We start from the raw sequence: 57,671 nt of genomic DNA, 5'->3' as shown, positions 1-57,671 counted from the left end.
AAATTGAGGCTTGGTCACCAATCTGTAAGCGCCCCCTGTCTCAATCAGGGACAAGCTCGACTCTTGGTCTTTTTCATACTTTTGGGCTAATTTTTCTAAACTCTGCTGGATGCCTGTCGGAGGAAGCGATAGGAGTTCAGCCAACTGACGGACCCGAATCCCATCTTCACCTGCTACAAACAAGAGCGCTTCTATTTCTGCTAAAGTACTCATCTTTCCTCTCTATCAAGTCTAGCTTTGTGCCTCTTGACTTTCTTCCTTCTTTTCCATGAGATAGATATCTCCGAAACTCTCCTCTTGAACAAGGATCAGTTCTTGGGTTTTGATTAACTCTAGGGTTGCCAAAAAGAGGGTAATGACCTCTTGGATATTTTGGGCTTCCTTGAACAAATCCTGCAAACGCAACTGGTCTCGTCCAGCCAAGGACTCTTTTACGATAACCATCATATCCTCAATCTTATACTCATCCCGCAAGATGGTCGTGTGATTCTGAGCGAATTCCTCTTTTTTCTTGGCTAGGATATTGGAAAAAGCCAAAAAGAGGTCGATGGTCGTCCTATCATGCACAAGCTCCGCATCTTCGTAGATCAACTCAGTAGGCGCTTTAGAATAGTACTGGGCCCGATCTTGGTGCTTAGCCTCCAAGTGCTCACCCAAGAGTTTGAATTTGCGGTATTCTTCGATTTGAGAGAGAAGATCCTGCTCTAGGTCATCTTCCAAATCTGTCACTTCTGCCACCTTTGGAAGAAGCTTGCGGCTCTTAATCAGCATTAACTGACTGGCCATGACCATGTACTCGCCCGTCACTTCCAGACGCATGGCCTGCAGGGTTGAAACATAGGCTAGATACTGTTCGATGACTTCTGTGATTGGCACATCGTAGATATCCATCTGATACTTGGAAACCAAGTGCAAGAGCAAGTCCAGTGGCCCTTCAAAATCTTTTAATTTAATATCCATTATCTATATTTTTCTAAGGTCAGAACTGTTTTTAATCCTAATTTTTTTGCTATTTCGTACAAATCGACCTTCATTTCTATCTGTCTTAGAATGAACTGTTCCCGCAAGGCTTGAGCGGATAAAGTTGGGAAACCTTTCTCCTTGACAAAGGACTCCAGCTGACGAAAGGCCCACTGACGAGAATAGGCTTTCCCTCCCCTTTCAAAGAGATAGGTCTGCCCCATCAAGGGTTCCAATTCTGAAAGCAAGGTCCTAGGAATGGCTACAATCCTCTGTTGGGAAGCCTTGTTAATTCGCAACACCTGAAAATCCAGATTGATATCTGCAACCTTGAGGGCTAAAATCTCACTTGGTAAGAGCCCTATTTCCAAGATAAGAAGCGCCAGCAAGCGTCCTTCTGGATGATTACTTTCCTGCCAAAAAGACTCCAGGTCTAACAGTTCTGGCTTTTCGGTCTTCTTTTCAGCTTGTTTGGCTAATTCCAAGCGGTAAAAACTGTCCAGCTCTCCTCTTTGATAGAGAAAGTAGAGAAATTGGTTACAGGCCGAAAGTTTTCGCTTCTGGGCGCTAATTTTTAGATTGGCTAGCTGGCCTTGGTAAATCTTGAGACTAGTCTCAGAGATCCGCTCAGCTACAATATCTAAAAATTGCTCCAAATCATATCTATAGGACTGCTTGGAATTGGCAGACAAACCCTGCTTTCCCTCTAAAAAGTCTGAAATCCTATCTCTCATTTGCATCGAATCTCATATTCCTTACTAAAGTCATGCAAAAGGGCATTGACAGCCTTGAGGATGGACTTGCGCGTGATGATTCCTTGAAAAATCCCTTCATCATCTACCACTGGCAAGAAGGGTTCATCCACCAGTTTATGGAGGACCTCTGTGATGTTATAGTCTGGAGCGACGACTGCCACATCTGTCTTGGTCATATTGACGATGTCTGTCGTTGCCATCTGCTCATCCGTCAAACCTTGCTCCATTTGATAAGCCAAAATGTCTCTCAGCCCAATGGTTCCAACAAAGCGTTTGTCAAAGGTCACAACAGGGATACGGGTATAGGTGATTTGACTCAGCACCAAAATTGCATGGTCGGCATTGTGGGTATCAATCAAAGCTGCTAGATTCTCAGCAGGGGTAAGAAAAGTCTCTTCCTGCTCCAATAAAAATGCTTCAAATTCCTTGGCAATCATCGAGCAAACTCCTTGGACAAGCCTGGATAAACCTCATGGTCACGTGTCAAAAAGTCTACTTTAAAATAGCTGTCATCAATCTCCACTCGAGCATAGAGACATTCTCTGATAGTCCCTCGTGGTTGGCTGATGGAGCCTGGATTTAGAAAAAGAGTCTTTCCTTCCATCCAAGCATTTGGCACATGCAAGTGACCATAGAGACAAATGTCCGCTTCTTCTTCCTGAGCCCAGTAGTCCAACTTTTGAAAGTTGAAATTGATATCAAATAAGTGTCCGTGAGTCTGGATAATCTTAGTAGGTCCTAACTGAGTCACGAGTCGTTCTGGATAAGCTGCATAAAAGTCCATATTGCCTTTTACGACATAAATACCTTCCCAGAGTGGTGAATCAGGACGGAGTTCAGAGTCACCATCGTGAAAAATGGCATCGACTTTTCCCAGATAACGATCACGAATTTCTTCCACAATCAAGCTATCGCCATGGGAATCACTCATTACAATGATGGTTTGCTTTGCCATGATGGAAATACCTCCAAAAGTTTCTTAACGGCTAAGGCGCGGTGAGATTGGCTATTTTTTTCTTCAAGGGTTAATTCAGCTGAGGATTTACTTGTCTCTCCCACCAGGAAGAGGGGATCATAACCAAAGCCATTTTCACCCTTAGGTTCAAAGTTAATGTAGCCTGGCCAGTCAGCTTCAACAACCAAACTTTCCTTGTTTGGACTGGCTACAACTAGGGTTGTGTGGAACTGAGCCGAACGGTCCTTGAGATCAAAGACCATGGCCAATTCGTGCAAGAGTTTGGCATTATTTTCACGATCAGTCGCTCCCACTCCTGCAAAACGAGCTGACCAGACACCTGGCAAGCCACCAAGGACATCGACTTTGAGACCTGAGTCGTCTGCTAGAACCATCTTGCCTGTTAATTGGGAAATGGTTTCTGCCTTGAGGCGGGCATTTTCTTCAAAGGTCATGCCTGTTTCAGCTACTTCAGGTAAATCTGGATAGTCATTGAGATTTTCCACATCATAGCCTAGTTTGTCAAAGATAGCTCGGAATTCCTTGGTCTTGCCTTCGTTTCGAGTCGCTATCAACAAGGTTTCTCTAAACTTGCTGGTTTCAAAAAAGGCTTCTACATCAACACCTTCTTTAGGTAATTCTACATGCAGGAGTTGCCCATTTTCAACCAAGAGCAGGGCTCCCTGACGTTGGATGACCTCCAAGTTACGTCCTGCTTCCGCATTTAACATCTCGACGATAAAAGAGAGCAGACGGAAGTTAGAAGACCAGCGCATCACCGTTATCGTAATCGGAAAGCCGTTTTCCTCATCACGAAAAATCCGCGCTAAATCCATAAAATCAAGCTCGAGAGGATCTTTGATAAGGCTATAGATACCTCCATAGACATCCCAGACACCGACATACCAGTCCTGGTCATCCTTGTATTCGTAAATTTTGTTTGTCATAAAGTTACATGCTCCACATGAATCTCTTTTTCCAGCCATTCTGCTCCAATCTGGGCAAAACTTTGGCTATTGGCTGTTGTGTAAAAACGATGTTGAAGAGGTCCCGCATCTCGGCTACGATTGATTTCAAAATAGTTCAGCAAAACCGAGATATCCCGTACACACTCTGCCCCACTATCGATGAGCTGAACCTTTGGTCCCATGACATTCTGGATGATGGGACGAAGGAGTGGGTAATGGGTACAACCCAAAATCAGGCTATCCACCTTTCCAACCAAGGGGCGCAGGGTTTCATAGACCACTTTCTTGGTTACACTGGTTGACAGGGCACCAGACTCCACCAAAGGAGCAAACTTAGGACAGGCCAAACTCTCCACCTGTAAATCCGGATCCAGATCATGGATTTTTTGACGATAGATGTCTGATTGGACCGTCATAGGGGTTCCAATGACCCCGATTTTCCCACCTTGACTGGACTTGATGGCTGCCGAAGCTCCTGGCAAAATCACACCTAGGACAGGAATGTCTAGTTGAGCCTTGATTTCTTCCCAGACGACTGCAGTCGCAGTGTTACAAGCAATGACAATCATCTTGACATCCTTGGTCAAAAGAAAGTTGACCAACTGCCAAGTATATTCACGGATTTGCTCAGCAGGACGGGGACCATAGGGTGCCCGCGCCGAATCTCCAATATAGACGATTTCTTCATGGGGAAGCTGGCGCATAAGCTCGCGAACAACGGTCAAGCCCCCGACACCCGAATCCAAAAAACCAATTGGTCGATTATCCATACAGTCTTCTTTCTAGTCTTTTTTCTGATTGATAGTTCATCATGATTACTCGTCCTAAATAAACGGATAGACAGCTTGATAGAATGGCAACTGCCTCTCTTTTAATCATAATCAAATATCAATAGAATGCAAGGAAAAAGTCTTATCCTTGAGAACTATTGAACATAGTGAGAAGTCTGGAACTTTCATCCCAGACTTTTCCTATTTATTTCTTTTTATTGTTAGCAAGAGCTGCTTTTTGTTGGCGGATGATTTGGTGGTAAACTTGTTGTACCTTGGCTTCGCTTGGCTTTTGACCATTTGCGCTCAAAAGAGCACGAACTGCCTCAGCGTTCAAACGTGGGTTGTCCGCAAATTCTTTTTCGATTTGCTTACGAACCAAGTACATCCCTCCAAGAGCTCCTCCTAGAAAAGCTAGCACAATCAAGACAATTGCTAAAAGTAAGTCCATTCTTTTTCTCCTGTTTCTTTTTGAGTCTTCTATATTATACCATAAAGTGACTTTCCTGACTAGTTTGTTTTACGCTTTCACAAAGGGCAATAGGCGACAAAAAAGGAGCTCCTCATTTCGATGAAAGAGAGCTCCTTGCTACGTTTAATTTACATAGATAGCCAGCGTTTGATAAGGTTTGAGCAGAATTTTTTCTGATACTTCTACATCTTCATAGTTTGAAATCAGAATCTGTCCATTTTGATAAGGTGCTGGTAGCTCAATTTCTATTTCTGTGGCATAAAAGTTATTGAGGACCAGTAACTTTTCATCCTCATACTGACGTTCAAAGGCATAGACTTGCTTACTGTCTTCAAAGGCTGGTTTGTAGCTTCCTTCTGAAATGATCGGCATTTCCTTACGAAGTCGAATCAAGTCTTGGTAGAAGGTGAAAATTGGACCTTTGATTTCATTTTCTACGTTAATGTGTGGGTAGGATTTCCCTGACTTCAACCAAGGAGTTCTTTTTGAGAAACCAGCATTTTCTGAAGCATCCCACTGCATAGGAATGCGTGAATTATCTCGTGACTTGGCCTGAATAATCTGGAAAGCTTCTTGCTCACTTTTCCCTTCTTTTAAGAGCATCTGATAAGCATTGATGGACTCGACATCCACATAGTCAGCCATGGAATCATAGTCTGGGTCAACCATTCCAATTTCCTCACCCATGTAGATATAAGGTGTCCCACGTGACAGGTGAATGCTGGCAGCCAGCATGGTCGCCCCTTCATTACGGAAGTTTTGAATATCAATAAAACGGTTCAAGGCACGTGGTTGGTCGTGATTGTTCCAAAAGAGGGCGCTCCAGCCGTTTTTGTCACTCATTTCCTTGCCCCAGCTATGGTAGAGATTTTTCAATTCTTCAAAATCAAAGGACGCCAAGGTCCACTTCTGCCCATCCTTGTAGTCCACCTTGAGATGATGGAAATTAAAGGTCATGGATAATTCTTGACGGTCAGGTGACGAATAGAGGACACAGTTTTCCATGGTTGTCGAGGACATTTCCCCAACTGTCATAAAACTATCAGCTGATCCAAAAGTGGCTTGATTCATCATGCGCAAATAGTCATGAACGATGGGCTTGTCTGTGTAAGCTGGCTTTCCTTCATTTTCTGGGCAATCCACTAAGACCTCATCCTTGCCGATCAAATTGATCACATCGAATCGGAAACCTTTGACTCCCTTGTCGCGCCAGAAATTAACTACCTTGAAAAGCTCCTTGCGGACATTGGGATTGCGCCAATTAAGGTCAGCCTGAGTCGCGTCAAAGAGGTGGAGGTAATATTTCCCCGTATCCCCGAAAGGCGCCCAGGCAGAACCGCCAAACTTAGACTGCCAGTCTGTTGGTTGGTCTTGGATGAAGAAAAAGTCTTGGTAGTATTGGTCGCCAGCTAGGGCTTTCTGAAACCATTCGTGTTCTGTCGAACAATGATTGAGCACCATGTCCAGCATAAAGTCAATCTTGTGTTCTTTACCGACACGCACCATCTCCTCAAAATCAGCCATATCACCAAATAGAGGATCCACTGCCATATAATCTGAAATATCATAACCATTATCCCGTTGGGGGCTTGGATAGAATGGATTGAGCCAGACCATATCCACTCCCAGTTTGGCTAGATAGGGGATCTTTTCGATAATCCCACGAAAATCGCCAATACCATTTCCAGTGGTGTCTTTGTATGATTTTGGATAGATTTGATAGACTACTTTTCTTTTATCAAGTGCCATCTGTTTCTCCTTTTCTGATAAAAGGGAGGAACCCATGTTCCTTCCCTGTTTGTACTATTTTGATTAGATTCGTGTAGCGACCATGAGAGCTTCCCCAGCTTGGATAGTTCTTGGATAAGTTCCAGTGATAGTCGCTGTATAAGCATCTTGGTTCGTGATGATAACTGGAGTTTCTGTCACGAGACCCGCAGCCTTAATAGCATCTATATCAAAACGAATCAATTTCTGACCTACTGTGACGTGGTCTCCTTGGGCTACAAGACTTTCAAAACCTTTGCCATCAAGACCTACTGTATCCATACCGATGTGGATGAGCAATTCTACCCCCTCATCAGAGACAATACCGATGGCATGTTTGGTAGGGAAAAGAACCGTCACTGTCCCATTGACTGGAGAAGTCAACTCACCTTGGCTTGGTTCAATGACCAGACCTTGTCCCATGACACCTGATGCAAAAACAGGGTCTGTCGCTTGACTCAATTCTTTCACTTGACCAGTAAGTGGGCTGACAATTTCTACTGGAGCAAGGGTTACTGGTTCATGACTGACAAATTCTGCCTCTTCTTGGGCAACGAATTCTGCCTGCAAGGCTGTATCATCCTCTGTCTTTGTAAAGAGACCGATTTTGCGGAAGAAGAAAGTCAAGAGCATTGGTACAACAATAGCAACTAGCATGGTTCCTGCAAACGGCAGCATGTATTGAGGTTGAATAGAGAGGATACCTGGCAAACCACCGATACCGATAGAAGCCGCAGTTACATTGAAAGTAACGGACAACATGCCTGCAAGGGCTGAACCGATCATCCCAGCTACAAATGGATAGATGTATTTGACATTGACCCCAAAGAGAGCTGGTTCTGTAACACCGAGATAGGCTGAAATCGTTGCAGGAAGCGAAATCTGAGCCTCACGTTCATCATGACGATGCATGAAATAATAGGCAAATACGGCAGAACCTTGGGCAATATTAGAAAGAGCAATCATTGGCCAGAGGGCAGTTCCGCCGGCATCCGCAATCAATTGTGTGTCGATGGCATTGGTCATATGGTGCAAACCGGTGATGACAAATGGAGCGTAGAGAGCACCAAAAATCGCACCGAAAAGCCATTTAACAGGACCCGTCAAACCTGCCAAGACAACTGATGAGAGTCCTTGCCCGATTGTCCAACCGATTGGTCCCAAGACAGTATGAGCCAAAATCAAGGCCGGAATCAATGACAAGAAAGGTACAAAAATCATGGAAATGACTTCTGGAATATGCTTACGCCAGAAAATTTCCAAATATGCTAAACTCAATCCTGCTAATAAAGCTGGAATAACTTGGGCTTGATAACCGATACGATTAACAGTAAAGTAGCCAAAATTCCATACCCAGTTGGCTGCGATTTCTTCTGTTGAAGTACCGGCTACCAGATAGGCGTTGAGCAACTGAGGCGATACCAAACAGATCCCGAGAACAATCCCCAAGATTTGGCTGGTTCCCATCTTACGAGAGACAGACCAAGTAATCCCTACTGGTAAGAACTGGAAGATCGCTTCACCAGGCAACCAGAGGAAGTGATTGACTCCTGACCAAAACTGAGAGGATTCTGTGATGGTCTTGCCATCCAACATCGACCAGTGCACACCTTCCAAGACATTACGGAAACCGAGGATCAATCCTCCGACTATCAAGGCTGGAATAATCGGTGTAAAGATTTCTGCTAAAGTGGTCATGACACGTTGAAGTACATTTTGATTACTCTTAGCTGCGGACTTGGCTGCTTCTTTGGAAACACCTTCAATACCTGAAACAGCTGTAAAATCATTATAAAAAATCGGTACGTCATTCCCGATAATCACCTGAAATTGACCCGCATTTGTAAAGGTCCCTTTGACGGCTGGAATCGACTCGATAACCTTAACATTGGCCTTCTTTTCGTCACCGAGAACAAAGCGCATCCGTGTCGCACAGTGGGTGACAGCAGTGACATTCTCCTTACCTCCGATCGCTTGAAGCAGATCTTTGGCTTCTTGTTCAAATTTTCCCATTTGATTCTCCTTATACTCGTCAAAGCAAGTTTTATTTGATAAGACTATTGTAAACGATACCAAACTTGTAGGCAACTTGTTTGTTGTAAAAAGAGGATATTTTTGTAAATTTTCTAGCACTTGTATGGTAAAATAGATACAAGTTTGTATAGAATAAAACTCAAAACCTATTTAAGGAAGCAAGATGAAGAAATACCAACAACTATTTAAGCAAATCCAAAAAATCATTCAAAACGAGACTTACGCTGTCGGAGATTTCCTCCCCAGCGAGCACGAACTCATGAACCAGTATCATGTGAGCCGTGACACCGTCCGAAAAGCTCTGTCCCTCCTCCAAGAGGAAGGATTAATCAAAAAGATAAGGGGGCAAGGTTCCCAAGTCGTCAAAGAAGAAACGGTCAATTTCCCTGTCTCCAACCTAACCAGCTACCAAGAACTGGTCCAGGAACTTGGACTTCGCTCTAAGACTAATGTCGTCAGTCTGGACAAGATCATTATCGATAAAAAATCCTCACTAATAACCGGCTTTCCAGAGTTTCGGATGGTGTGGAAGGTGGTCCGCCAGCGTGTGGTGGATGATTTGGTATCGGTTCTAGATACGGACTATCTGGATATGGAACTGATTCCAAATCTCACTCGCCAAATCGCTGAGCAGTCTATCTACTCGTATATAGAGGACGACCTCAAACTCCTTATTGATTATGCTCAGAAAGAAATCACCATTGACCACACGGGTGATCGAGACAAGATTCTCATGGACATTGGCAAAGACCCTTATGTCGTTTCGATTAAATCAAAAGTCTATCTCCAAGACGGGCGCCAGTTCCAATTCACCGAAAGTCGCCATAAATTAGAAAAATTTCACTTTGTTGACTTTGCCAAAAGACATCCGAAATAAACACCTACAGTTGGGGATACTCTCAACTGTTTTTTAGTAGTAAATAAAGGAGTTAATAGTTGGAAAAGAGGGACTGCTTGCCACTTATTCTACTATTTTAAGAAAAAACAACAACAAATATGACTCTTGCTAAAAAGCTATTGACAAATGCTAAACGACCATTAGAATGGGAGGTAAGGAGATAAATAGAAACAAATTAAACGAAACTGCTTTATAAAATGTAAGCGGTTTCGAATGCACAAAGGAGGGTTTTATGAAAAAACACTTTTGGGAGAAATCCTGTCGCTATAGCATCCGCAAACTAACGGTTGGGACTGCTTCTGTTTTGCTGGGGGCTATTTTTCTAGTCAACCACACTGTAGCCGCAGACAGTGTTGAGGTCAAGCAAACTGAACCAACCTCTGTCGAAGCTATCACTAAGCCTGATAGCGAAACCAAAGCAGTTGAAGCTACTGAAACTACAAATCCGTCTCTAGCAGAAAGTCCAGTAGTTTCCGAAAGCAAGCCAGCTGTGGAGACTCCAAAGACAAATAGTCAAGCTAGTGAAGAAGCCATTGTAGAAGCTAAAGAAAATAAGGAACCTGAAAAAGCAGATCAGCCGGTGACAAAGCAAGAAAACTATCAACTCAACTACGATCAACCAACAGCTCCCTCCTATGATGGATGGGAAAAACAAGTCCTTCCTGTTGGAAATGGAGAGATGGGAGCCAAGGTCTTTGGTCTAATTGGCGAAGAGAGAATCCAGTACAACGAAAAGACCCTCTGGTCAGGAGGCCCTAAACCCGATAGCACCGACTATAACGGAGGAAACTATAAGAACCGCTACAAGGTCTTGGCAGAGATACGTAAAGCCCTCGAAGCTGGTGACCGCCAAAAAGCAAAACAGCTAGCTGAACAAAATCTAGTTGGACCAAACAACGCCCAGTATGGACGTTACCTAGCCTTTGGTGATATCTTCATGGTCTTCAATAACCAGAAAAAAGAGCTGGATACTGTAACAGATTATCATCGTGGTTTGGACATCACAGAAGCCACTACGACAACTTCTTACACCCAAGATGGGACAACCTTTAAACGTGAAACCTTCTCCAGCTATCCTGATGATGTCACCGTGACCCACTTGACCAAAAAAGGAAATAAGACACTTGACTTTACCCTTTGGAACAGCTTGACAGAGGACTTGCTTGCTAATGGGAACTACTCTTGGGAATATTCCAACTATAAGAACGGTCATGTCACTACAGATGCAAACGGAATCCTTCTAAAGGGAACTGTCAAAGATAACGGCCTCAAATTTGCATCCTACCTAGGAATTAAAACGGACGGAAAGGTGACTGTTCAGGACGAAACTCTAACCGTTACAGGCGCAAGTTATGCGACCCTCTATCTCAGTGCCAAGACTAACTTTGCTCAAAATCCAAAAACCAACTATCGAAAAGACATTGACCTCGAAAAAACAGTTAAAGGGATTGTCGAAGCAGCTAAGGCCAAAGACTACGAGACACTTAAAAAGGCCCATATCAAGGATTATCAAAGTCTCTTTAACCGCGTCAAACTAAACCTAGGTGGAAGCAAGACTGCTCAAACGACAAAAGAGGCCCTTCAAAGCTATAACCCAGAAAAAGGGCAAAAATTGGAAGAACTCTTCTTCCAATACGGACGTTATTTACTCATCAGTTCTTCTCGTGATCGGACAGATGCCCTTCCTGCAAACCTACAAGGAGTCTGGAATGCTGTAGACAATCCACCTTGGAACGCTGACTACCACCTCAATGTCAATTTGCAAATGAACTATTGGCCCGCCTACATGAGCAACCTTGCTGAAACAGCCAAGCCAATGATTAATTACATTGACGACATGCGCTATTATGGCCGTATCGCTGCCAAGGAATACGCTGGCATCGAATCCAAAGACGGTCAAGAAAATGGTTGGCTTGTCCACACCCAGGCGACACCATTTGGCTGGACTACTCCAGGCTGGAATTACTATTGGGGTTGGTCTCCAGCTGCTAACGCTTGGATGATGCAAAACGTCTATGATTACTACAAGTTCACCAAGGATGAGACTTATCTCAAAGAAAAGATTTATCCAATGTTGAAGGAAACCGCTAAGTTCTGGAATTCCTTCTTGCACTATGACAAGGCCAGTGACCGTTGGGTATCTTCTCCATCCTACTCACCAGAACACGGTACCATTACCATCGGAAATACCTTTGACCAATCGCTAGTCTGGCAATTATTCCACGACTACATGGAAGTCGCCAACCATCTGAATGTCGACAAAGACTTAGTCACAGAGGTCAAGGCTAAATTTGACAAACTCAAACCACTTCACATCAACAAAGAGGGACGCATCAAGGAATGGTACGAGGAGGACAGTCCGCAATTCACCAATGAAGGGATTGAAAACAACCACCGTCACGTTTCCCATCTAGTTGGTCTCTTCCCAGGTACGCTCTTTAGCAAGGACCAGGCTGAATACCTAGAAGCTGCGCGTGCTACCCTCAACCACCGTGGAGATGGTGGTACTGGTTGGTCTAAGGCCAATAAAATCAACCTCTGGGCTCGTCTGCTGGACGGCAACCGTGCCCATCGCTTACTCGCTGAACAGCTCAAATACTCAACCCTAGAAAATCTTTGGGATACGCACGCGCCTTTCCAAATCGACGGAAACTTTGGAGCAACTAGTGGGATGGCAGAAATGCTCCTCCAATCTCATACTGGTTATATTGCTCCATTGCCAGCCCTTCCAGATGCTTGGAAAGACGGTCAAGTTTCTGGCTTGGTTGCTCGAGGAAACTTTGAAGTTAGCATGAAGTGGAAAGATAAAAACCTGCAAAGCTTATCCTTCCTTTCAAATGTCGGTGGAGACTTGGTTGTAGACTATCCAAACATCGAAGCCAGTCAGGTTAAGGTCAATGGCAAAGCAGTCAAGGCAACTACCCTCAAAGATGGCCGCATCCAACTAGCAACACAAAAAGGTGATGTCATTACCTTTGAACATTTCCCTGGTCGCATAACCAGTCTGACAGCCGTTCGACAAAATGGAGTCACTGCCGAACTCACCTTTAACCAAGTAGAAGGCGCTACCCACTATGTCATCCAAAGACAAGTGAAAGACGCGTCTGGCCAAACTTCTGCGACCAGAGAATTTGTAACCAATCAAACCCACTTTATTGACCGATCACTAGATCCTCAACATGCCTACACCTATACCGTCAAGGCTATGCTGGGCGAAGTTTCCACACAAGTTTCTGAACAAGCAACTGTAGAAACCCCTAGTGAATTGATGGATGATCGAGACGGCCGTATCCAGTACGGAGCTGCCTTTGGAAACTGGGCAGACTCAGAATTATTTGGAGGAACAGAGAAATTTGCTGACCTTTCAAAAGGAGACTACACAGACGAAGACCTCACTGCCACCATTCCTTTCACTGGCGTTGGTATCGAAATCTATGGACTGAAATCGTCTGAACTAGGTCTTGCCACTGCTAAAATTGATGGCAAAGAAGTCGGCGAGCTTGACTTCCATACTGCTGGGGCAACTGAAAAAGGCAGTCTCATCGGTCGCTTCACAGGATTGTCTGACGGACCTCACACATTGACTCTTCGTGTTAAACGTGAGCACAAAGGACGTGGTAGTGAGCGCTCGAAAATTTCATTAGACTACTTCAAGATCCTAGCAGGAACAGGCAACACGATTGAAAAAATGGACGATCGTGATTCGCGCATCCAGTATGGCTCCCAGTTTAAGGACTGGTCTGATCCCGAACTCTACGGAGGTACGGAAAAATACGCTGACATCAACAACAGCGACCCTAGTGCAACTTCAGAAGCTCAGGCAACCATTTCCTTTACAGGGACAGGTATTCGTATCTTTGGTTTGAAGAGCCTCGCTCTTGGACGAGCACGTGTTACACTAGATGGCAAAGAAATTTCAAGTCTAGACTTCTACACTTCAGGTGCAACTGAAAAGAGGGCCTTTATTGGTGAATTTACAAACCTTACTGACGGTCCGCACACCCTGACATTACAAGTTGACCCAGATTCGCCAGAAGGCCGCAAGAAAATTTCTCTTGACTCCTTTGATATCATCAAGACTCCAGCTGTTGGTTTAGATAGTCCAAGTATCGCGCCTCTTAAGGAAAATGACAAAGAAATTTCCTTAACCCTACCATCTGGAAACTGGGAAGCCATCGCAGTGACCTTCCCAGGTGTCAAAGATCCTCTAGTATTGCGCAAAGTGGACGAAACACATCTGGTTACAAGTGGAGATCAGACTATCCTATCAGTCCAAGACAATCAAGTTCAAATCCCGATCCCTGAAGAAACCAATCGCAAAGCTGGAAATGCCATTGAAGCTTATACCATTCAAGGAACTACCACAAGCAGTCCTGTCGTAGCTGTCTTTACTAAAAAGGATGAAAAGAAAGTTGATGAGAAGCAACCAACTACAAGCAAGGGGGACGAACCAGCTCCTACTGTTGAAATTCCGGAATATACTGATCCTATCGGAACTGCAGGGCAAGAGGAACCGCCTACAGTGACAATTCCTGAATACACTGACTCTATCGGAACTGTGGGACAAGAAGAAGCTCCTACAGTTGAAATTCCGGAATACACCGATCCTATCGGAACTATAGGGCAAGAGGAACCGCCTACAGTGACAATTCCTGAATACACCGAGCCTATCGGAACTATAGGGCAAGAGGAAGCTCCTACAGTAGAAAAGCCTGAATACACCGAGCCTATCGGAACCGCAGGGCAAGAAGAACCACCTACAGTAGAAAAGCCTGAATACACCGAACCTATCGGAACAGCGGGGCAAGAGGAAGCCCCTACTGTTGAAAAACCTGAGTACACTGACCCTATCGGAACTAGCGGAGATCAGGCTGCTCCGACCCTTAGCCTTCCTGATTATCCAGTTCGAGTCTTGAAAAATAAGGCGACTGGAGTGGAAATCATCGGTGGAGCCAGCGACTTAGAAGGAATTTCTCACGTCTCTAGCCGACGTGTCCTAGCTCAAGAACTCTTTGGCAAGACCTATGATGCTTACGACCTACAGCTTAAAAATCCAACCGATCATAGCTTGCAGCCAAAAGGCTCTGTCTTGGTTCGCTTGCCTATTTCAGCTAACGTAGAAAAGGTCTACTACATCACTCCGACCAAGGAGTTGCAAGTCCTTGATTTCACCGTTCGAGACGGAAAAGTAGAATTCATCACTAATCATTTCAGTACCTATGCTGTCGTCTATCAAGCTGCTGGAACAAGCTCTAACACAGAGGAAAAACCAAGTGGTTCAGATGTAGAAACCTCAGCACACGAGGCTGAACAACTTTCAGCTAGTCCGAGCCTTGCTAAAACTGGATATCATTCTCCTAAAGAAGAACTTCCAGCGACAGGAGAAGCGTCCAACCCACTCCTCTTCTTAGCAGGCCTCAGCCTAGCCCTTACAGCCACTTTTATGTTAAAAGGAAGAAAGGATGACTCCAACTAACCTTTAAGCACACAAAAACAGGATGAAGATCATCTTCATCCTGTTTTATTTTGTCATCAAAAGTTAGTTTTACAGTAGGTATAAAAAGGCTAAGGTCAAGAGACTTGCTAGAAGCCCAACTGACCAGAAGAAAAAGTCAACCTTCCACTCGCTCCAAGGATTGCCCTTGCCTGAGAATCCTCCAAGCTCAAAATGATGATGCACAGGTGTCATACGGAAAATACGCTTTCCACCACTAAATTTGAAGTAGGTAACCTGCATCATAACAGAGCTTGTCTCAAAAACATAGATAATCCCAATCAGCAAAAGGGTCCATTCTTGGTGGAGCGCCATAGAAATAGCTGCCAGCATCCCACCAAGAGCCAAACTTCCCACATCTCCCATGAAGACCTTGGCAGGCTTGTGGTTAAAGACGAAGAAACCAAGCAAACCACCAATCATGGCAAGAATCACAAGAAGAATATCCAGTTGATTTTGCATATAAGCAATCACACCATAGGCCGATAAGCTAATCACTACTGAGATACTAGCCAAGCCGTCGATCCCGTCCGTCAGGTTCACCGCATTTGAAAAGCCAACTAGCCAGAAAAGGGCAAAGAAGATATAGAAAATTCCCAGATGAACTTGGTAGCCAAAAACTGAAAGCATGTCACCACCACGCTCATAAAAGAGGTAGAAAATCACTCCTCCAAGCAACTGGAGAGCAAGCTTTTGCTTAGGATTCAATCCTTCGTTAATCTTACGGAAAATTTTGAGGAAATCATCCAAAAAACCTACCAAACCATACAAAACCAAGATAAACAAAATCATGCCTACATTGTTAGTCAATTGTTGGGTAAAGAGAGCGACAAGGAAGCTCACTACTACTGCAACGATCAGGAAGACAAGACCTCCCATGGTTGGAGTCCCAGCTTTAGCTTGGTGTTGCTTGACATCCTCGTGCATCTGCTGTCCTGTAATCTGTGCTTTTCGATAAAATCGGATAAAGGCTGGAATACCTATCAAGGTCAATAGAAAGGCTAGAACTCCAGCACTAATGGAACTAATCATGTTAATCTCCTAAAGTTATTTTCATTTTTTTAAGGTCTTTGAGAGCAGTATTGGCACGGACACTTTGTTTCTTGACCGTTTTGCCACTACCTTCCCACTCGACTTCTATATTTAGCCATTTGGCAAATGTTTGCACATTTTCATCTGTCCAGCCATACATATCAGGCATTTCTTCGACCTTATCAGATAGGATCAAGATCTGCTGATTAGCTTCCAAATTATCTCCTTCAGAAACCGAGAGCTCCTTGATCTTGGTTCCTGTTCCGATAACGATTGGTTGGACAAGGTTACGACGCAATTCCTCTGCTAGGTCACCCGGAGTAAGGTCCTTGGTAGCTGGCATCGCATAGCTTGTCGTCTTGCTGACCTGATCTAAGCTCTTGGCAGTTGACTGAAGATTGAGGGATTCTTTCATGGCAGAAGCTCGCTCAAGGATCGGGTTGGCAAACTCTCCCAGCTGAACACCCGAATAATGCACTGGCTGTTGCACCGTCACATAGAGGATAAAGTCAGGATTTTCTGCAGGATGCATCGACACAACAGAGAAGATATAGTTGGTTTCACCTGTCAGGTAACCCCCATTCTTCTCATCGGCAATCTGAGCAGTCCCTGATTTCAGGGCGACATTCTGACCTGGAACATTGACATTCGGCTTTCCTATGCTGTGGTTGTACATGGTACCGTAGACAGGATCTGTTCCGACCATGACCATGTGCTCCCGAGTAGAGGACGCTGCTGCTTTTGACACAGGATTTCCGACAATTTCCTTTTGAGACTTACGGACAGACTGGTCATTTGGATCATAGAGGGCACTGATAAATTTCGGCTCCAACATAACCCCATCGTTGGCAATAGCTGTAAAAGCACGAAGCATCTGGGTCTGGGTGACAGAGATCCCTTGTCCAAATGCACTCATGGCAATATTGACAATGTTATCAGCAGGTAATTGACCTGTGTACTCATCTGTCAGACCAAAACGGGTCGGTACTCCAAACTTAAAGCGGTTAAGGTAGTCCAACCAGGTTGCATCTCCCATCTTTTGCTCAAGCAAGGTCATCCCGATATTACTTGAGTGGGCAAATCCTTGAGAGAAGGTCATGGTGCCACCACTAGTCAATCCTTCATTGACGTCCCAGTCTCGAATAGTCGCATCAGCTATTTTCAATTCACTACTGTTAAAGTACTCGCCACCAGGGAAGGTATTGTTATCAATAGCTGAGGCCAACATCATCACCTTCATAGTTGATCCTGGCTCATAGTTACTTTGATAGAGGATATCACGCCAGACAAAGTCTTTTGTGATGCCATCCTTGGTATCAGCATTGAAGGTCGGCCGTTGGGTTGTAGCCAGGATTTCCCCTGTCTTAGCGCTGACCAAGGTAGCCGTCATATACTTGCCTTTTACCTTTTCCTGAAAGGCATCCATCTGGGTTTCCATAAAGGATTGCAAGGGACTAGAAAGGGTTGTGTACACATCCTTTCCATCTACTGTTTGTTGGGAAGCTTGATCGGTACCCGGAACGATGTTTCCCAGACGATCCTTCTCATAAGTGATAATCCCATCTGTACCTGCCAGAATGCTATTTAAAGAACTCTCCAATCCAGATGTCCCAATCAAGCTCTTGGTGCCATCCTCATTTTCATGGAGTTGTGCTAAACCGATAAAGGAAGAAGCAAACTGTCCATTGGGATAACTACGATTAGGGCTGGTTGTAAAGTCAACCCCCTCGACACCAGCAGTTCTGAGGTCGTTTTTAATGGCCATCATATTGGCATAGGTAATCCCATTTCCCTTGGTACCAAAGGATACCTGTTTTAGATCTGGCTGAGAAAGCTGTTCTTTGACATAGGACTCCTCCATATCCAGATACTTATGGAAAATTTCAGCTACCTTATTAAATTGAGAATCCTCTACATAGAGAATTTTGCCTGTTGCTGACTTGTAGGTCTTGTCAATAATAGCATAGATATTATAAGATGTCGCATCCTCTGCAATAGGTGTCCCATTTCGATCATAAATGGTCCCCCGCTTGGCTGGAATCGTCTTGGTTGTTTGGTGAACCTTTTTGGCTTCTTGAACCAAGTCCTTACCAAATTTTTTACCCGTTCCGATAATGACCGCAAAGTTGACCAAAAAGACAGCGAAGAGTATGACAGCCAATAAACTCAGGCTTTTTCCTACTCTTCGACGGTTTTCTTCTGGAGATTTGCGATTACGAACGGCATAACGGATGATTTTTTCTTTCCACTGTTTCATTTCTTACTCCGTTGCTCGGATATTTTCGTTATTCAGCTGCAAATCCTTAGAGTTTGCAATTTCTTTCAAACGTTCTGAACGAATCAATTCATTGACCTCTTGCTTGGCATCATCTAGCTCGGTTTTCTTTTCTTCGATTTGAGCATTGACCTTGGTTAATTCATTCTGAACTTGTAGTAGCTTGGTCTGCATAAACACAACGCTAATTGCCAGGATAATCATTGTTGCAGCAATCGAAACATAGAAGGCCTTTTCCACACGTGAAAAACCCTTAAACTTCGTTTGCAATAACTGGCTTGTTTTTTCGATTCTTTCTGCCATGTTTTTCCTCTTACTTGTGAATTTTTCTAGCCACGCGCAACTTGGCTGAATGCGAACGGTTGTTGGCTACTAGCTCTTCGGCACTTGGCAAGATCGGCTTACGGGATACCAATTCCATCTTGGGCTTAAGATCATCTGGAATGAAGGGCAAGCCTTTTGGAACTTCCACTGTAGAAGCTTCCTTAAACAACTGCTTGGTCAAGCGATCTTCCAGCGAATGAAAGGTAATGACCGAGATTCTACCATCCAGAGCCAACATGTCCATGGCCTGCTGGATGGATTCATCTGCCGCACCCAGCTCATCATTGACTTCGATTCGGATAGCCTGGAAAATCTGCTTGGCAGGGTGCCCCTTTTTCTTGAGCTCCTTGGCGGGCTTTGCTGACTTGATAATCTCTGCCAACTCCGTCGTCGTCTCAATGGGTTTCACCTCACGCGCTTGCTCAATCTTACGGGCAATCTGTTTAGAAAATTTATCCTCACCATACTTGAAAAAGATCCGAACTAAGTCATGATAGTCATAATGATTGACCACCTCATAAGCCGTCAGACTAGCTTCCTGATTCATCCGCATATCCAGTGGCGCATCCTTTTTATAAGAAAAGCCACGTTCACGCTGATCTAGCTGAGGACTGGACACTCCCAAGTCATAACAAATTCCATCAATTTCCTGGACACCAGCCTCCTGCAAACGTGCCTGCAAATGACGGAAGTTATCCTTGATAAAGGTTACCATCCCCTTTTCGATATAGGGTGCCAACCGTTTGTGCGCATTGTCAATAGCATTCTGGTCCTGGTCAAAGGCATAGAGATGCCCTTTTTCGCTCAATTTACTTAATAAATATTCACTATGTCCTGCTCCACCCAAAGTCGCATCAACGTAGATACCGTCAGGTTTTACGTCAAGCATATCAATCGTTTCATGAAGCAAGACCGTTACATGATGAAATTCTTTTGTCATATCTTATCTATTTTACCACAAATCTGACCAGCTTGCACTTGTCAGACAAGGCTAAGTTTCTTCGAAAAAAATTCCCCCAAAAAATGTCATATATACTTGACATCCCATCTCCAAAAGAATATACTATAGTCAAATATATGCGACATATCAGAAAGGAGCCCCTATGAATCGTGTCAAAGAATTCCGTAAGGAACTGGGCATTTCCCAGCTCGAGCTCGCCAAGGATATCGGTGTCTCGAGACAGACCATCAACATGATTGAAAACGACAAGTACAATCCAACCCTGGAACTCTGTCTCAATCTCGCCCGCAGCCTCCAAACTGACCTCAATAGCCTCTTTTGGGAAGACGATTTTTAAAAAAGGAGCAAACAAATGAAAAAAGAAACTCTCACTGAAAAACTCATCAAACGCATATACGGTATTTCTGGTCCCCTTGACGAACACAAACGGCGCGAGGCCGATCGTATCGGGAATCAGGTCTTTATTGTCCTCTTTTATCTGATGACATTTGGCAATCTTATCCCGCTCGTTCTTGCCTATAAATACCCGCAAATTGTCGCTATCGGCTATCCTCTCGTGGTGTTTGGCATTTCGATGATGGCTGCCCTCTATGTAGTCTCTCAAACCAAGAAAACGGGCATCACAGCTATTGATCCCGAAATGCTGAGTCAAAAAGAAAGTAAACAGCTACATTTTCCGGGTCTAAAAGCCGGTCTGATCTACGGCATAGCGATATTTTTTATAATGCCACTCATCGATACCCTAACCAGTGAAAATCCAAATTTCATCAGTTCTCTTCTGAATTCAAAACATATTTTAAAAACTATACTGGGAGCGTTCTTTTTTGGACTGATGATGCAAATTATCGTCTCTCTTCGCATTCAAAAGGCCAAAAAAGACCAAGAAGACGACTAGGAGGTACCTTATGAAATCACTAGCTAGACTACTGATCATTCATGTTTTTATCAGTATCTTTATTACCTTTTTCCTACTTTCTGGACATATTGAGCATCCTTTCTTGATTATCTTTCTTTTATTCCTTCCTGTATTGAACAAGGGACAGAGATTCCAAAAAATCCAATCAAAAAAAATACGTCTTCTAAACGCATCTCTCTGTTTTACCCTCGTATCCTTTCCACAACTTTTAACAAATCCTAGGGATTGGAGATACCTGGTATTTCTAATAATCTGTATCATTTTTAGTTTGGTTTACTTCTATACTCTCTATCAACTCTTTAAAGAAGTCAATCAAAAATCGCTCATTTAGGAGATTACTCCCATGAAAAAAGAAGATTTCACCACTCGCTTACTCAAACTATTCTTTCACATACAAGGCCCCTTTGATGAATGCCGCCAAGAGATAATCTACAGGGCAGGTGCCCGTGCCTTGATCCAAATCGTTTACTCCTCTCTCCTACTCTTCCTGTTCTATCTCCTATTTGGACGCTTCATAGAGTTGGTGCGAGATGCCATGCCCTACCTCTATTTTGGACTTATCTTCGTCCTCTCATCTAGGGCGAGACTAGCAGTTCGCGACTTACATTTGGACAAGGATGACCCGTCCGAAATCCATCACAAAAGCTACAGCAAAAGTCAAATCAACCTTCGTAGTTGGGGTGTATTTTTCGGTATTCTAATTGGTTTATTTACTTTGCTATGTTTCCATAAACTCTATGTCCAACAAATTCCTCTTTCTATTTTTTTAGAAAAACTTTTTCAAACAGATATCCTCATCCCTTTACTGGTATTTGGTTTGAGTATTGCTGCTATCTTTGGAACTATGGTTAATGCATTTCTATCACTACAGGAGGAAAAAACTCCTAACAATCGCAATCCTAAGGAGAAAATAAATCAATGACCTCATTATACGATTTCTCAGTCTTGAACCAAGATGATCAAGAAACATCACTTAAAAGCTATCGTGGCAAAGTTCTTTTGATTGTCAACACTGCTACTGGATGTGGTTTAACGCCCCAGTACCAAGGGCTCCAAGAACTCTATGAACGCTATCAAGATCAGGGCTTTGAAATCCTAGATTTCCCTTGCAATCAGTTCATGGGACAAGCACCCGGCAGCGCAGAAGAAATCAATAGCTTCTGTAGCCTACACTATCAGACAACTTTCCCTCGCTTTGCCAAGATCAAGGTCAACGGCAAGGAAGCAGATCCTCTTTATGTTTGGCTAAAAGACCAGAAATCTGGTCCTCTAGGAAAACGAATCGAATGGAATTTTGCTAAGTTTCTCATTGGCCGAGATGGGCAAGTCCTTGAGCGCTTCTCTTCCAAAACAGACCCCCAAACCATCCAAGAGTTTATTCAAAAATTACTCTGATTTCTTTTTAAAACGCATCCTTTCATTTAGTTTGAGTCCTGAAAGGATGCGTTTTTTCTTTAAAAAGTAACTGATTTTCTTTAATTTATATTTATTTTTTTGCTTTTTGCTATTGCAATTCTTTCATTAATTTAGTATATTTGTTATATTAAAAACTTTTAGTCATTTTAAGGGAGAAATGGCCTATTAAATTTTTTTATCTTAAAATGAAAGCGCTTTATACAAAGGAGGTAAGGTGGCTTACAAATTATCAGAGAGTTGTTTTCCTTAAATCAAGTTGTAACCAAGTCAGACTTGGGCTCGGGCAGTAGCTGACTGCCTTTCTAAAAACTAGGAGTATATTATGAATCGATACCTTTTTGAAAAAGGGCAAACATTTAGCATTCGGAAGTTGACTGTAGGTGTGGCCTCTGTTATCGTCGGACTGGCATTTTTTGCTTCTGGAACTGTGCGTGCAGACGAAACGTCTCCTACCACGACATCCAATTTAGATCAGCAAATTAAACAAGTAGCAGATATAGAAGAGACCAAGGCTGAACCAGTCAAAGAAGAAGGCCGTGTAGAAGCTGAAAAGCAAGAAACACCTGCTGCCGATACCAACAGTGCTGACTTGCTCCCTGAAGACATTCAGGACCGTGCCTATCCCGACACACCTGTCAAAGAACTCGATACGACTACTATCGTTGACCAGAAAGCTAGTCCAAAAGTAGAAACTAAGAGCATTCTAAAGGACAAGGAAGAAGCGCCAAAAGAAGCTGAAAACGAAAACCGTGCTATCATTAACGGTGGACAAGACCTCAAACACATTAACTACGAGGGGCAACCTGCAACTGCTGCCACTATGGTTTACAGCACTTACAATGCAGGAGAGCAACGCTACCTCGTTTCAGGATCTGGTATCTTTGTAGCACCTAATTTGATTCTTACCGTTGCTCATAACTTCCTAGAGGCCAATAAAGAAACTGGCGAAGGTCACATTCGTGGTGGAAAATCTGCCCAGTTCTACTATAACGTTGGTTCAAACAGCGAAAAGAAAAACTCACTGCCATCTTCTGGAACTACGGTTCTATTTAGAGAAAAGGACATCCATTTCTGGAACAAGAAGGAGTTTGGAAAAGGCTATAAGAACGACCTTGCTCTTGTAGAAGCTCCTATTCCTCTTCCGATTGCTAGTCCAAACAAAGCAGCAACCTTTGCACCTTTAGCGGAGCACAAGACGCATCAGCCGGGAGAAGCTATTAGTACGATTGGCTACCCAACAGACTCGAGCTCAAAAGAGTTGAAACAACCTATCCTAGCTGGTCAGCTTTACAAGGCAGATGGGACTATTCGATCTGTTGAGTCCTATGATGATAAGGGAACGACCGGTATCACCTACCAAACCACTTCTGTATCTGGTTTGTCTGGTGGTGGGATTGTAGATAGCCAAGGAAAAGTTCTCGGTGTTCACCAACACGGAACCGTTGACAATGGTGTTCCTGAAAAAGATCGCTTTGGTGGCGGACTCGTCCTTTCACCTGAACAGCTGAAATGGGTGAAGGACATGATTGCCAAACATGGCGTGAAAGGCTGGTACCAAGGTGATAACGGAAATCGTTACTACTTTACCGATGAAGGACGTATGCTTCGGAATGAAACTGCTGTTATCGGAAGCAACGAATATTCCTTCAACCAAGATGGGATTGCTACCTTGACCAAGGGAGTTGAATACGGTCGTGTTGTTATTCAACACGAAGACGAAGAAGGAAATCCTGTCAAAGATAATGATACCTTCATCGAACAGACAGCTGTTGATTCTCCATTTGACTACAATTTCAAAAAAGAAATCGAGAAAACGGACTTCTATCAGAAGAATAAAGATAAATACGAAATTGTATCCATTGATGGTGTAGCGGTCAATAAACAACTAAAAGATACTTGGGATGAAGATCACAATGTTGTCAGCAAAGCGCCTGCCGGTACACGTGTCATCAAAGTGGTCTATAAAGTCAACAAAGGCTCTTTCAAAGTTTACTACCGTCAAAAAGGAACAAGTACTGAACTAGCTGAGGCGACAGTTGATAACAATGAAGGCCAAGAGTATGATGTTTCCTTTGTCAACACCTTCCATGCAAAAGACATTGCTGGCTACCGTCCAGTTAAGGCTAGCTTGGAAGCAAGAATCCAGCAAAAAGGGGTGAATGAGGTCGTCTTTGAATACGAGCCAATCGCTGATACAGCCAATCCAACAACTCCGGCTCCTCCAGTTTCTCATCCAGAAGATAAAGAAACTGAGATTGGCAATCATGGACCTCTTCCAAGCAAGGCCCAACTCGATTACCACAAGGAAGAATTGGCAGCCTTCATCCACTACGGAATGAACACTTATACCAATTCTGAATGGGGAAATGGGAAAGAAGACCCTCGATACTTCAATCCAACTAACTTGGATACTGACCAGTGGATCCGTACTCTGAAGGAAACGGGCTTCAAACGGACCATTATGGTAGTTAAACACCACGACGGTTTCGTTGCTTACCCTTCTAAGTATACGAATCATACCGTAGCTGCTAGTCCATGGAAAGATGGAAAGGGTGACCTTCTCGAAGAAGTTTCCAAGTCTGCTAGCAAGTACGACATGAACATGGGTGTTTACCTATCACCATGGGATGCCAACCATCCAAAATACCATGTCGCAACCGAAAAAGAATACAACCAATATTATCTCAACCAACTGAAAGAAATCCTTGGCAATCCGAAATACGGAAATAAAGGGAAATTTATCGAGGTTTGGATGGACGGTGCGCGTGGTAGCGGTGCCCAAAAAGTAACCTATACTTTTGATGAGTGGTTCAAATATATCAAAGAAGCTGAAGGAGATATCGCCATCTTCTCTGCTCAACCGACAAGCGTTCGCTGGATCGGAAATGAACGTGGTATCGCAGGTGACCCTGTCTGGCATAAAGTCAAGAGAGCTAAGATCACAGATGATGTAAAAAATGAATACCTCAACCATGGCGACCCTGACGGTGATATGTACTCTGTAGGGGAAGCCGACGTTTCGATCCGCTCGGGCTGGTTCTACCATGACAATCAACAGCCGAAATCACTCAAAGAGTTGATGGATATCTACTTCAAGTCTGTTGGTCGTGGAACCCCACTCCTTCTCAACATTCCACCAAACAAAGAAGGAAAATTCGCAGATGCGGATGTGGCTCGCTTGAAGGAATTCAAAGCAACCCTAGACCAAATGTATGCGACTGACTTTGCCAAAGGTGCCACTGTAACAGCAAGTTCTACTCGTCAAAACCACCTTTACAAGGAAAGTCACCTGACAGACGGTAAAGATGATACTAGCTGGGCGCTCTCAAATGATGCCACAACTGGTAGTTTCACAGTCGATTTAGGACAAAAGAGACGCTTTGACGTTGTCGAACTCAAGGAAGACATTGCCAAAGGTCAACGTATCTCTGGTTTCAAGATTGAAGTTGAAATCAACGGACGTTGGGTGACTTACGGGGAAGGTTCAACTGTTGGTTACCGTCGCTTGATTCAAGGTAAACCTGTAGAGGCACAAAAAATTCGTGTGACCATCACAGGAGCACAAGCTACACCAATCTTGACCAACTTCTCAGTCTACAAAACGCCAAGTAGTATTGAAAAGACAGACGGCTACCCTCTTGGACTTGAATACCACTCAAATACAACAGCAGATACAGCCGGTACAACTTGGTACAATGAATCTGAAGGCGTTCGTGGCACTTCTATGTGGACCAATCAAAAAGATGCCAAAGTCAGCTATACCTTCACAGGAACCAAGGCTTATGTCGTCTCTACAGTCGACCCAGGTCATGGAGAAATGTCCGTCTACGTTGATGGTCAAAAAGTTGCGGATGTGCAAACTAAGAACAGCAGCCGTAAACGCAGCCAAAAAGTCTTTGAGACAGGCGATTTAGCACCTGGTCAACACACTATTACCCTTGTAAACAAAACAGGCGAACCAATTGCTACAGAAGGGATCTACACCCTAAACAATGATAGCAAGGGAATGTTTGAACTCGAATCTACCAACTACGAAGTCGAAAAAGGAAAACCAGTCACTGTTAAGATTAAACGTGTTGGTGGAAGCAAGGGAACTGCTACTGTTCGCTTCATCACAGAACCTGGAACTGGGGTTCACGGTAAAGTTTACCAAGATACAACTCAAGATGTGACCTTTAAAGAGGGAGAAACAGAAAAGACTGTTACCATCCCAACGATTGACTTTACAGAACAAGCCGACTCTATCTTTGACTTTAAAGCCAAGCTCACTTCTGTTTCTGATGGTGCCCTGCTCGGTTTCGCTACCGATGCAACCATCCAAGTGATGAAAGCTGAATTGCTGATCAAGGATCAAACAAGTTATGATGACCAAGCTAGTCAGTTGGATTACAGTCCTGGCTGGCACCATGAAACCAATTCGGCAGATAAATACCAAAAGACGGAGTCTTGGGCTTCCTTTGGTCGCTTAACTGATGAGCAAAAGAAAAAAACAACTGTCACAGCCTACTTCTACGGTACTGGACTTGATATCAAGGGCTATGTTGATCCAAATCATGGTATCTACAAAGTCTTCCTAGATGGCAAAGAAGTTCCTTACCAAGAGGGCATGGGAAATGCTTCGACTATTGATGGCAAGAAATACTTTAGCGGTCGTGCAGCCCAACGCCAAGGCAATCAAACTCTGGTCAGCCTAAAAGGTCTGGACGAAAACTTGCACGCAGTCACCCTTCAACTAGATCCTGATCGAAACGATTTGTCTCGAAATATCGGTATTCAGGTAGACCAATTTATCACTCGTGGCGAAGGCAGTGAACTCTACAGCAAGGCAGATATCATCCAGTCTATCTCTAAATGGAAGGATGATCTGTCCAACTTTGATCCAGCAGGCTTGAAAAATACGGCTACTGCGCGCCAAGCTTTCCAAGCAAATCTAGAAAAATTGAGAAACCAACTCAGTGCTGATGCAGTAGATGTTCAAGAAGTCATGTTGACGGTCAGTGCCCTACAAGATATCCTATCCAAGGATGAGAACTATCAAAGAGGTCAAGAGGAGCCTAGTCCAGAGCAACCGGAACAGCCAGAAGAACCTGAGAAACCTGATCAGCCTGAGCAACCAGCTGAACCAAAACAACCGGAAATTGAGTATGATAAGGCTATGGACAGCTTGACAAAAGCTATCGAGAAAAAAGTCGCTGAGCTTGGATCCAACAAGGAAGCTAAGAAGAAATTATTAGAAATTGCTGACCAAGCCATTGCTGCAATCCAAGAAGCTAAAACTCAGGAAGCAGTCAATCAAGCGCTAAAAACTGCTCTCGAACAAATCAGCAAGCTCGAAGCAACTCAGCCTGAAAAGCCTGCTCAACCAGAAACTCCAGTTCAACCTGAAAAACCAGCTCAGCCTGAGAAACCTGCTGAACCTGAAAAACCAGTTCAGCCTGAAAAACCAGTTCAGCCTGAAAAACCTGCTCAACCGGAAAAACCTGCTCAGACTGAAACTCCAGTTCAACCGGAAAAACCTGCTGAGCCTGAAAAGCCTGCTCAGACTGAAAATCCGACTCAACCTGAGAAACCAGTTCAACCGGAAACTCCAGCTCAACCTGAGAAACCGGCGCAACCGGAAAAACCTGCTCAACCTGAGAAACCGACTCAACCGGAAAAACCGGCGCAACCGGAAACTCCAGCTCAACCTGAACAACCTGCTGGGCCTGAAAATCCCGCTCAACCGGAAACTCCAGCTCAACCTGAAACCCCAGCGCAACCTGAAACTCCAGTTCAACCGGAAAAACCGGCGCAACCTGAGAAACCAGCGCAACCTGAAACTCCAGTTCAACCTGAACAACCTGCTCAACCTGAGAAACCAGCTCAACCGGAAAAACCGGCGCAACCGGAAACTCCAGCTCAACCTGAACAACCTGCTGAGCCTGAAAATCCCGCTCAACCGGAAACTCCAGCTCAACCTGAGAAACCAGCGCAACCGGAGAAGCCGGCTGAACCTGAGAAACCTGCTCAGCCTGAGAAACCAATTACGTCTTCAAGTCCTGAGGAAGGGGTTAAAGACCTTGTCTTTACACTTCCAAGCTTGGAAATCGTCAATAAGGTCGTACCGTTCAAGACTATTCGTCACGAAAACCCACAATTAGACAAAGGAAAAGAGCATGTTCTATCAGAAGGAAAAGGCGGTCTTTTAGTTGAGTATGTTGAAGTGGACGGTGACAATCGCAAGGTTCTCCAAACAGAAGCAACTCCAGCTCAAGATCGAGTGATTGAGGTAGGTAGCAAACAAAGCTCAGTTGGTACAGAAGCGCCACCAGTTGTGACTCTTCCTGAGTATGTTCTACCAAGAGAGACTGAAAAACCGACTCCAGCCGTAACAGATAATTCATCAGCAAAAGATGAAAAAGCTCCTGTTACAGCTACGGTCAAAGAAGAAAAGGAAAAAGAACTCCCTGCAACTGGGGAACAAGAAGCAACTGCCTTCCTCTTCTTGGCAGCCATTACTTCAATCTTGTCTCTCCTCATCTTCCAAAAGAATTTCAAAGACTAATAACCCTCTTTGATTGATTCTTTCTAATTATTCCGTTCCCCCGTTGAGAAGACCATTTGGTCTTCTCTTTTTCTATCTATAAAATAAAAAAACATCCACAAATGTACATGGATGTTTTGGTATGACTCTATAAAGTAAGATGATCATTGAGAATAGCTGTTCTCAAATCAAACTACGTTTTCAAAGAAACGCTCATCCAAAAAAGAGAGTACCCCTTGTCTTATCTCATCAGAACTACCATCATAAGTTTCTGCAAGAACTCCACAAATATAAGATGGCATTTCGAATTCCAACACCATGAGATTTTCTGACGTTCAAAAGCCATCTTTCCTAAATCAAACTTTCCTCTTCCACACCTAGTCACTGACTACTATTTTTGAGTCCAGCATATGCATAGGTTCGATTTCTGGGACACTCTTTTTCCGTCACCACCCTAAAATAAAAGCGATGCTCCCGCCCATCCTTGGCATTTTCCTTGTTTAAGACAAAGTAGTTCTTCTGATTCATCGCCATGGTGCGTAGGATATCATCGATCAAAAAAGTCAAGGGAACATTCATAGCAGAGTATTTTTGAAAATCCTCTTCAAAACGAATATAGGCATCTGAAAAATAATCCATCTGCAGTTTGTTTTCATACAACTCTTTTCTAGTCATACACTCCCCCCTCCCACAATCGAATTTCTAGGACATCTGCTACCTCTACCAGCCTATAGCCCTCACTTGTCCTAATAGATAGAGTTTGAGGTGATAATTCGCTCACCTTACCGATGATCGTCATTTTTTGCTTTCTTTCCTTGACAACAAAACATCCCTTTAATTGACCAACATAAAGCTGAGAAAGCAGGCGTAGCTTCTCAACTAAATTCAAATTCGTCGAAAAATCAACACGATTTTTTTCTTCACCAAGCGAGCTAGTATGCTCTGAGAGGAAAAAGCCCATCCACTTCTGCATCCCTGGATCTTGATAGTCTCGCGCAGATTGAAAAGGTAAATAAGAACGATCAATCATTGTAATCCATCTAATCCTCCAGCAGAATGCCCACCAATCAGCTTGCTTCTGGCAAGACTCCTAGAGGCTTCTTCCAGTGCATTGGCCTTTAAGAGAGAGGTAAAACCAAATTGTTCCCGAATGGCATCAATAGCCGTCTGGAGCCTTTCTTCTTTTTCTAACTTGTCAACATCATCAAAGAGGGAGATCAAGCCAAAGGACTCATCCACAAATCCTGAATAGTTGACTCCGACACTTCTGACCGCTCCAGAAGTGTATTTGCTATGAAATAGCTTCAAAACATAATCCGTTAAGACAGCTGTATTATTGGTCGGTTCGACCTTCATTTGTGTATGAATAGACGGCCTGACCTCCTGTTTAGAGAAACCAACATAGAGAGAGACAAGGGTTGTTTTCTTTCCCGCCCTTCTCAGTCTAATAGCCACCTGCTCCGCCATTTCTCGGAGAATAATTTCGATATCCCGTAGCTTCACGTAGTCTCTCGGCAAGATTTGAGAATTTCCTAATCCCTGAGACTTGGCTTTATAGGACCTGTGAACATTGCTTTCATCAATCCCGTTAGCATGAAACCATAAACGCAGGCCAGCCTGACCCAGAGCTTTCTTTAATTGGTCGGGATTGCTGGTTGCCAATTCCTTGATGGTAAAAATCCCCAGAGCATGCAAGCGTTTCTCCATCAGCCTGCCAATCCCCCAAAAATCCGTCATCTTGGGAATGGCCCAGACCTTCTCTTCCACATCCTGATAAGACCAGTTGGCCCTCATGGTCGGAGTGTGCTTGGCCTCATTATCCAACGCCAACTTGGCCAGTAAGGGATTGGCATTGGACATACCCACCGTAGAGTAGATCCCTGTCTGCCTCCAAATATCCCTCTGGATACGAGCAGAAAGCATATCCAGCTTGTCTTTGCGAGAAATCTGCCTGTCTGAGATGAAATAATTGAGCGAACTAGTCAGGTCAATAAAGCCCTCATCGATAGAGTAGGGATAAATATCATCTGGACTACCATAGTTTTGAAAGATTCGCTGGATTTCCATATTGACTGCGATGTACTCGTCCATCCGAGGAGGGACAATCAAGGTAACTTGGGCCCAATCTTCAATATAGCGCACATAGTCTGAATCTGTAGGCAACCCCTGCTTTCTGGCATTATAGTAGGAAAATTTGCGCGTTTTGATATCAAAAGGCAGATCATAGGCCCGACCAACATTGGACTTGCCAAAAATCTTCTTAAACATGGGAGAGGAAGCTAAGATAAGGCCAGTCGAATTATCCGCGCGACTCATGACACAAAGCGAAGTCTTCAGCGGATGCAAGCCCCTTTTCACACACTCGACACTGGCATAAAAGGATTTCATATCGACAAAGGCAATATCACTCTTGGGCTCTCTGGAATAATCAAAGTAGCCCATAGGCTAACCCTCCATCGGCACAAAATTCCCAACGATAATCCCTACAATCCGAGGATCATCCTCATAGGAGATGAAAATGTCCTTGTATTTTGGATTGATCGATACCAGACGCAAGCCATCTTCCTCCCGATAAACCCGTTTGATATAGGTCTGGTTGTTGCAGACCACTGCATAAACCGCCCCATCATAATCAAATCCTGTTTCCCGGATCAGAGCCACGGATCCATTTTGATATTTAGGTTCCATGGAGTCCCCAGACACCCAGGAAGCAAAATCGTGGGCTAGTTCCTCATTAAAGTAAACCGTATCAAAATTCTGGTCACCGTAGACCGATGCCCCGATCCCTGCTGACATGCGTTCATAGACATGATACTCGTAGAGACGCTCTGGCATGGTCGTCACTTTCTGAGTTTGTTCTTCTTTAGCCAGGTTGCGAGCATAGAGCACAACCTTGTCCTTCCCTTGCTTGGAGAGGCTATTGTAAAGACGAACAATCTCAATCTGAGTAAAATAGCCTTTTACCACTTTTAAAATCTTCTCCAGCTGAGCAACCTTCTCCTTGGATGGTTCCTTAATCCCGCGTTCCCAAGCGGAGTAAGCCTGAAAACTAATCCCTAATTCCTCTGCAATTTCCTTCTGTGTCAATTTTAACTCTTTTCTCCGAGCCTTGAGTTTTTCTGGTTGGTACATGATTCACCTCCTAGTGTGATGCTTTAATGAACATTATCTCCCTTAGAAAGACTAATCGACGGTTGAGCTTACATTTTCAAAACTCAACCAATTCGGTTTAGTTTTATTATATAAAAAAAGTGGACGATTGTCCACTGGGAAAATCAAGTTTAAACAGCAACACTTATCTATTTTGAACAAAAAAAGACATCCAAGAGTAAATTCTTAAATGTCTGGAAAGATTGATGCCTCCATTAACCTTGTTAATAGACCGGAATTGATGATATTATGGTCTCCTTATCTCAAATACTGCTGTATGAACCCACTCATTATGAATTTGTAAGTCATTTTCTATAACCCTACTAAAGGTGAAGCCATTTTTTAAAAGCACCCTCTGAGAGGCTAGATTACCTGTTGCCGTTCCTGCAATGATTCTATTGAAACCATAAGTCGTGAAGGCTTTTTCTAAAACGAGTTTAACCGCTTCGCTGGCATAACCTAAATTGTTAACATTTTCCCCAATCCTATACCCAAGTTCTACTGTATTTCGATCACTCTCTAAGACACTTAAATTGATTCTCCCAACCATAACACCTTGCGAATTTCTAATAAGATGCATGTAAACAGCACGATTCCTTTGTTCCGTTAACAATTCCCTTGTAATTTCTTTAAAACCTTCTAAATCAAAATAGTTAGCTGGTCTAGGAGGTAAATTTCGTTCAAAATACTCTCGATTTTCTTTTTCAAAAGAATAGACGTCTAGACTATTTTCTTCAGACAACAGCTCTAAACTGATCATTACAAATCCTCTCCCATCATTATCTACATTCAAATTTTCTCATGTTTACACAAAGTGAAATTTACAGAATTTAAAGAGATTCTTTTATTTTCTGTATAGTTTCTACATTATAACACAAAATACTATGGATAAGCATAATGTTCAAGCGCCACACCAGCAAAACAAGCTGGAGTTTCGCTTGAAGAAATTTCTGAAGCGCTAACCCATAGTGATACGATTACAACTAAGACCTATGTTAACACTTCTAATGTGATTCCAATGGCTGTTGGAAAATTTGCTTTAAAGTCTCTAAAACAATAAGGTAAAAATAAGGTGAACTTTGAGGTAAACTTTTCAAAAAAAACACGAAAAAAGCACCCATAAGGTAAACTTTTGAGTGCTTTGAAACGTTGATAGTATCGTATTGATTAACGTTTTGAGAACTGACTAGCTTTACGAGCTTTCTTAAGACCTGGTTTGAAAAGTCTGGCTTTTAGGACAGCTCAAAAGCGCTTGATAGGAAACGTCCGAAGAGTTTCTTCCGATTTTTATTTCAAGAAATAGGAATAGATGGATCTAAAATAGTGAAATTTCTTAACGCATAACTTTCAATCCTCCCCTCTTCCTTCTTATCCTAATAAAGTTTGTAATATTGGAATAACAACGATAAATAGAACCGTACTTAGAGTCACCACATTCGTAGAGAACTTCACATCTCCTTTTCCCTGATTAGCAAGGATCGGAAGAACAGCCAGAGCTGGTGTAGCAGACTGAATCATAAAGGTCTTAAATTCTACTGTTGCCATATTTGGTGCAAAGAACTTCAATACAAGAAGCATGATCAGAGGAGCTAGGATAAAGCGTCCCACCAAGGTGACAATTGTATCTTTATCAAAAGTAATCGTATTCAAGCCTGCCTTAGCAAGAACAATACCAATATAAATCAGAGATAGGGGAGTGACGATATTTCCAACATAGGTTAAGGTATTCGTTGCAAAATCTGGAATAGGAATTCGGAGAATCAAAAATAGTAGGGCGACAAGAAAACCTACAAGCGGAGCTGGTAGCAATTTCTTCCAGTCAAATTTAGTTGTCTCCTTGCTTTGACCCGATTTACTGTCGCTCGTCATCAAATACACGCCCAATGTCCAGGTGGAAATCGTATTGGTGATATAGTAAATCAAGAAATAAGGAAGAGCCTGATCCCCAAAAAGAGCAACGTTTAAAGGTAAACCAATAAAAATAGTATTGGCATTCACAAAGGTATTAATCATGGTTCCTCGCCGTCCTGGACGAACCTTGAAAACCACAACTGCAATATAAGCTACGATATAGCCCAAGATAAAGGCCACAAATGTATAAAGGAGACCTCCAGAAAGACTGATTAGTTTATCTAGTGTTAGGTATTTCATCACCGACACAAAGATTGACGCTGGCAAGGCTACATTCATGATCAAACGAGATAGGTTAGGTCCAAAGGCATCTCCAAACCATCCCTTCACCTGAAGAATATACCCCAAAACAATGATAGCGATAATCGGAATGATACTCGTAATCGAGGTTAAAAAGAGTGACATAGGTATCCTTTCTAAATTACTTAAGTCCACAGCCCATACAAATCTGTCGCTAGTGAAGGATAGACAGTAGCAATGAATTATTTATACTCTGGATACCACTTCAAATCACGAACTGCTTTGGTCATATCTGTTTCCTTAGCACGCGCAAGACCTTGCTCTTGTGCTTTTTTAGCGACTGCTTCTGCTACTTTAATAGAAACATCTGCTACATATTTGAACGGCGGCAAAACAGGAGCTCCTGGTTGGCCTGGATTGACAATACCACTCAATGAATGAGCCGCTGCTCCAATCATTTCATCAGTTAAAAGACTTGCTTCAGAAGCCAGCATACCTAGACCAAGACCTGGGTAAATCAAGGCATTATTGGCTTGACCAATCACATAGTCCACACCTTTATAAGAAACCGTATCAGCAGGAATTCCTGTTGCGACAAAAGCTTTTCCATCTGACCATTCAATCAAATCTTTGGCACTAGCTTCAGCTAGTTTGGTTGGATTTGACAAAGGGAAGATCATCGGACGCTCTATATTTTCACACATAGCCTCTACTATTTCTTTAGTGAAGGTATTAGGCTGAGTAGAAGTTCCTACAAGAATAGTTGGCTTCACAGTCTTCACTACTTCAAGCAGGTCAGTCAACTTGTCTGCGTTACTAAAGTCAGCACGTTTCTTAGCAAACGGTTTTTGTTCAGGAGTTAGGTCATCCATGTCATCAAAGAGAAGACCTTGTTTATCAACCATAAAGAAACGTTTATAAGCTTCTTCTTCAGAAAGACCTTCACTCACCATTTCACGAAGAACACGAGAGGCAATTCCTGCACCCGCAGTACCACCACCATAGCAGAGATAAACTTGATCTGTTAATTTTTCTCCACTAATATCCAGTGAACCAAAGATACCACCCAAGGTAACGATTCCTGTGCCTTGAATATCATCATTAAAAGTTGGAATTTGTTTCCGGTATTTTTCAAGAATATTAGCAGCATTCAAGCGACCGAAGTCTTCCCAGTGAAGGTAGAGTTTAGGAAAGAGACGTTCGGCTGTTTGAACAAATTGGTCAATGAAGTCGTAGTAACGATCTCCGCGAACCCGTTCGTGACGATTCCCTAAGTAATTAGGATTGTTACGAAGTTCTTCACGGTTAGTCCCTGCATCAATGACTAAAGGAAGGACCATAGAAGGATCGATTCCAGCAGCACCCGTGTAGACCATCAATTTCCCAACAGAAATATCGACACCATTTGTTCCCCAGTCGCCGATTCCAAGGATTCCTTCTGCATCTGTTACAACAATAAGACGAATCTCGCGACCCCCGGCAGTATTTTTCAAAGTGGCTTCAATATTTTCAGGATGATTGATATCAAGATATCCCGCATATTGGGGATCTACAAAGAGGTCACTATAGCCTTCAATAGTATCTGCAATGGTTGGATCGTATACAATTGGATTGAATTCCTCCAAATGTTGAGAAAAGAGGTAATAGAAAAGAGTCCGGTTGGTGTTAAAAATTTCCATTAGGAAAAGACGTTTTTCCAAATCATTGGCTTTTGTCTGCATTTGTGCATAAGTTTGCGCCGCTTGTTCTTCGATTGTTTGAACATACGGTGGCAGTAAACCAATAAGGCCTAGTTCCTTCCGCTCCTCTAATGTAAAGGCAGTCCCTTTATTGAGGAAAGGATTGTTTAAAATATCATGTGCAATCATAGTGCAACCTCCTTTTTACTTCTATTATACCACTTAAAACGAATCGTTTGGAAAACTTTGTTGTTTAAAAAATACAATTGTGTACGCATATGTTATAATGAGTCTACTAGAACAATTTTCTAATAAGCTCTTTTATACTTAGAACACCATTATTAATGACACTTTAAGTTGTTATATTTTATAAAGTTCTGGACTCATAAAACTCTCAATGATCACTCTTTACTAAAAGTTTCAAGTAAAAGAAACTAATCATACAAATTGGCAATCCGAATTAAAATAAATATTATATAAGTTTGTTATACAATACTTTGTATTTTTTAAGATGTTTTTTTGTCATGCAAAACTTGTATTCTATTTATATGACGAATAAAAACTATTTACAACAATATATTTCCCAAAAAGTGAAATATTTTCGAACACAGAAAAAAATGAGCCAGGAAGAACTTTCGGAACAGGCAGGACTTGGGCTTAAGTATATCAATCAACTTGAAAACCAAAATGTGAATCTGACCATTCACAGTCTTGAAAAAGTGATTGTCGCCCTAGAGATGACCCCAGAGGAATTTTTCAATTTTGATAGCCTTGAATCAACCTCTGATAAGACCGACAATCTTTCACTCAAAAGAATCAACATGAAGATTAAACAGCTCCCTATTGATAAACGAGAAAAGATGTTGGTCATTTTTGAAAGTATCTTAGATAACCTTTGATATCCCTGACTCACTTACATTTTAACCGGTGAATACTCGTATAGTCAAATTGTAGGATACGGATAAAAAGTATTTATCTGGTGATTTCCACTTATTTTCCTTCTCCAACTAATGAAAGTGAGCCTATATGAATTTAAAAGATCTACAATATTTTTATGACCTCTGCCAGCTTCAATCCTATAAGGAAGTAGCAAAACAACACAAAGTCAGCCAACCATCTATTTCTTATGCCATTAAGCGCTTAGAGGAATCTTTTAATTGCAAATTGATTCACCATGATCCTTCACATCGCTCCTTTAAACTAACTCCTCAAGGACAAATCCTTCTGAAGCATACAGAACTAATTTTACCTGAGGTCATTTCTACTCGCAAAGAAATTAATCGCTCTTTGGCGCATTGCTCTACTGTAGGATTCCCTCCTATTATCATTCAGTATCTTTTCTCTGTCTTAAATAAAGAAACTGAATTTGATTTTTTAAAAAAGGTACGTCCTATTCGTGGTGGATCCGTAGAATTATTAAATCTTCTCCTTAAGGGAGAACTAGATGCGAGCTTACTCGGATTGATTGAACCACTCAATCATCCTTCAATAGAGACACATGAACTCTTTCATAAAGAACTGTATGTTGTTTTATCTAAGAACCATCCTCTTGCTACTGCTCTTTCCCTCACTTTTGAAGATTTAGTAGATCAATCCTTTATACTTTTAGACGAACACTTTGTTCACCTGAAAGCTTTTGAACTACTTAATCAAAAGCATCAAAACAAGGCAGAAATATTCTTCAAGAGTGACGACATTGTCATCATTAAAGAACTTTTAAAGAAAGGGATTGGCGTTAGTTTACTGGCTGATATCGCACTTTCTGATAAAGATGATGATTTAATAAAAATCCCTCTAATACCGGAGGACCAGATCACATTTACAGTTTATTACGCTTATCTCAAATCAGCTACACTGTCATCAGAAGTAGAGGATTTATTTAATTTTATTAAACTATACAAACCAAAAGAACTTGGCTCTTTGTCAACTGTAGTAGATTGAAGAAAAGCTAAGCTCGAGAAAGGACGAAATTCGTCCTTTCTTTTTTGATGTTTAGAGCGATAAAATCGCTTATCACTCAATTTACGGCTATCCTGTTGAATGAGCTTCCGGTAATGTTTGATGGCTTTATATTCATGAGATTTTCGCTCAAACTGATTCATGATTTGGACACGCACACGACTCATAGCACGGTTTAAGTGTTGGAGTAAAACAGTCCAGTGGACTGTTTTAGCCTGAGTTCAGAAATATAATAACGAAGGGTGAAAACGATCGAGAACGATTTTAGCACATGGAAAAAGCTGTTTAGCTAATTCATAGTAGGGACTAAACATATCCATAGTAATGATTTTCACCTGACAACGAACAGCTCGATTGTAGCGAAGAAAGTGATTTCGGATGACAGCTTGTGTTCTTCCTTCAAGAACAGTGATGATATCGAGCTTTTCAAAATCTTGCGCAATGAAACTCATCTTCATCTCCCGATTAAAACAGTCACTTCCCTAACTGTTTCAACATCCCATGATATAATCTCAGGAAGATGCGAAAAATCATGCTTAAAGTGAAAGTCATTGAGCTTTCAAATGACAGTTGAAGTTGAAATGGACAGCTGATGGGCAATATCGGTCATAGAAGTCTTTTCAATCAACTTTTGAGCAATCTTTTGGTTGATGATACGGGAAATTTGGAGATTTTTCTTGACTATAGGAGTCTCAGTGACCATCATTTTAGAGCACTGATAGCACTTAAAACGGTGTTTTTTAAGGAGAATTCTAGTAGGCATACCAGTCGTTTCAAGGTAAGGGATTTTAGAAGGTTTTTGAAAGTCATATTTCTTCATTTGGCTTCCGCAATCAGGACAAAGTGGAGCATCATAATCCAATTTAGCGATGATTTCCTTGTGGGTATCCTTATTGATGATGTCTATAATTTGGATATTAGGGTCTTTGATATCGAGTAGTTTTGTGATAAAATGTAATTGTTCCATATGATTCTTTCTAATGAGTTGTTTAGTCTCTTTTCATTATATGTCTTATGAGACTTTTTTTCTACAATAAAATAGGCTCTATAATATCCATAGGGGATTTACCCACTACAAATATTATAGAGCCTAAAAAGTAAGCCATCGGCTTACTCTTAATCAAATAGTCGGTGCCTTATTTCCTCTAGAGCCATAATGATAAATGGACAGACGAGCAAATAGAGCCAATCATCAAAACCAATCGGAGCTGTATTAAAGAGAGTGTGGAAAAGAGGTACATAGGACAGGATAATAAAGAGAATGATTTCTAAGATAATCCCCAGACTAATAATCTTATTTGCAAATGGTTTGATTTTGAAAATAGATCCTCTACCTTTGCGACTATTCATAGCCATACCAATCTGCGTGAAGATGATAGCTCCCAAAGTCATGGTTGTTGCCTCTCGATAAAGAGGTCCTGAACTAGCTAGATGATTCAGATGTCCTTGATTAACCCAATAATTAAGGAAGAAGGCACCCATAGCCAAAACAGACTCAATCATACCATACCAAGCAAAGGCTTTTAATAATAATTGCCGATTTAACAAACGATCTGATAGGCGTCTTGGTGGCCTGTCCATAATGCCTTCTTCTGGTGGCTCAACCCCCAATCCCAAAGCGGGCATCATATCTGTTCCAAGGTCAATCGCTAGGATTTGCATAACTGTTAAGGGAAGAGGAATGCGCCCCAAAGAGAACAAGAAGAAAGTAGAGGGTACAGCTTCAGGAGTATTGGAATTAAAAATATAGGTAAGGAATCTTTGAATATTTCGATAAACGGCACGTCCTTCTTCAACAGCATGGACAATAGAAGCAAAGTGGTCATCCGTTAAAATCATATCAGCAGATTCCTTGGCTACGTCGGTTCCAGATACCCCCATAGCTACACCGATATCAGCCTTTTTAAGAGCAGGGGTATCATTAACACCATCACCAGTAACAGCGACAACTTCACCAAGTTCCTGAAGTGCATTGACTACACGATATTTTTGTTCAGGAGCCACACGAGCAAAAACAATCTCGCCTTTAAGAGCTACTTTGAGCTCTTCGTCGGTCATATCTGCCAGTTCAAGCCCTGATATCACTCGTGCATTGTTACCTTTTACAATTCCAATTTTCTTGGCAATACTAAGAGCTGTCAAACCATAGTCACCTGTGAGCATGATAATGCGAATACTGGCACGGTGACATTGCTCAATTGCTTCACGTACACCTTGACGTGGAGGGTCACTCATGGCAACAAGTCCCACAAAGACCATATCTTCTTCGAGGGTCCGCATATCCCACTTGTCTTCTCTAATATCTTCGCTTTCCAAAGGACGATAAGCAACAGCTAAAACACGTAAGCCGTCACGAGCAAATTGATCGTTAGCAGCAAGAATTGCTTGACGTTCTGTAGCAGTCATAGATTTGATTGCTCCTTGACCATCATAATAGTCTGAGCAAAGTTCCATCACTTCTTTAGGTGCACCCTTAGTGATGGAAATATGGTGACTGCCATCCAGACTTTTTTCGAGACTATGTACCGTTGTCATTCGTTTACGATCCGAATCAAAGGGAATTTCTTTGATACGAGGAGCCCAGTTGTGGTTGTCATTTAAATCAATACCTGCTTTTTCTGCAAGAACATTAAGACAAGCTTCAGTCGGGTCTCCCAAGACCGTATAATCGGGATTGTCAGCACTTGGCGCAACCACTTGAGCATTACTAGCCAAGTGAGAAAAGCGAACCAAACGATTCAGGAGATCATTTCCCTTCAGAGAAACAGGGTCACCATCCTTCTCAATATGCCCTTCTGGTGCATAACCTAGCCCAGTCACCTCATAATTACCCGACAAGGTCCATAAATGATTAACTGTCATGGCATTTTGAGTTAGGGTCCCTGTTTTATCTGAGCAAATAACAGAGGTTGCTCCAAGAGTCTCAACAGAAGATAATTTCTTCACTAAAGCATGTTCTTTAGCCATGCGTTGTACAGCCATAGCTAGAGAGAGGGTAACTGTAGGAAGTAACCCCTCAGGGATAAAGGCAACAATCATTCCCAAGGCAAAGATGAAAGCTTGAGAAAGAGGCTGATGGACAAATAGTGTTGCTGCAATCATAAAGAAGAGACCTACAGATACTGCGATAACCGAAATCTGTTTTGTCAAATGGTCTAGTTCCTTTTGCAGTGGGCTCTTTTCCTGAGCTAGGTTTTGCGTCAAGTCTGCAATTTGTCCAAACTCAGTTTCCATACCGATGGCAGATACTATAAAATGTCCTGACCCAGAGGAAACTGTGGTCCCTGCAAACACCATATTGTCATATTCCAATTTAGTCTTATCAGGAGTCAAATCTGCTTGGTCTGATTTATAAATGGGATTAGACTCACCAGTGAGGGCAGACTGATTTACTTGCAAGTCTGTCACAGCAACCAAACGTCCATCTGCAGAAATACGGTCACCTTCTTCAATGAAAACCAAATCACCTGGCACCAAGTCCTGTGCAAGGATTTTATCTTCCTTTCCATCACGAAGAACTCGGGTATAGGATGGAAGAAGCTTATTCAGTGCTGCCGTGGCTTGACTAGCCTTATATTCTTGAATAAAACTAAAGAGACCATTAATGATATTGACCAGCCAAATCGCAATTCCCAACTCCAAGCTATGGGAAATCACAGCAATAAAGCCACCAACCCACAATAAGAGGGCCATGAGACTGGTAAAATGTTTGACAAATGTCAACCAAATAGGTTCTTTCTTACTTTCTTTCAACTGGTTAGGACCATAAGTTGCTTGCCTCTTTTTTACTTCTTGTGAGTTTAACCCTTGAGGACTTGTTTGCAACACTTGATAAACCTGATCAGGGGCACAGGTTCCTAATGTAGTCCCCTTCTGTCTAGAATCACTCATAATCCTTTCCTCGATTCTAAATCATTAAAGCGATTTCATATTTACACCCTCATTATACTCCTTTTTCAGAAAATGTTGAAAGAAAAGGCTCTATAATTCCTATGGTGGCTTTACCCACTACAGAAATTATAGAGCCGAGAACTTTAGCTTGTATACCCAATAGCTAAAGTTCTTTTGGTAGTGTAAAATAAGCCGTGTAAACACAAACAGGAAGAAATCCGTTATAGTAGAGTTACGAAACATTACTGGAACGAGGTTTATTCCTATGACACAGTTTACTACAAAACTACTTAACTTCTTAGCCCAAAAGCAAGATATTGATGAATTTTTTCGTTCATTCCTTGAAACAGTTATGAACGATCTGCTTCAAGCAGAGTTATCAGCCTTTTTAGGGTATGAGCCTTACGATAAAGCTAATTATTTTAAAGCCAACAGTCGTAACGGAACGTATTAACGGAAATTCAAGGTTCAAATATTTGGGGTGAACAGAAAAAGCATCCCGTATTTTTGATACGAAATGCTTTCAATAAGTGTAAATAAGTTTTAACGTTTACTAAATTGTGATGCTTTACGAGCTTTCTTAAGACCTGGTTTCTTACGTTCAACTTTACGTGAGTCACGTGTAAGAAGTCCTGCGCGTTTCAATGAATCGCGGAAGTCTGGATCTACTTGAAGAAGGGCACGAGCGATACCATGACGGATAGCTCCTGATTGACCAGCGTATCCACCACCTACAACGTTAACGAAAACGTCGTATGAACCTACAGTTGAAGTAACTGCGAATGGTTGGTTGATAACGAGACGAAGGTCAGCGTGTGGGATGTACTCTTCAACATCTTTTTTGTTAACAGTGATTTTACCAGTTCCTGGAACAAGGCGAACGCGTGCAACAGCGTTTTTACGACGTCCAGTACCTGCATATTGTGCTTGTGACATACTTTATTGTTCCTTTCCTTAGATAAGTCCTGAAATATCAAGAACTTCTGGTTGTTGTGCAGCGTGAGTGTGCTCAGCTCCAACGAATACTTTCAATTTCATACCTTGAGCGCGGCCAAGAGTATTGTGTGGAAGCATACCTTTAACTGATTTTTCAATCAAACGTACTGCATTTTTAGAACGAAGTTCACCAGCAGAGATTGATTTTAATCCACCTGGGTGGTTTGAGTGAGTGTAGTAGATCTTATCAGTTGCTTTTTTACCAGTCAATTTAACTTTTTCAGCATTGATAACGATTACGAAGTCACCTGTATCAGTGTGTGGTGTGAATGTTGGTTTGTTTTTTCCACGAAGTACGCTAGCAACAACTGCTGAAAGGCGTCCAAGAGGTACATCAGTTGCGTCAACAACGTACCATTTGCGTTCTACTTGGCCTGGTTTAGCCATGAATGTAGTTTTGTTCATGATTTCTCCTATATGAATATCGTTTTTGTTTACAGGGCGGATGTTCCGGTCCGCGGGGTATTTGAAAGGTTCCGGGGCCTTACAAATGGGGTAAACAATACCGTCTACTATCATACCAAATTTTACTACTAAAAGTCAATAGATATGAAAAATATTTTTGCCGATTTCAGTGTTTAACATCTAGAAAAACCTCGCTTTTGCGAGGCTCTCCTATTTATAAGCTAAGGCACGTTTAAAGGTTTTCCAGATTCCCAAATCATCCGTTTGAAGGACTAGACTAGCATACATGCGTCCGATAAAGGCTGTTGCAGTTACTGCAAAAACAACCGTTATGGCAAGTGAAATCCAAGCTTCTAGACCACTTGCATACCCATTAATAGCTCTAAATGGCATAAAGAAGGTCGAGATGAAAGGAATATAGGAACCAATTTTCAGAACTAAATTGTCTCCTGCAGCACCTAGAGCGGTCACTCCAACGAATCCTGCGATAATCAAGATCATCAGTGGCGACAAGGCCTTTCCTGAATCCTCAGGGCGAGAAACCATAGAACCTAGGAAGGCTGCCAAAACAACATACATAAAGAGACTAACCAATACAAACAATAAGGTATTGAGCGAGAAGGCATCTCCTAGATGATTTAAAATACCAGATTGAGCCAAGATTGGTAGGTCTTTAAAGAGCAGAATCGCAGCCAGACCACCCACGACGTAAATCCCAATATGGGTCAAAATCACAAGGAGCAGAGCCAGCATGCGAGCGTAGAAATAATGGCTAGCTTGAATACTAGAGAAGACCACCTCCATGATTTTGGTTCCTTTTTCACTAGCCACTTCCTGAGCAGTGACGCTAGCATAGGTAATCAAGATCATATAAAGGAAGAAACCAAGCCCCGCAGCCGCAATGGTTTGAACCATTTTTTTATTTTCTTTGGATTCGTCAATCTTCTCAGTAAAGTCAACAGTTTGAGCCAGGCGTTTTTCCTGCTCTTGGGACAAATTAGCCGCCGAGCGATTGAGTTGGTATTGCAGTTCGTTGAGCTTATTGGTTACTGCTAGCTTGATGCCTGTTTCAAGAGAAGTTTCACCATGATAGACAGCCTTGAGGACGCTGTCCTCTTGGTCAATGGTTAGGTAACCCTTGATTTTCTCATCTTTGATAGCAGCTTGGGCACTGGCTTCATCCTTATAATCAAAGTTGATACCATTGGTACCCTTGAGCCCATCTTCCACAGATGGCACAGTTGTTACTACTGCTACCTTGCTATTTTTAGCCATCGAAGAATTTTGGAGATAGCCGATTCCTGCAGATAAAGCCAAAAAGAGGAACGGCGAAATCACCATGAAGAAGAAACTCCAGGACTTGACATGTCGAAGATAGGTTTCCTTCATTACAACCCACATATTTCTCATACTTCCACCCCTGATTCTAGTTTAAAGATTTCATCGATTGTTGGAGCTTGTTGGTCAAAGGTCGCGATGTATTGACCTTGAGTGAGGATGGGGAAGAGTTCCCTTCCAGCGCTCTCATCATCTAGGATTAATTTCCAACTGCCTTGCTTGGTCAAGCTCACCTGTTTGACATGAGGAAGACTTTCCAGTTCTTCCTTGCTTCGTTCACTTGAAACAAAGAGACGTGTTTTCCCATATTGATTCCGAACATCCTGAACTGGTCCATGCAAGACCACACGCCCATCTCGAATCATGAGAATATCATCGCAAAGTTCCTCAACGTTGGTCATGACATGGTCAGAAAAGATAATGATTGCACCGCGCTCTTTTTCTTTCAGAATGACTTGCTTGAGCAACTCAGTATTGACTGGATCCAGACCACTAAAGGGCTCGTCTAAGATAATCAAGTCTGGCTCATGGATTAGGGTGATAATGAGCTGAATTTTCTGCTGATTCCCTTTGGAAAGACTCTTGATTTTGTCGGTCAACTTGCCCTTCACTTCCAATTTTTCCATCCATTGAGGGAGTTTCTCCTTGACTTCCTTGGCATCCATGCCCTTTAGAGTCGCCAGGTAGCGAACTTGTTCAAAGACTGTCAGCTTGGGCATAAGACTGCGTTCCTCAGGCAGATAGCCAATCCGAGCGTAGGTTTCCTGACGAATCTCCTGCCCATCCAGACTGATCTCTCCTTGATACTCTAAAAATTTTAACATACTGTGGAAAATCGTTGTTTTCCCAGCACCATTTTTCCCGACCAAGCCCAGAATCCTTCCTGGGCTTGCCTGAAAATCGATACCAAACAGGACTTGCTTGGAACCGAAACTTTTCTCTAGATTTCTTACTTCTAACATTTTCCACCTCCGAGATATGTTGCACTTATTATACTCCTTTTTGATAGCCTTTACAACGTTTTGTGTCTATTTTTATCGAGATTATTTATAGTAAAAATCTACCAAATCTAAGTTTTTTAAGCGATTCAGTGATAACTTAAGTATAGCTCATTAAAGGCTTTCTGAGATGATTCCTCTCTCAACTGTTGCTTTTCTCTTCTGAACTGTCCTTTTGAAACTAAAAATCCACCCCGAAGGATGGATTGATGAGTTAACGTACTTCTGCATTCACTTTTTCTTCGAGTGATGCTTGGATTTTTTCCATGTAGCGTGCGACTTCCTCGTCCGTCAAGCTGTCTTCTGGATTTTGGAAGGTCAAGCTATAGGCCATTGACTTCATACCAAGTCCTAATTTTTCACCTGAGAAGACGTCAAAGAGTTTGATATCTGTCAAACGTTTCACGCCGGCAGCTTGGATAGCATCTACAACTTCTTGGTGAGTGACTTCTGCCTTGAGAAGTAGAGCAATATCACGACTAACAGCTGGGAATTTGGTAATTTCCACAAATGGAGCAGCAGGTTGAAGCGCAGCTTCGATGGCTGAAAGGTTGAGCTCAGCTACATACGTTTCTGGAATATCATAGGCCTTCGCAGTGACTGGATGCACTTGGCCAAGGAAACCAAGAACTTGGTCACCGAGCGAAATCACGGCTGTACGTCCTGGATGGAGGCTTGCCATCTCAGCTGTTGCTGTATAAGTCACTTCAAGCCCCAAGCGAGCAAAAAGCGCTTCAAGGATTCCCTTAGCATAGAAGAAATCAACTGGAACTGCTGCCGTTTGGAAGTCTTTTTCAGCAACCAAGCCTGTCAAGGCAAAGGCAAAGCTGTTGATTTCGTTTGGTAGGTCTTCTTTTGGATTGCCTGTTTGTTCAAAGACTTTTCCAATCTCGTAAAGAGCCAAGTTTTTGTTCTTACGAGCCACATTGTAGGCAACCGTATCAAGGATACCTGAGACCATATTTTGGCGGAGAACGGAGCGATCCACTGTCATTGGCCACATAAGTTCTGTAAGGTTACTTGGTTGAGCTGTGAACTCAACTGCTTTTTCAGGAGTTGTTAGAGCGTAGGTAATGATTTCTGTCAAGCCTGCTCCTTCAGCAATCGTACGGACTTGGCGACGCAATTTTTGTGTTGCAGTCAATTCACCTGCTGTACCATCATCTTTTGGAAGACTGGTTGGCAAACGGTCATAACCATAGATACGAGCGATTTCTTCAAAGAGGTCCGCTTCGATGGCGATATCCCAACGACGACGTGGAACGCTAACGGTAAAGCTGTCTTCATTTCCAGAAAGACCAAAGCCAAGACGACGGAAGACATCTTCGATATCATCGTATGAAAGTTCTGTTCCAAGGACACGGTTGACATCGGCAAGAGTTGAAGATACTTCTACATCTGAAGTGTCAAGCTCACCCGCTGAAACGATGCCCTTACGCACCGTCGCACCTGCAAGTTCTGCAATCATGCTAGCTGCAGCATCCAAGGCCTCATTGACTGTTGCCACATTGATCCCTTTTTCAAAACGAGAAGATGATTCCGAACGAAGGTTAAGGCGTCCGCTAGTCTTACGAATGGATGTGCCATTGAAAACAGCAGCTTCTAACACAACACGACTAGATTTTTCAAAGATTTCTGTAGCCTCTCCACCCATGACACCTGCAAGGGCGACTGGTTTGTCAGCAACAGTGACGACTAAGTCATTTGTTTCCAACTCACGTTCTTCACCGTCCAAGGTCACCAACTTTTCACCAGCACGCGCTTCACGCACACGGATGTCAGTCCCTTCAAAGGTATCCAAGTCAAAGGCATGCATAGGCTGACCAAAGTAGAGTAGGATATAGTTGGTCACGTCGACCACATTGTTAATCGGACGGATGCCTTCGTTCATAAGAAGGTTTTGCAACCATTGTGGACTTGGTGCGATGGTCACATTGTCCAAGATACGGGCCGCATAATATGGTGCCTTATCTGTTTCAATCCCTACAGAAAGAGCATCTGCTGCACTTTCATTTGTTTCTGTTAAACTGAATTCTTTAAAGTTGACTGCCTTGTCATAGATAGCTGCCACTTCGTGCGCTACTCCACGCATAGAAAGAGCGTCTGCACGGTTTGGCGTGATGGAAAGTTCGATGATTTCATCATCCAAGTCTAAGTAAGAAAAGACTTCATCCCCAGGAACAGCGTCTTGAGGCAAGATTTGGATACCATCTGCGAATTCCTTTGGCACAACTGAGTCAGAAATACCTAATTCACCAAGTGAGCAAATCATTCCGAGAGACTCTAAGCCACGGATTTTTCCTTTTTTGATTTTGTAGTTGTCAGCGATACGAGCTCCTGGAAGAGCCACCATGACCTTGATACCAGCACGCACATTTGGGGCACCACAAACGATTTGGCGAGCTTCTTCTTCGCCAACGTTAACCTGACAAACATGAAGGTGAGTTTCTGACTCATCTTCGCAAGACAAAACTTCACCGACGACAATTTTTGAGAGACCAGCAGCCGGGGATTCGACACCTTCGACCTCTATTCCTGTGGTTGACATTTTTTCAGCCAACTCTTGTGATGGCACATCAATGTCCACCAATTCTTTTAACCATTTATAAGATACAAGCATAATTTAGTTCTCCAGAATGACAATTGTCACTCTAGTTTTTTCCTTTCCTATCATTTCAATAGAAGAATCCTCTTCTTACCTTAATTTCTTTTTTAGTAACCAATCCGTATCTACTTTTTGACCAACCATAAAACGATGTTGGCTAAATTTTTCAAAACCATATCGATTATAAAATGCTTGAGCTTTTGTATTATGTTCCCAAACATCTAGCCAAGCCCAGGAAAAACCATTTTTTTCGGCAAGTTCCAGAGCGAATTCAAACAGTTGCTTACCAAGTCCAAATCCTTGGAATTTTTGTAGCACATAGAGGCGTTGAATTTCAAAAGCGTTCTCTAATTCTCTCTCAGTTTGAAGCATTCCCCAGTTGACTTTGAGAAAACCAGCTATCTCCTCTTCATGCATAATGAAATAGGTTTCGGAGTCAGGATTTCCCAACTCAGTTGACAAAGTTCTCAGACTATATGCCTCTTCAAAGTATTCCTGTAACTGCTCTTCCGTATTATCATGAGCAAATGTTTCACGAAAGGTTTGTTTGGCAATTTTGGACAACACCCCAATATCTGCCTTTTCTACTTTTCTAATCATTATTTAAACTGTTCTGAGAAGCGGACATCTCCTTGGTAGAATCCACGGATATCGTTGATTCCGTAACGGAGCATGGCTACACGCTCTTGACCAAGTCCAAAGGCAAATCCAGAGTAAACAGTCGCATCGATACCACTCATCTCAAGGACACGTGGGTGAACCATACCGGCACCCATAATCTCGATCCAACCTGTTTTCTTACATACGTTACAGCCTTCTCCACCACACTTAAAGCAGGAAACATCCACTTCAACAGATGGCTCTGTGAATGGGAAATAGGAGGGGCGCAGACGAATTTGACGCTCTTCACCAAACATCTTTTGCACAATCAACTGAAGCGTTCCTTGAAGGTCTGCCATAGAGATGTTTTTCCCAACAACCAAACCTTCGATTTGATGGAACTGGTGACTGTGGGTCGCATCGTCTGTGTCACGACGGAACACACGTCCTGGTGAGATCATTTTCAAAGGCCCCTTCGAAAAATCATGGGCATCCATAGCACGCGCTTGAACTGGAGACGTGTGAGTACGAAGCAAGATTTCTTCAGTGATATAGAAAGTATCCTGCATATCACGGGCTGGGTGGTCTTTTGGAAGGTTCATACGCTCAAAGTTATAGTAGTCTTGCTCAACTTCAAAACCATCCACGACTTGGTAACCCATCCCAATGAAAATATCTTCGATTTCTTCACTGGTTTGTGTTAAAACGTGACGGTGACCAGTCGCAACTGGGCGACCTGGAAGCGTCACATCAATACTCTCGCTAGCTAATTGCGCAGCTACTTTCTTTTCTTCCAAGAGTTTCGCTGTTTCTTCAAAGGCAGCCGTCAAGACATCACGAGCTTCATTGACGTGTTTCCCGATGACAGGGCGCATTTCAGCCGATACATCCTTCATCCCTTTAAGGATTTCAGTCAGTGAACCTTTTTTCCCAAGGACAGAGACACGTAATTCTTGCATCTCTTTTTCATTTTCAGCAGTAATCTGCTTCAAGCTAGCCAGCGTTTCTTCACGAAGCGCTTTTAATTGTTCTTCAATAGTTGACATAATTCCTCCATCAGTCGCTCGTAGATAAAAAGAAAACCACATGTCAAAAACTCCACTCGGAGCGTTGACACGCGGTACCATCCGTTTTCATCTGACAAGTCAGACCTTCATTTCTAAATCCATGCGCAAGTGAATTCGCCCAGCTTTCATATAGAGAGCTTGCAGTCACGGCTCTCCTCCCTGATATACTTCCCTTGAGCTACTAGTCTTGCGGATTCCTATTCAATTACTACATAGTTTATCAAATTTTTAGTTAAAAAACAAGTTAGATTAGACTAATTTCAATATAAAACTCGTTCCTTTTTCTGTTTCTCCATTTTCCACAAATCCAAGCGACTTGAAGCACCTCCTAGAAGCATGATTGTAGGTGTAGATTTCCTTGACTCTCAATTCTTTCCATCCTTTTACTCGAGCCAAATCAATCAAAGCACTTAGAATCTTTTTTCCAAGTCCTCGATGTTGGTAAGCGGGATTCCCAATCACAATGGAGAGATTATCCTGAGATAGTGTAACATCTCCAATTGGAAACCATTCTCCCTTCTCCTTGACTTCAATCCAAAAAAGCTCACCATGCTGATCCAAATAGGAATACATAGCTTCCAAGATTGCTGGACTGTAAGGTCTCTTCACACCATCTACGAGGTAAATCAAGTTCACATTCTGATACCAAACAAAAGCTTCCTCACAATGATTGACCTTATAATAAGGAACAAGACGTAGTGCATTATCTATTTGTAAAATCCGTTTCATCTGCTTTCCTTTTTAATAAAAGAGTTGCTGCTTGATTAAAACCATCGCACCAGTTATACCATTTTGCTTCATACTCATCTTGAGTTAAGATACAGTCTTTTAAATCCAAAACAGAGTAAATCTTTCTTTTCTCACAAGCTTGCGCATAGAGATAATACAGTTCATCACCACCATCTCTATCCCACTCAGCAGAGATCGTATCTCGGCCTGCCAATAAAGCCTGATAATCCCTGTGATGCCCGTCGGTAATCAATAAGCAATCTCCGAACGCAAGAATACTGATTGGAGCAACATTGATCATTTCTGCCGACTGATAAAGCATCTGAATATCTTGCAACTTCTTTTCTGATAAGTACAGTTGAGTCGGATGGAGAGCTTTTATATTGACTTTCATTTCTTTCTCCTCAAGGGAATTTGATACTCACTTCTGCTCGCCTTTAAATCGCCATTGGAAGCGAAGTTTGTCGTAGAAGGGAAATTCGATAAACAGGACTCCCAAGCCTACACAGAGACTGGCAAGGACATCTGATGGATAGTGAACTCCCAGATAGACTCTTGACACCAGGACACTGACTAGGTAGAGACCTAGCACGATTTGTACGATTTTTCTCCAGACTGGATCTTTAATTCGTTGACTGAGAATGACAATCAAAGCACCTACCATCAAGGTTACAGCCAGAGAATGCCCGCTTGGGAAGGAAAACCCCTTCTCCTCAACTAGGTGTAAGATAGCTGGTCGTGGGCGCTGGTAAATATTTTTAAAGGTCACAATCAAAAGACCGGCTAGGGCTAGATTACCCGCCATGAAGTAGCTTTCTATCTTCCACTGCTTACGATAAAAGATAACGGCTGCAATGGTAACCCAGGTGATAATCACTGGGATATCGATCAGGCGTGTGAGGGCTCGGAACAGGACTGTCAAATAATCTGGTAAATCCCCACGAATAGCTGCCTGAAGCGGTTGGTCAAAACCGACCAGCGTTTCGGGGTAAAACTTGACCATATAGCCAAGAAGGACGAAAAGTAAAAGGGCAAAACTGCCCTTCATTAAAAATGTTTGTTTATCTCTCATAATGTTTTAAGGTTGGTTTCAAGAGGACGTACAACAACCAGAATGAAACGGCAAAGATGATACCCTCAATCAAGTTGAAAGGCAATACCATGGTCATTAGGTAGTTGGAAAGTCCCAAAATTTTTCCAATATCAAAGTTGGCAAACTGCGCGTACAAAGGAACAGCATAAACATAGTTGAGAATCAACATAGCCGCAGTCAAGCCGACAGTCCCCGCTAGAGATGCTAGTAGAAAACGAAGAGAGCTGCGTTCCTTTTTCCAAATCAAACCAAAAGCGATAACAAAAACTCCCAAGGCTACGATATTCATTGGCAACCCAATGTAAGTATTCACTCCCTGGCTATTGAGAAGCAACTTCAAGAGTGATCGCAGCAAGAGAATCCCTAGTGCAGCAGGCAAATCCATCACCACCAAGCCCACGAGGACTGGCAAGATACTAAACTCGATCTTGAGGAAGGTCGCCGCTGGCAAGAGCGGAAAGTCAAAGTACATCAGCACAAATGAAATGGCTGATAAAATCGCAATGGTCGAAAGTCGACGTGTGTTTGTCATAACAGGTTCCTCCAATTTTCTATAAAATCAGAAGAAGTTGGAAAGGATCCCTCTATCTATTCTCACTTTTTATATCCCAAAAGTTCCCCCTCACTCTTTTGAGCAAGCGGTTGCAATTCATCTATAAACTCATCCGAACAGACAAAGCTATTCTTTCGTCTTCTCCCATCCAGACTATACTGTCGGTTGTGGAATCGCACCACATCAGCTTACGCTCGCGGACTTATTTGGCTAAGATATTTTAGATTTATCTAGGCGTCGCAGTCGAAGATAATACTTAAAGTATATCGAGACAAGACAACGACGAGAAAGTTAAAATTGCTAGTCAAATTTACCGCCGGTCGGGAATCTCACCCTGCCCTGAAGACCCTTTAATCATAACAAAAAACGCTTGCAAGTGCAAGCATTTTGTTTATTTCAATTTATCCGCTTCATAGGTGTGAACGAGCTCTAAACCAGCAAAATGTTGCTGACGAAGAGCCTCATAGACGATCATGCAGACCGTATTGGAAACATTGAGGCTGCGGACATGTTCATCATTCATGGGAATACGGAGAGCCTTCTCTGGATGTTCACGCATAAAGTCCTCTGGCAAACCCTTATCCTCACGTCCGAAGAGAAAATACTGATCTTCACCGCTTGCCAAATTCGCCTCAGAATAAACCTTTTCTGCAAATTTCGAAATCAGGTAGACTTGCCCTTTTATCTGAGACATGAAATCTTCCAAGCTGTCATAAAAATAAATCTCTAACTTATCCCAGTAATCCAAACCAGCCCGCTTCATCTTGCGATCATCAATAGGAAATCCCATCGGTTTGATGATGTGAAGGGGAGAATTGGTCGCAGCGCAAGTACGCGCAATGTTACCTGTATTTTGTGGAATCTGAGGTTCAAATAAAACAATGTGATTTGTCATAATTGGCTTCCTTTTATCATTGCAAAAAAATAGCCACACTGCCCGGAGTCAAGCTCAGCAGACAGCGTGGTTAAGGCGTCGTTAACTTACCTCACAACAGGTTTGAAGTAAATCAGCGAAACTACTTTCTTAGTATAACACTTTCAGAATCATTGTCAATAGAAATGACTTGATTTTTTTACTTTTTTTGATAATATTTCCATACTTAGTCATTCTTTTTCTGAGAAAGGATATTAAATGAGCGAAATCATTTCATATAATAGACATTTCTATGAAAGGTGACTGATTTTATCTTTGAAAACTTACAAAAAGTCTTTTCTTATCCTCTAAAATGGCTTGGTAAGTGCATTTTTTGCGAAAAAAGGGTATGATAGTTACATCATGAAAAAGTAGGGTTTTTATATGAAAATTGTCCTTGTTGGTGGAGGGAAAGTCGGTTTCGCCCTCTGTCGTTCACTGGTTGCAGAAAAACACGACGTCGTCCTCATCGAACAAGATGAGGCTGTTCTCGATCATATTGTCAGTCGCTTTGATATCATGGGACTCCTTGGAAATGGAGCAGACTTTGCTATCTTAGAGCAAGCCGGCGTTCAAGAGTGTGATATCTTTATCGCTCTAACGGAACACGATGAAGTGAATATGATTTCAGCAGTACTTGCTAAAAAAATGGGCGCTAAAGAAACTATCGTTCGAGTGCGAAATCCTGAATACTCCAATGCCTATTTCAAAGAGAAAAATATTCTTGGATTCTCACTTATCGTTAACCCAGAACTCCTAGCCGCCCGTGCTATCTCAAATATCATTGATTTTCCGAATGCACTCTCAGTTGAGCGGTTCTCAGGGGGACGGGTCAACCTGATGGAGTTTGTTGTCAAAGATTCCAGTGGTCTCTGTCAAATGCCAATCTCAGATTTTCGTAAAAAATTTGGCAATATCATTGTCTGCGCTATGGAACGAGACCATCAACTTATGATTCCGAGCGGTGATATCACCATTCAGGACAGAGATAGAATTTTTGTTACTGGGAATCGTGTGGATATGATGCTCTTCCATAACTATTTCAAATCACGTACAGTGAAAAGCTTGCTCATCGTTGGTGCTGGAAAAATTGCTTATTACCTACTTGGCATTTTAAAAGATAGCCGTATTGACACTAAAGTTATCGAGATTAATCCTGAGAGAGCTCGTCTCTTCAGTGAAAAATTTCCAAATCTCTATATCGTACAGGGAGATGGAACTGCCAAAGATATCTTGCTTGAGGAAAGTGCTCCCAACTATGATGCAGTTGCAACTTTGACTGGGGTTGATGAGGAAAACATCATTACCTCTATGTTCTTAGACCGTGTTGGTGTCCATAAGAATATCACCAAGGTGAATCGAACTAGCCTTTTAGAGATTATCCATGCACCTGATTTTTCAAGTATCATCACACCCAAAAGCATTGCAGTGGATACCATTATGCACTTTATCCGTGGTCGAGTAAACGCTCAATACTCAGACCTTCAAGCCATGCACCATCTAGCAAACGGTCAAATTGAAACTCTTCAATTCCAAATCAAGGAAGCTAATAAAATGACTGCCAAACCTCTTTCACATCTGAAATTGAAGAAAGGGGTTCTCATCGCAGCCATTATCCGAAAAGGAAAAACAATCTTCCCTACTGGAGAGGACAGACTTGAGGTAGGAGATCAGTTACTCGTGACGACCTTACTACCAAATATCACCAAGATTTATGATCTGATTGAGAGGTAAAAGATGAATAAAAGTATGATTCGTTACCTCCTCTCAAAACTTCTCTTGATTGAGGCGGTTCTCCTCCTAGTACCCGTTAGCGTAGCAACCTATTATCAAGAATCCAGCCAAGTATTTACAGCTCTCTTTACAACAATTGGGATTTTGATACTTCTTGGTAGCTTAGGAATTTTACGGAAACCCAAAAATCAGCGAATTTATACTAAGGAGGGAGTCTTAATCGTCGCCCTCTGTTGGATTCTATGGTCTTTCTTTGGAGCGCTTCCCTTTGTCTTTTCAGGACAAATCCCAAGTGTCATCGATGCCTTCTTTGAAATCAGTTCTGGTTTTACAACTACAGGAGCAACCATTCTGACAGATGTCTCCGTTCTCAGCCGTTCCCTCCTCTTCTGGCGAAGTTTTACTCACTTGATTGGAGGGATGGGGGTACTCGTCTTCGCGCTTGCCATTATGGACAATGCCAAGAATAGTCACTTAGAGGTGATGAAGGCTGAGGTCCCTGGGCCTGTCTTTGGCAAGGTTGTATCCAAACTGAAAAATACTGCCCAGATCCTCTATCTGCTTTATTTAGGGCTCTTCTCCCTCTTTGTTGTCATCTACTATCTAGCTGGTATGCCCCTATTTGATAGCTTTGTCATCGCTATGGGAACGGCAGGAACCGGAGGCTTCACCGTCTATAACGACGGAATTGCCCACTACGGCAGCTCACTCATCACCTATCTCGTCAGTATCGGAGTTCTGGTTTTTGGGGTCAACTTCAATCTCTACTATTACCTTATGCTCCGTCGGGTTAAGGCTTTCTTTGGAGATGAAGAACTTCGCACGTATGTAATCATTGTCCTAGTTTCTACCGGCTTGATTACGCTCAATACGCTCCATCTCTACCAAGGTGTCTCTCAGAGCTTTGAAATGGCCCTCTTCCAGGTGTCCAATATCATCACAACAACTGGTTTTGGTTATGGAGATATCACCAACTGGCCCCTCTTCTCCCAATTTATCCTCCTCTTCCTCATGGGAATCGGCGGCTCTGCTGGATCAACCGCAGGTGGACTCAAAGTTATCAGAGGGCTCATCCTTTCAAAAATTGCAAAAAATCAGATCTTGTCCATCTTATCTCCTCATCGCGTATTGACTCTACATGTCAATAAAACTGTGATTGATAAGGATACCCAGCACAAGATTCTCAAGTATTTTGTGATCTATGCTATGATTTTATTGTCACTCATCTTTATCATCAGCCTAGATAGCAATGATTTTCTAGTCGTGACCAGTGCTGTCTTCAGCTGTTTTAACAATATCGGGCCTATTCTAGGTACAACCTCTAGTTTTGCCATCTTTAGTCCCATCTCTAAAATCCTGCTCTCATTTGCAATGATTGCAGGTCGTCTAGAGATTTATCCCATTTTGCTTCTCTTTATGAAACGTACCTGGTCCAAACGCTAATTATAATACAACTCCCCCTTTACTAGCTAGTAAAGGGGGAGTTTTTCTATTAAAAATGAGAAGACCTTTCGGTCCTCTCCTAACCCGTTTATTTTTTAAGTGCTTCTTTGTAGCGAGCAACTTCTGCTTGATTAGCCCAAACATAGTGACCTGGACGAATTTCCACCATAGATGGTTTGTCTGTCTCATAGTCATGTTGGCTAGGATCATAGACTTTCAAGACCTTCTTACGTTCCAAGATTGGATCTGGAATCGGTACAGCAGATAGAAGTGCTTGAGTGTACGGATGAACAGGATTGTTAAACAACTCCTCTGTCTCCGCTACTTCAACGATAACACCCTTATAGATAACTGCGATACGATCTGAGATAAAGCGAACAACTGACAAGTCATGCGCAATAAAGAGATAGGTCAAGCCCAATTCTTTTTGAAACTTCTTGAGCAAGTTCAAGACTTGCGCACGAACAGACACGTCCAAGGCTGAAATCGGCTCATCCGCAATAACGAAATCAGGTTCCATCACAAGAGCACGGGCAATCCCAATACGTTGACGTTGACCACCAGAAAACTCGTGTGGGTAACGAGTCAAGTGCTCTTTCAAAAGACCAACTTCATGAATCATCTTTTGAACTTTTTCTTTTCGCTCTTCTTCATCTTTGAACAAGTGGTAGTTGTAAAGACCTTCAGAGATGATATAGTCAACTGTCGCACGTTCATTTAAGCTGGCTGCAGGGTCTTGGAAAATCATCTGGATACGGCGGATCAACTCTGAAGATTCCTTGTGAGATTTTTTCCCATTGATCTTATGACCGTCAAAGATGATTTCACCTTTACTAGTATTATTCAAGCCAATAATGGCACGACCAATCGTTGTTTTCCCACTACCAGATTCACCAACAAGAGAGAAAGTTTCTCCCTTGTTGATAAAGAAGTTAGCGTTTTTAACGGCAACAAACTTCTTACTTCCTTCACCGAAGGAAATTTCTAAATCTTTAATTTCTACTAATTTTTCAGACATTTCCTTCCTCCTAGTCTTCTAGATGAGCAAAGCCCATTTTATCACGAATCTTATCATGTAAATCTGCGATGATTTCTGGTTTTTCAACCTTAGGAGCATTCTCATGAAGCAACCAAGTCTTAGCCCAGTGAGTATCAGTGACTGAAAACTGAGGCGCTTTCTGTTCAAAGTCAATTTGCATCGCATAATCTGAACGAAGGGCAAAGGCATCACCTTTCAACTCAGTATAAAGAGACGGTGGTGTTCCTGGAATAGAGTACAATTCCCCTTTATCATCAGCGAGCTGTGGCAAGCTAGACAAGAGACTCCAAGTGTATGGATGACGTGGGTCGTAGAAGACTTCCTCAACAGTACCGTATTCTACAATTTCACCAGCATACATAACCGCTACCTTATCCGCAATACTTGCTACCACACCAAGGTCATGGGTGATAAAGATAATGGTGAAGTGGTACTCATCTTGCAAGGTTTTAAGCAAATCAATGATTTGCGCTTGAATGGTTACATCAAGAGCCGTTGTTGGCTCGTCACAGATCAAAATATCTGGGCGACAAGCAAGGGCAATGGCAATAACGATACGTTGGCGCATCCCTCCAGAATATTGGAAAGGATACTCGTCAAAACGTTTTTCAGCATCTGGAATTCCGACCTTGTTCATATAGTCGATTGCCATTTCTTTGGCTTCCTTAGCTGTTTTCCCTTGGTGTTTAACGATAACTTCTGTGATTTGACTACCGATTGTATTGATTGGGTCCAAACTTGTCATTGGGTCTTGGAAGATGGTCGCAATTTTAGCACCACGGATTTTCTCCCATTCTTTGTTCGAAGT

General features: G+C 42.5%; 49 protein-coding genes, 3 pseudogenes and 1 riboswitch (2 of these 53 cut by a window edge). Of the genes and pseudogenes, 14 read left to right on the top strand and 38 right to left on the bottom strand.

Annotated elements, in window-relative coordinates:
- From scpB to treP, 10 genes are all read right to left on the bottom strand, one after another.
- Positions 1-213: the 5' portion of an SMC-Scp complex subunit ScpB gene (gene scpB / locus B7725_RS03350; protein WP_000105287.1), read on the bottom strand. Its footprint begins 357 nt before the window's first position; the window shows 213 of its 570 coding nt (coding positions 1-213); it begins with the start codon at positions 211-213; its stop codon lies off the left edge, out of view.
- An 18-nt stretch (positions 214-231) separates the two neighbouring features.
- Entirely contained in the window at positions 232-960 is a 729-nt protein-coding gene (locus B7725_RS03345) for a segregation/condensation protein A (protein WP_000351892.1), read from the bottom strand.
- The gene (gene xerD, locus B7725_RS03340) at positions 960-1,694 is read right to left on the bottom strand and encodes a site-specific tyrosine recombinase XerD (RefSeq protein WP_345788699.1); all 735 of its coding nucleotides are present in this window, start codon (positions 1,692-1,694) and stop codon (positions 960-962) included. The genes B7725_RS03345 and xerD overlap by 1 nt, the downstream gene beginning before the upstream one ends.
- A complete protein-coding gene (cbpB, locus tag B7725_RS03335; RefSeq protein ID WP_000560696.1) occupies positions 1,691-2,152 on the bottom strand; it encodes a cyclic-di-AMP-binding protein CbpB in 462 nt (153 codons plus the stop codon). The genes xerD and cbpB overlap by 4 nt, the downstream gene beginning before the upstream one ends.
- The gene (locus tag B7725_RS03330; protein WP_084874557.1) at positions 2,149-2,670 is read right to left on the bottom strand and encodes a metallophosphoesterase; all 522 of its coding nucleotides are present in this window, start codon (positions 2,668-2,670) and stop codon (positions 2,149-2,151) included. The genes cbpB and B7725_RS03330 overlap by 4 nt, the downstream gene beginning before the upstream one ends.
- Positions 2,646-3,617: a nucleoside-triphosphate diphosphatase gene (locus B7725_RS03325; protein WP_084874556.1), complete on the bottom strand. Its 972-nt coding sequence runs from the start codon at positions 3,615-3,617 to the stop codon at positions 2,646-2,648. Before B7725_RS03325 ends, B7725_RS03330 begins: the two co-directional genes overlap by 25 nt.
- Entirely contained in the window at positions 3,614-4,408 is a 795-nt protein-coding gene (racE, locus tag B7725_RS03320; RefSeq protein ID WP_000370379.1) for a glutamate racemase, read from the bottom strand. The genes B7725_RS03325 and racE overlap by 4 nt, the downstream gene beginning before the upstream one ends.
- Positions 4,409-4,613: 205 nt before the next feature.
- Positions 4,614-4,859, bottom strand: coding sequence for a YneF family protein (locus tag B7725_RS03315; RefSeq protein WP_000364986.1), 246 nt, complete (start codon positions 4,857-4,859; stop codon positions 4,614-4,616).
- 144 nt (positions 4,860-5,003) lie between these two features.
- On the bottom strand, positions 5,004-6,629 hold the full coding sequence (gene treC / locus B7725_RS03310; protein ID WP_084874555.1) for an alpha,alpha-phosphotrehalase: 1,626 nt from the start codon (positions 6,627-6,629) through the stop codon (positions 5,004-5,006).
- 63 nt (positions 6,630-6,692) lie between these two features.
- Positions 6,693-8,660, bottom strand: a complete 1,968-nt coding sequence (gene treP / locus B7725_RS03305) for a PTS system trehalose-specific EIIBC component (RefSeq protein WP_162279002.1) — start codon at positions 8,658-8,660, stop codon at positions 6,693-6,695.
- 184 nt (positions 8,661-8,844) lie between these two features.
- On the opposite strand from treP, the gene treR reads away from it, so the two are divergent.
- Together treR and B7725_RS03295 are read left to right on the top strand one after the other, a co-directional pair.
- Positions 8,845-9,558: a trehalose operon repressor gene (gene treR, locus B7725_RS03300; RefSeq protein ID WP_084874552.1), complete on the top strand. Its 714-nt coding sequence runs from the start codon at positions 8,845-8,847 to the stop codon at positions 9,556-9,558.
- Between the two features lie 253 nt (positions 9,559-9,811).
- Positions 9,812-15,055 (top strand): SIALI-17 repeat-containing surface protein, encoded by a 5,244-nt coding sequence (locus B7725_RS03295; RefSeq protein ID WP_084874550.1) that lies wholly within the window; start codon positions 9,812-9,814, stop codon positions 15,053-15,055.
- Between the two features lie 69 nt (positions 15,056-15,124).
- Here the strand turns inward: B7725_RS03295 and mraY are convergent, their stop codons facing one another.
- Genes mraY through rsmH form a run of 4 tightly spaced genes read right to left on the bottom strand, consistent with a single transcriptional unit; the run spans position 15,125 to position 19,644 of the window.
- Positions 15,125-16,105, bottom strand: a complete 981-nt coding sequence (gene mraY / locus B7725_RS03290) for a phospho-N-acetylmuramoyl-pentapeptide-transferase (RefSeq protein ID WP_084874548.1) — start codon at positions 16,103-16,105, stop codon at positions 15,125-15,127.
- 1 nt (position 16,106) lies between these two features.
- Positions 16,107-18,362: a penicillin-binding protein PBP2X gene (pbp2x, locus tag B7725_RS03285; protein WP_084874547.1), complete on the bottom strand. Its 2,256-nt coding sequence runs from the start codon at positions 18,360-18,362 to the stop codon at positions 16,107-16,109.
- Positions 18,363-18,365: 3 nt separating this feature from the next.
- Positions 18,366-18,683, bottom strand: coding sequence for a cell division protein FtsL (gene ftsL, locus B7725_RS03280; protein ID WP_061587541.1), 318 nt, complete (start codon positions 18,681-18,683; stop codon positions 18,366-18,368).
- Positions 18,684-18,693: 10 nt separating this feature from the next.
- Positions 18,694-19,644, bottom strand: coding sequence for a 16S rRNA (cytosine(1402)-N(4))-methyltransferase RsmH (gene rsmH, locus B7725_RS03275; RefSeq protein WP_084874545.1), 951 nt, complete (start codon positions 19,642-19,644; stop codon positions 18,694-18,696).
- A 163-nt stretch (positions 19,645-19,807) separates the two neighbouring features.
- Between rsmH and B7725_RS03270 the strand changes: the two genes are divergently transcribed.
- The 6 genes from B7725_RS03270 to B7725_RS03245 all read left to right on the top strand — a co-directional run bounded on the left by B7725_RS03270 (position 19,808) and on the right by B7725_RS03245 (position 28,541).
- Complete coding sequence (locus B7725_RS03270) at positions 19,808-20,002, top strand: helix-turn-helix transcriptional regulator (protein ID WP_001082470.1); 195 nt, start codon at positions 19,808-19,810, stop codon at positions 20,000-20,002.
- A 15-nt stretch (positions 20,003-20,017) separates the two neighbouring features.
- The gene (locus tag B7725_RS03265) at positions 20,018-20,560 is read left to right on the top strand and encodes a DUF3278 domain-containing protein (protein WP_084874544.1); all 543 of its coding nucleotides are present in this window, start codon (positions 20,018-20,020) and stop codon (positions 20,558-20,560) included.
- Positions 20,561-20,570: 10 nt separating this feature from the next.
- Positions 20,571-20,912 (top strand): hypothetical protein, encoded by a 342-nt coding sequence (locus tag B7725_RS09980; RefSeq protein ID WP_084874542.1) that lies wholly within the window; start codon positions 20,571-20,573, stop codon positions 20,910-20,912.
- Between the two features lie 12 nt (positions 20,913-20,924).
- On the top strand, positions 20,925-21,503 hold the full coding sequence (locus tag B7725_RS03255; protein ID WP_045593512.1) for a DUF3278 domain-containing protein: 579 nt from the start codon (positions 20,925-20,927) through the stop codon (positions 21,501-21,503).
- Positions 21,500-21,976: a glutathione peroxidase gene (locus B7725_RS03250; protein WP_084874540.1), complete on the top strand. Its 477-nt coding sequence runs from the start codon at positions 21,500-21,502 to the stop codon at positions 21,974-21,976. Before B7725_RS03255 ends, B7725_RS03250 begins: the two co-directional genes overlap by 4 nt.
- Before the next feature lie 343 nt (positions 21,977-22,319).
- The gene (locus tag B7725_RS03245; RefSeq protein ID WP_084874539.1) at positions 22,320-28,541 is read left to right on the top strand and encodes an alpha-L-fucosidase; all 6,222 of its coding nucleotides are present in this window, start codon (positions 22,320-22,322) and stop codon (positions 28,539-28,541) included.
- A gap of 167 nt (positions 28,542-28,708) precedes the next feature.
- On the opposite strand, the gene B7725_RS03240 is transcribed toward B7725_RS03245, so the two are convergent.
- The 6 genes from B7725_RS03240 to B7725_RS03215 all read right to left on the bottom strand — a co-directional run bounded on the left by B7725_RS03240 (position 28,709) and on the right by B7725_RS03215 (position 32,430).
- Entirely contained in the window at positions 28,709-28,822 is a 114-nt protein-coding gene (locus B7725_RS03240) for an ADP-ribosylation/crystallin J1 (RefSeq protein WP_239823767.1), read from the bottom strand.
- 79 nt (positions 28,823-28,901) lie between these two features.
- A complete protein-coding gene (locus B7725_RS03235) occupies positions 28,902-29,195 on the bottom strand; it encodes a DUF5960 family protein (RefSeq protein WP_049490283.1) in 294 nt (97 codons plus the stop codon).
- On the bottom strand, positions 29,188-29,550 hold the full coding sequence (locus B7725_RS03230) for a hypothetical protein (protein WP_084874536.1): 363 nt from the start codon (positions 29,548-29,550) through the stop codon (positions 29,188-29,190). Before B7725_RS03230 ends, B7725_RS03235 begins: the two co-directional genes overlap by 8 nt.
- Positions 29,547-30,962, bottom strand: a complete 1,416-nt coding sequence (locus B7725_RS03225; protein WP_084874534.1) for a Y-family DNA polymerase — start codon at positions 30,960-30,962, stop codon at positions 29,547-29,549. The genes B7725_RS03230 and B7725_RS03225 overlap by 4 nt, the downstream gene beginning before the upstream one ends.
- Positions 30,963-30,965: 3 nt before the next feature.
- Positions 30,966-31,652 (bottom strand): XRE family transcriptional regulator, encoded by a 687-nt coding sequence (locus tag B7725_RS03220; protein ID WP_084874532.1) that lies wholly within the window; start codon positions 31,650-31,652, stop codon positions 30,966-30,968.
- 265 nt (positions 31,653-31,917) lie between these two features.
- Entirely contained in the window at positions 31,918-32,430 is a 513-nt protein-coding gene (locus tag B7725_RS03215; protein WP_009730659.1) for a GNAT family N-acetyltransferase, read from the bottom strand.
- Between the two features lie 141 nt (positions 32,431-32,571).
- Between B7725_RS03215 and B7725_RS03210 the strand changes: the two are divergent.
- Positions 32,572-32,730, top strand: a pseudogene (locus B7725_RS03210) (site-specific integrase); the annotation flags it as partial.
- Between the two features lie 308 nt (positions 32,731-33,038).
- Here the strand turns inward: B7725_RS03210 and B7725_RS03205 are convergent.
- Both B7725_RS03205 and B7725_RS03200 read right to left on the bottom strand, forming a co-directional pair.
- A complete protein-coding gene (locus B7725_RS03205) occupies positions 33,039-33,986 on the bottom strand; it encodes an AEC family transporter (protein ID WP_084874531.1) in 948 nt (315 codons plus the stop codon).
- Between the two features lie 77 nt (positions 33,987-34,063).
- The gene (locus B7725_RS03200; RefSeq protein WP_084874529.1) at positions 34,064-35,689 is read right to left on the bottom strand and encodes a malolactic enzyme; all 1,626 of its coding nucleotides are present in this window, start codon (positions 35,687-35,689) and stop codon (positions 34,064-34,066) included.
- 359 nt (positions 35,690-36,048) lie between these two features.
- Between B7725_RS03200 and B7725_RS03195 the strand changes: the two genes are divergently transcribed.
- Positions 36,049-36,399 (top strand): helix-turn-helix domain-containing protein, encoded by a 351-nt coding sequence (locus B7725_RS03195; protein WP_025168989.1) that lies wholly within the window; start codon positions 36,049-36,051, stop codon positions 36,397-36,399.
- A 127-nt stretch (positions 36,400-36,526) separates the two neighbouring features.
- Positions 36,527-37,441, top strand: coding sequence for a LysR family transcriptional regulator (locus B7725_RS03190; RefSeq protein ID WP_084874528.1), 915 nt, complete (start codon positions 36,527-36,529; stop codon positions 37,439-37,441).
- A 56-nt stretch (positions 37,442-37,497) separates the two neighbouring features.
- On the opposite strand, the pseudogene B7725_RS09780 reads toward B7725_RS03190, so the two are convergent.
- Positions 37,498-38,426: pseudogene (locus B7725_RS09780) on the bottom strand (ISL3 family transposase); the annotation flags it as partial.
- 149 nt (positions 38,427-38,575) lie between these two features.
- The gene (locus B7725_RS03175; protein WP_084874526.1) at positions 38,576-41,350 is read right to left on the bottom strand and encodes a cation-translocating P-type ATPase; all 2,775 of its coding nucleotides are present in this window, start codon (positions 41,348-41,350) and stop codon (positions 38,576-38,578) included.
- A gap of 265 nt (positions 41,351-41,615) precedes the next feature.
- On the opposite strand from B7725_RS03175, the pseudogene B7725_RS03170 reads away from it, so the two are divergent.
- Positions 41,616-41,801, top strand: a pseudogene (locus B7725_RS03170) (transposase); the annotation flags it as partial.
- A 92-nt stretch (positions 41,802-41,893) separates the two neighbouring features.
- Here the strand turns inward: B7725_RS03170 and rpsI are convergent.
- The 12 genes from rpsI to B7725_RS03110 all read right to left on the bottom strand — a co-directional run bounded on the left by rpsI (position 41,894) and on the right by B7725_RS03110 (position 52,629).
- On the bottom strand, positions 41,894-42,286 hold the full coding sequence (gene rpsI / locus B7725_RS03165; RefSeq protein ID WP_000075973.1) for a 30S ribosomal protein S9: 393 nt from the start codon (positions 42,284-42,286) through the stop codon (positions 41,894-41,896).
- An 18-nt stretch (positions 42,287-42,304) separates the two neighbouring features.
- Complete coding sequence (rplM, locus tag B7725_RS03160; protein WP_002876943.1) at positions 42,305-42,751, bottom strand: 50S ribosomal protein L13; 447 nt, start codon at positions 42,749-42,751, stop codon at positions 42,305-42,307.
- 210 nt (positions 42,752-42,961) lie between these two features.
- Entirely contained in the window at positions 42,962-44,161 is a 1,200-nt protein-coding gene (locus tag B7725_RS03155) for an ABC transporter permease (RefSeq protein WP_084874525.1), read from the bottom strand.
- Positions 44,158-45,051: an ABC transporter ATP-binding protein gene (locus tag B7725_RS03150; protein WP_084874523.1), complete on the bottom strand. Its 894-nt coding sequence runs from the start codon at positions 45,049-45,051 to the stop codon at positions 44,158-44,160. Before B7725_RS03150 ends, B7725_RS03155 begins: the two co-directional genes overlap by 4 nt.
- A 250-nt stretch (positions 45,052-45,301) precedes the next feature.
- Positions 45,302-47,707, bottom strand: coding sequence for a phenylalanine--tRNA ligase subunit beta (gene pheT, locus B7725_RS03145; protein ID WP_084874522.1), 2,406 nt, complete (start codon positions 47,705-47,707; stop codon positions 45,302-45,304).
- Positions 47,708-47,782: 75 nt separating this feature from the next.
- Positions 47,783-48,292 carry a GNAT family N-acetyltransferase gene (locus tag B7725_RS03140; protein WP_084874520.1) on the bottom strand — a complete coding sequence of 170 codons (510 nt, stop codon included), beginning with the start codon at positions 48,290-48,292 and terminating at the stop codon, positions 47,783-47,785.
- Positions 48,292-49,338 (bottom strand): phenylalanine--tRNA ligase subunit alpha, encoded by a 1,047-nt coding sequence (gene pheS, locus B7725_RS03135; RefSeq protein WP_084868660.1) that lies wholly within the window; start codon positions 49,336-49,338, stop codon positions 48,292-48,294. The genes B7725_RS03140 and pheS overlap by 1 nt, the downstream gene beginning before the upstream one ends.
- Before the next feature lie 270 nt (positions 49,339-49,608).
- Positions 49,609-50,088, bottom strand: a complete 480-nt coding sequence (locus tag B7725_RS03130; RefSeq protein ID WP_084874519.1) for a GNAT family N-acetyltransferase — start codon at positions 50,086-50,088, stop codon at positions 49,609-49,611.
- The gene (locus B7725_RS03125) at positions 50,063-50,482 is read right to left on the bottom strand and encodes a chromosome partitioning protein ParB (RefSeq protein ID WP_084874517.1); all 420 of its coding nucleotides are present in this window, start codon (positions 50,480-50,482) and stop codon (positions 50,063-50,065) included. The genes B7725_RS03130 and B7725_RS03125 overlap by 26 nt, the downstream gene beginning before the upstream one ends.
- 27 nt (positions 50,483-50,509) lie before the next feature.
- Positions 50,510-51,160 carry a phosphatase PAP2 family protein gene (locus tag B7725_RS03120; RefSeq protein ID WP_084874516.1) on the bottom strand — a complete coding sequence of 217 codons (651 nt, stop codon included), beginning with the start codon at positions 51,158-51,160 and terminating at the stop codon, positions 50,510-50,512.
- Positions 51,150-51,713, bottom strand: a complete 564-nt coding sequence (locus B7725_RS03115) for an ECF transporter S component (RefSeq protein WP_057489236.1) — start codon at positions 51,711-51,713, stop codon at positions 51,150-51,152. The genes B7725_RS03120 and B7725_RS03115 overlap by 11 nt, the downstream gene beginning before the upstream one ends.
- 153 nt (positions 51,714-51,866) lie before the next feature.
- Positions 51,867-52,085, bottom strand: a riboswitch (FMN riboswitch).
- A 40-nt stretch (positions 52,086-52,125) separates the two neighbouring features.
- Positions 52,126-52,629 carry a tRNA (cytidine(34)-2'-O)-methyltransferase gene (locus tag B7725_RS03110; RefSeq protein WP_084874514.1) on the bottom strand — a complete coding sequence of 168 codons (504 nt, stop codon included), beginning with the start codon at positions 52,627-52,629 and terminating at the stop codon, positions 52,126-52,128.
- 402 nt (positions 52,630-53,031) lie between these two features.
- Between B7725_RS03110 and trkA the strand changes: the two genes are divergently transcribed.
- On the top strand, positions 53,032-54,381 hold the full coding sequence (gene trkA, locus B7725_RS03105; RefSeq protein WP_084874512.1) for a Trk system potassium transporter TrkA: 1,350 nt from the start codon (positions 53,032-53,034) through the stop codon (positions 54,379-54,381).
- A 3-nt stretch (positions 54,382-54,384) separates the two neighbouring features.
- Positions 54,385-55,824: a TrkH family potassium uptake protein gene (locus B7725_RS03100; protein WP_084874511.1), complete on the top strand. Its 1,440-nt coding sequence runs from the start codon at positions 54,385-54,387 to the stop codon at positions 55,822-55,824.
- A gap of 88 nt (positions 55,825-55,912) precedes the next feature.
- Here the strand turns inward: B7725_RS03100 and B7725_RS03095 are convergent, their stop codons facing one another.
- Complete coding sequence (locus tag B7725_RS03095) at positions 55,913-56,842, bottom strand: ATP-binding cassette domain-containing protein (protein ID WP_001291314.1); 930 nt, start codon at positions 56,840-56,842, stop codon at positions 55,913-55,915.
- A gap of 10 nt (positions 56,843-56,852) precedes the next feature.
- Positions 56,853-57,671, bottom strand: partial view of an ABC transporter ATP-binding protein gene (locus B7725_RS03090; RefSeq protein ID WP_000159802.1) — the 3' portion only. It continues 249 nt past the right edge of the window; only the last 819 of its 1,068 coding nucleotides appear in the window; its start codon lies beyond the right edge, outside the window; the stop codon is at positions 56,853-56,855.

Source organism: Streptococcus oralis subsp. tigurinus (assembly GCF_002096275.1).
GTDB classification, from domain to species: domain Bacteria; phylum Bacillota; class Bacilli; order Lactobacillales; family Streptococcaceae; genus Streptococcus; species Streptococcus oralis_CN.
Note: the sequence above shows the minus strand (reverse complement) of the source record. Positions and strands in the feature narration are given on the sequence as shown.

Coding starts and splice junctions, on each gene's coding strand:
- B7725_RS03345 (WP_000351892.1), bottom strand. CDS start 960: ATGGATATTAAATTAAAAGATTTTGAAGGGCCACTGGACTTGCTCTTG.
- xerD (WP_345788699.1), bottom strand. CDS start 1,694: ATGAGAGATAGGATTTCAGACTTTTTAGAGGGAAAGCAGGGTTTGTCT.
- cbpB (WP_000560696.1), bottom strand. CDS start 2,152: ATGATTGCCAAGGAATTTGAAGCATTTTTATTGGAGCAGGAAGAGACT.
- B7725_RS03330 (WP_084874557.1), bottom strand. CDS start 2,670: ATGGCAAAGCAAACCATCATTGTAATGAGTGATTCCCATGGCGATAGC.
- B7725_RS03325 (WP_084874556.1), bottom strand. CDS start 3,617: ATGACAAACAAAATTTACGAATACAAGGATGACCAGGACTGGTATGTC.
- racE (WP_000370379.1), bottom strand. CDS start 4,408: ATGGATAATCGACCAATTGGTTTTTTGGATTCGGGTGTCGGGGGCTTG.
- B7725_RS03315 (WP_000364986.1), bottom strand. CDS start 4,859: ATGGACTTACTTTTAGCAATTGTCTTGATTGTGCTAGCTTTTCTAGGA.
- treC (WP_084874555.1), bottom strand. CDS start 6,629: ATGGCACTTGATAAAAGAAAAGTAGTCTATCAAATCTATCCAAAATCA.
- treP (WP_162279002.1), bottom strand. CDS start 8,660: ATGGGAAAATTTGAACAAGAAGCCAAAGATCTGCTTCAAGCGATCGGA.
- treR (WP_084874552.1), top strand. CDS start 8,845: ATGAAGAAATACCAACAACTATTTAAGCAAATCCAAAAAATCATTCAA.
- B7725_RS03295 (WP_084874550.1), top strand. CDS start 9,812: ATGAAAAAACACTTTTGGGAGAAATCCTGTCGCTATAGCATCCGCAAA.
- mraY (WP_084874548.1), bottom strand. CDS start 16,105: ATGATTAGTTCCATTAGTGCTGGAGTTCTAGCCTTTCTATTGACCTTG.
- pbp2x (WP_084874547.1), bottom strand. CDS start 18,362: ATGAAACAGTGGAAAGAAAAAATCATCCGTTATGCCGTTCGTAATCGC.
- ftsL (WP_061587541.1), bottom strand. CDS start 18,683: ATGGCAGAAAGAATCGAAAAAACAAGCCAGTTATTGCAAACGAAGTTT.
- rsmH (WP_084874545.1), bottom strand. CDS start 19,644: ATGACAAAAGAATTTCATCATGTAACGGTCTTGCTTCATGAAACGATT.
- B7725_RS03270 (WP_001082470.1), top strand. CDS start 19,808: ATGAATCGTGTCAAAGAATTCCGTAAGGAACTGGGCATTTCCCAGCTC.
- B7725_RS03265 (WP_084874544.1), top strand. CDS start 20,018: ATGAAAAAAGAAACTCTCACTGAAAAACTCATCAAACGCATATACGGT.
- B7725_RS09980 (WP_084874542.1), top strand. CDS start 20,571: ATGAAATCACTAGCTAGACTACTGATCATTCATGTTTTTATCAGTATC.
- B7725_RS03255 (WP_045593512.1), top strand. CDS start 20,925: ATGAAAAAAGAAGATTTCACCACTCGCTTACTCAAACTATTCTTTCAC.
- B7725_RS03250 (WP_084874540.1), top strand. CDS start 21,500: ATGACCTCATTATACGATTTCTCAGTCTTGAACCAAGATGATCAAGAA.
- B7725_RS03245 (WP_084874539.1), top strand. CDS start 22,320: ATGAATCGATACCTTTTTGAAAAAGGGCAAACATTTAGCATTCGGAAG.
- B7725_RS03240 (WP_239823767.1), bottom strand. CDS start 28,822: ATGCCATCTTATATTTGTGGAGTTCTTGCAGAAACTTATGATGGTAGT.
- B7725_RS03235 (WP_049490283.1), bottom strand. CDS start 29,195: ATGACTAGAAAAGAGTTGTATGAAAACAAACTGCAGATGGATTATTTT.
- B7725_RS03230 (WP_084874536.1), bottom strand. CDS start 29,550: ATGATTGATCGTTCTTATTTACCTTTTCAATCTGCGCGAGACTATCAA.
- B7725_RS03225 (WP_084874534.1), bottom strand. CDS start 30,962: ATGGGCTACTTTGATTATTCCAGAGAGCCCAAGAGTGATATTGCCTTT.
- B7725_RS03220 (WP_084874532.1), bottom strand. CDS start 31,652: ATGTACCAACCAGAAAAACTCAAGGCTCGGAGAAAAGAGTTAAAATTG.
- B7725_RS03215 (WP_009730659.1), bottom strand. CDS start 32,430: ATGATCAGTTTAGAGCTGTTGTCTGAAGAAAATAGTCTAGACGTCTAT.
- B7725_RS03205 (WP_084874531.1), bottom strand. CDS start 33,986: ATGTCACTCTTTTTAACCTCGATTACGAGTATCATTCCGATTATCGCT.
- B7725_RS03200 (WP_084874529.1), bottom strand. CDS start 35,689: ATGATTGCACATGATATTTTAAACAATCCTTTCCTCAATAAAGGGACT.
- B7725_RS03195 (WP_025168989.1), top strand. CDS start 36,049: ATGACGAATAAAAACTATTTACAACAATATATTTCCCAAAAAGTGAAA.
- B7725_RS03190 (WP_084874528.1), top strand. CDS start 36,527: ATGAATTTAAAAGATCTACAATATTTTTATGACCTCTGCCAGCTTCAA.
- B7725_RS03175 (WP_084874526.1), bottom strand. CDS start 41,350: ATGAGTGATTCTAGACAGAAGGGGACTACATTAGGAACCTGTGCCCCT.
- rpsI (WP_000075973.1), bottom strand. CDS start 42,286: ATGTCACAAGCACAATATGCAGGTACTGGACGTCGTAAAAACGCTGTT.
- rplM (WP_002876943.1), bottom strand. CDS start 42,751: ATGAACAAAACTACATTCATGGCTAAACCAGGCCAAGTAGAACGCAAA.
- B7725_RS03155 (WP_084874525.1), bottom strand. CDS start 44,161: ATGAGAAATATGTGGGTTGTAATGAAGGAAACCTATCTTCGACATGTC.
- B7725_RS03150 (WP_084874523.1), bottom strand. CDS start 45,051: ATGTTAGAAGTAAGAAATCTAGAGAAAAGTTTCGGTTCCAAGCAAGTC.
- pheT (WP_084874522.1), bottom strand. CDS start 47,707: ATGCTTGTATCTTATAAATGGTTAAAAGAATTGGTGGACATTGATGTG.
- B7725_RS03140 (WP_084874520.1), bottom strand. CDS start 48,292: ATGATTAGAAAAGTAGAAAAGGCAGATATTGGGGTGTTGTCCAAAATT.
- pheS (WP_084868660.1), bottom strand. CDS start 49,338: ATGTCAACTATTGAAGAACAATTAAAAGCGCTTCGTGAAGAAACGCTG.
- B7725_RS03130 (WP_084874519.1), bottom strand. CDS start 50,088: ATGAAACGGATTTTACAAATAGATAATGCACTACGTCTTGTTCCTTAT.
- B7725_RS03125 (WP_084874517.1), bottom strand. CDS start 50,482: ATGAAAGTCAATATAAAAGCTCTCCATCCGACTCAACTGTACTTATCA.
- B7725_RS03120 (WP_084874516.1), bottom strand. CDS start 51,160: ATGAGAGATAAACAAACATTTTTAATGAAGGGCAGTTTTGCCCTTTTA.
- B7725_RS03115 (WP_057489236.1), bottom strand. CDS start 51,713: ATGACAAACACACGTCGACTTTCGACCATTGCGATTTTATCAGCCATT.
- B7725_RS03110 (WP_084874514.1), bottom strand. CDS start 52,629: ATGACAAATCACATTGTTTTATTTGAACCTCAGATTCCACAAAATACA.
- trkA (WP_084874512.1), top strand. CDS start 53,032: ATGAAAATTGTCCTTGTTGGTGGAGGGAAAGTCGGTTTCGCCCTCTGT.
- B7725_RS03100 (WP_084874511.1), top strand. CDS start 54,385: ATGAATAAAAGTATGATTCGTTACCTCCTCTCAAAACTTCTCTTGATT.
- B7725_RS03095 (WP_001291314.1), bottom strand. CDS start 56,842: ATGTCTGAAAAATTAGTAGAAATTAAAGATTTAGAAATTTCCTTCGGT.